We start from the raw sequence: 47,546 nt of genomic DNA, 5'->3' as shown, positions 1-47,546 counted from the left end.
CGTCCCTGCAAAACGCGCCCTGAACCCGCATCCCTGCGGGTTCTCCCGGCCTTACGGAAACACGTCGGCAATTTTCAGCCAGACCAGCCCACACCTGACCCCCTGCGTTTTTTATCTGAACAGCAAAACAGATTTAACTGAAAGTCAGTGCGTTGCAGCGATGACCCCGTTCCGGCTGAAAATCGATGAGGCGTTGACGGCTGACCGGGTCTGCCCCCAGGGATGCGGGCAGAGGGGACGGCCTGCAGGGACGCAGGCCCGGCCCCGACCCGACAGGCAGACGGCATAAGACGAATGAATCGCGCAGCGACGATTTCCCCGCCGGGAGCCTGGGTTGCAAGGGAGGAGGCGGTGAGCCTCCCTTGCGCGTTCACGGGTATCTGAGCCTCATAGAATTGATACCACAGAGGTGAACGGAACCCTGAGCCAAAATCACATGTTCTCCATAATGATTAACTGACGGGCATAACCTCTGCGGAGGCCGTTTTTTTTTAATACTTCGCTATTCATGATTACCACTCATAAACCCATACGGTTTTAGCCGTCTAATCACCGTAAAACGCCGTGTATATTCATTCTTTATTGAGATCGCTCAGCAACACTGCAATGCTTTGACCACCGTTGGTTTGCTCAAGCGCGATTTTCACGATGATGGTCAGCGGCACAGAAAGCAGCATCCCGACAGGCCCCAGTAACCAGCCCCAGAAGATTAACGACAGAAACACCACCAGTGTAGACAACCCAAGTCCACGCCCCATGATCCGCGGTTCGAGGATATTCCCGAACACCAGGTTAATGACCAGATAACCTGCGAAAACCACCAGGGCGTCATAAAGGCCGCTAAATACCAGCACCTGAGCAATAGGGGGAATGGCGGCCAGCACTGAACCGATATTAGGAATATAGTTGAGCGCAAACGCCAGCAGTCCCCAGACAAAGGCGAAACGCACGTCGAGTGCGGCGAGCATGCCCCAGGCCACCAGCCCGGTCACAATGCTGATCGCCGTTTTGAGCACCAGATAGTGGGAAACGCTGTCGATGGCGCGTTGAATCGCTGCCATTCCCTCAATGGGACGACTCATCATTTGTTTGAGTTTGTTGGGTAAGTGCGGTACTTCCAGCAGCATAAAAACCACCGTTAACAGCAGTAAAAATATCGATGACATGGCATTAGACAGCTGTGCCAGTAAATTGGTCACCAGCGTCATTGCCGCGTTCGGATCGATATATTTGACGAGTTCATCCACGGAAACGCCGATCCCTGCGCGCTGTAACCACGGCTCAAGGTTTTTGAGTGGGATAACCAGTGAAGAGCGATACTGCGGCAGCGTTCGCGCAAGCTCATTTAAGGATGTACCTAAATACGCTAATAGCAACACCATTAGCATCACAATAATAACAATGAGTAATGATACCGCTATTACGCGCGGTATGCGAAGTTTGACCATCCGCTGCACCACGGGGTTAAGCACGACGGCAATAAATAACGCCAGAATAAATGGGACGATGATATCTGCGGCAACGCGGATGCCGCTCAGGATGATAACCAGCATGCCCAGCATAATGACTATTTTTAGGCCGTTAAGCGTGATGATCGGTTTCGCCATGTGTATTCCTGCATTTTTCATTTTTGAATCTGAATAATAATGTGATTTGCGTCGAGCCGTTATAACAAAAATCAAATGGGGCAGGTAAAGAAGTGAAAAGACTTTGAGTTCGCATTGAAGCTATGGTACAAATCATCTGTGTTTAACTACCGAGGACAATTATCATCCGCGATGATGAGAAGCAACACTGCGGATAATTGTAATATTATGGACAATATGTTCAGGATGTTTTTGCGTTTACCTTCACTTCTTCGTACCTCCTCCACTTTCTTGCTTACGGGTGAGCAACACTGGCGCAACGCGCTTTAGTCCCTTCTTCTGCCTGAGCTGGCGCTGTGCGCTGAGCTAACTAATTTTATTTTTTGGTTTACTGCATGCAGTAGGCCCAAAGGACTATATTCTCAAGCAGGAGAAGCATTATGTTTTACTGGATATTATTAGGTCTGGCCATCGCGGCTGAAATTACTGGTACGCTGTCAATGAAATGGGCAAGCGTCGGCCATGGTAATTCGGGCTTTATTTTAATGCTGGTAATGATTGCCTTATCGTATATTTTTCTCAGTTTTGCCGTTAAAAAAATTGCCCTTGGTGTGGCCTATGCCTTATGGGAAGGTATCGGTATTTTATTTATTACGCTGTTCAGCGTGCTGTTATTTGACGAAACCTTGTCCACGATGAAGGTGGCTGGACTGGTCTCGCTGGTGTTAGGTATTGTGCTGATTAAATCCGGTACACGAAAACCGACAAAGGCGGGCAGAGAGGTGAGCCATGCAGCAGTTTGAGTGGGTTCACGGCGCATGGCTTGGCATAGCCATTGTGCTCGAAATCGTCGCTAACGTCTTTTTGAAATTTTCAGATGGGTTTCGCCGCAAGACTTATGGCGTGCTGTCGCTGGCAGCCGTGTTAGCGGCCTTTAGCGCGCTGTCCCAGGCGGTAAAAGGTATCGACCTTTCTGTTGCCTACGCCTTGTGGGGCGGCTTTGGGATTGCTGCGACGTTAGCGGCAGGTTGGGTATTGTTTGGTCAGCGCCTGAATCATAAAGGCTGGATCGGTTTGGCGCTGCTGCTTGCCGGAATGGTAATGATTAAACTTGCCTGATCTCAGTGCTGCCCGTTACTACGGGCAGCATAGGTTATTCCTTCGCCAACTCATCCAGCTTATCGCGAAACCCGGTCACGGATATGGCGCGATTATCGGCCCGCCAGCGATCTTTCGCCGCCGGAGCGGAGCTTTGTACGCCAATCAACTGCCAGCCAGTATCTGTCTTCAACATCAATGGTGAACCGCTGTCGCCCGGGAGTGTGTCGCACTGGTGCGACAAAACGGTATTCTGCGCCCAACCGGTCACCACGCAATCCTGATGCGTGTACAAGTCATCGAGATGATCTTCCGGGTAGCCCGACTGCGTAACTTTACGATCTGCGGTTTTCAGCGCCGCGGTTAATGCCGCTTTATCACCTTCAAATAATGGCAGCGGTGTGATGCCAGAAGGTGGGTAACGCAGCACCACCAGACCAAAATCCCACGGGGCCGCGGAAGGCGGCACAATCCAGCCATCGCCATCGGCTTTTAAACGTTTTCCGAGCGAGGGATCAACCCGTCCTTCAATGCCGTGGATCTCGTAGCGCCAGACACCCTTTTTCGACACGAAGCGTAATGCCACGGCTTTATCCGGCTTGCCTTTCGGGGGGGTGAGTAAGCAGTGTCCGGCAGTCAGTGCCAGTCGTGGTGAAATGAGCGTGGCAGTACACAGGTTACCGCTGGCGGTTTCCAGTTGCCCGATAGCGTCCCAAGGAGATTGCGTTGGGTCAGTCACTTTTATGCGATCGTCATGACCAAAAAACAGCGTTTTTACGTTTTCTGCTTCAGCGCTGGCCGTTGCAGGCTGGTCCGCATGCGCCACGACAGGAAGTAAACAAATTGAACCCAGTAACACAGCAATGGTTTTATGCATATCACACTCTGGTGGGGAATTATGATTTTTAACAGCAAACCCTCAGTTAATACTATAGACGGGACGGCGGGAAAGTGGGAGTAAAATCAGATAACTACACTCAGGATAGATAAAAATGCATGGCAATGAGGGCGCAAATTATCAGGGTAATAAGAATGAGCTCAAAGCGGTAATGTGACACCATTTTACCCTCCAAAAGGCGGCGCTAAATCAGGTCGATTTAGCACCGTATGCTATGGCGTGGGGGACGCCATAGTAACTACAAATGTGTTATGCAGCTGGTTGAGCAGCGGGTTTAGCGGTGTCGTGTTTTACGGCTTTTTTGGTGTGTTTTTTTGCTGCCTGAGCTTTCTGCTCTGGTGCTTTTTGTTCTGCAGCGGGTTTGGTCGCTGCTTTTTTGGTGTGTTTTTTAGCTGCCTGTGCTTTCTGCTCTGGCGCTTTCTGTTCTACAGCCGGTTTTGTGGCGGATTTTTTAGCGTGTTTCTTAGCTGCCTGCGCTTTCTGCGGCGCTGCTTTGTGCTGTTTTTTATGATGAGTGGTTTTTGCCGGAGCTGCTTTGGTGGTTGCAGCAGCAGCCGGAGCGGTGGTAGCAGTTGTTTCAGCAGCAAATGCAGCAGAAGACAGACCCATAGCAGCGGCAACAACCAGAGCTAATACTTTTTTCATTCTCATACCCTCGATTTGGTTTTTTCATTCAACCCCACTGCGGGGCCGTTGAAATAACTATATCGCTGTAATCACAGGGCTTCCGTGAGTCATTGGTTTCGGCGTGTAACGATATGTACAATGACTCACGGTATGAGATTACAAATAGCGGGCTTCCAGATGAGCGCGGAAATAACGGCTGCTGAGCGGCTCTCCGGTGGCCTGGGTAATAAGCTGTTCAGTGGTGAAACGGCTGCCATGCTGCCAGATATTCTGACGTAACCAGTCAAACAGGGCACCAAACTCACCTTGCGCAATAGACTGCTCTAAATCAGGCAATGCGCGCTTAGCGGCACTGAATAACTGCGCCGCATACATGGCGCCTAAAGTATAAGAAGGGAAGTAGCCAAAGCCGCCATCGGTCCAGTGAATATCCTGCATACAACCGTTACGATAGTTGCCGATGGTTGACAGCCCCAGCCAGGACTGCATTTTCTCATTCCACAATGCCGGGATATCATCCACTTCAATATCGCCATTAATGAGCGCGCGTTCGATTTCATAACGCAGGATAACGTGAGCAGGATAGCTCACCTCGTCGGCATCAACACGGATAAAACCGGGTTTAACCTGCTGGTTCCAGGCGATGAAATTGCTTTCTTCAAACGCAGCCTGATCGCCAAAGTGGCGCGTCACAGCAGGAATTAACCGCGTCAGAAATGCTTTACTGCGCCCCAGTTGCATCTCAAAGAACAGACTCTGGGACTCATGAATAGCGGTTGAGCGTGCCAGGGCGATAGGTTGCCCTGACCAACTGTGCGGCAGATTTTGCTCATAGCGGGCGTGACCGGTTTCATGGATCACGCCAAACAGCGCGCTAAGTAATTCGTTTTCATCATAGCGGGTGGTGATACGCACATCTTCAGGTACGCCACCACAGAAGGGGTGCGCACTGATATCCAGTCGACCAGCCGTAAAATCGAATCCCAACTGCGCCATCGTTTCAAGGCCCAACTCTCGCTGGATTGCGGTTGGGAAAGGACCAACCGGGGCGATGAGCGACTGCTGAGACTGCTTTGCCACCACCTTGTTGAGCAGATCCGGTAACCAGCTCTTAACGTCTGCAAACAGGACATCCAATTGGGCACTGGTCATCCCTGGTTCGAAAATGTCCAGTAGCGCGTCATAAGGCGAACAGCCTGTGGCTTCGGCACGCAGCCGGGCTTCTTCACGACTGTGCTTCACGACCTCTTTCAGGTTTTCGGAAAATCCCTCCCAGTCATTGGCTGGTCGCTGGCTGCGCCAGGCATGCTCGCAGCGGCTACCCGCGAGTGATTTCGCTTCTACCAACGATTCAGGTAGTAAGGATGCCTGATGATGCAGTCGCGACATTTCGCGCAGGTTGGCCTGCTCAACATCGTTAAGGTCTTCCTGTTGGGCTGCGGCGATCCACGTTGCCACCTTCGGGTCGGTTAACAACTGGTGCTCAAGCACGCTCAGCTCGGCCAGTGCTTCGCCGCGAGCTTTGCTGCCGCCAGATGGCATCATGGTAAACATGTCCCAACTGGCGATTGCCGAGAGGTGGGAGAAGCGAGAGAGCCGCTGGAACGTGCGGGTGAGCTGATGGTAATTATCATTGTTACTCATTTTTTGTTCTCGTTCTGTTTAGGTGTGATGAGAAGTTTACCGTGATTCATTCACTTTTCATAAACACACCTTTGTACCCGACTTTGCGTAACAGCTTTTTATAGCGAAAAGCCAGTAGCACGAGAAAACAGAGGGCATAAATAATGGGGAGCGGTGATAACACTTTTACCGACCACAGATAATGCAGCGGAAGCAAAACGGCCGCCAGGTAGACGTAGTTGTGCAACGTTTGCCAGCGTTTGCCCATTTTACGCTGCGCGGCTTGCGTGGAGGTCAGCGTCAGCAGGAATAAGATTATCCAACCAGTCATGCCCAACGTTAGCCATGGGCGTGAAACCAGTTCACGTCCCAATAATCCCAGATTTTGTATACCCAACTCCAGCAGCGCATAGCTGGTCATATGCAGCGAGGCCCATGCAAAACACCATAACCCTAATAATCGACGGGTGCGATACAACAACGGCTGCTTTGCGTAGCGGGCAAGCGGTGACACCAGCAGGGTAGCAAGCAGAAACTTCAGCGCGGTGATGCCCGTAAAGTGCTGGATATCTTTACCCGGGTCGGCCCCCAACTCACCATGCTGTGCGGCCCAGAAGAGCCATAGCAGGGGTAATAAACCGGCGAGATGCAGTAGTACTTTCAGGCCGGTTATCTGTTTTGCGGTTAACCTCACTTAAAAATACTCCCGTAGATCCATGCCCTGATATAAAGAAGCCACCTCATCGGCATAACCATTAAAAGGCAACGTGGGCTGTCGCTGTACATCGAGAATGCCACCCGAACCGATAAAACGTTCCGTGGCCTGAGACCAGCGGGGGTGATCGACTTGCGGATTTACGTTGGCGTAAAAACCGTATTCGTTAGGTGCCGACATATTCCAGGTCGTCGGCGGCTGTTCACGCGTCAGCTTAATACTGACTATCGATTTAATGCCCTTGAAGCCGTACTTCCAGGGTACGGTCAGGCGTATTGGCGCTCCGTTTTGCGGCGGCAACGCTTTGCCATACACGCCCACGGTCAGAAGGGTAAGCGGGTGCATGGCCTCATCCAGACGTAAACCTTCAACATAGGGATACTTCAACCCGCCACCAATGAAGCGATCTTTCTGGCCGGGCATTTCATCAGGTGCGTAGCGTGTTTCAAAGGCGACGTATTTGGCGTGGCTGGTGGGTTCAACCAGCGCCAATAATTTATGCAAAGGAAAGCCGACCCACGGTACAACCATCGACCACGCCTCAACGCAACGCATCCGGTAAATACGCTCTTCTAATGGAAAACGAGTCGTCAGCGCATCATGATCCAACGTTAAAGGTTTGTTCACTTCACCGCTGATGGTTAACGTCCAGGGATCGGTTTTCAGGCTACCGGCATTCGCGGCAGGATCGGCTTTATCCAGACCAAATTCGTAGTAATTGTTGTAGCCCGTGACCTTGTCTTCCGGCGTCAAGGGCAGATTGTTTTGCCAGATCTCGGGTTTTGTGAACTCGAGCGGTTTGCCCGCCGGTGCAGACGGGCGATCGTTGCCTTTAAACCAATTCAGCAGACCGGCCTGTGTCGGGGAAGAGATCGAAGCCGCCGCCGCACCTATCCCAAGAGCTTTGAGGATCTGTCGTCGTTGCATAAAAAAAACGGACTCGGCGGTAACATCAGCTTCCCGAAGTGGATGTTTTTTCTGCATAACTTTTCCTTTTTATTTTCATGTTAAGGAAAACAAATCGACGTTTCCCTGTTGATGCCTGACCTATCTATAACGACATACTGGACGCATGCGTATCCCTGGATCCTCACGAAAAGTTAAAAATTTTGTGATAACTTCCGCCCCTTGCCTGAGGTAAGCTTTCAGCATGACGAGAGGGGGATGACACTGATGGCAGGCGCAAAAAAGATATTTTTGGTGGAAGATGACAGCGATATTGCCTCACTTTTGCAACTTAGCCTGAAGGATGAGGGGTACGAAATTATTCATGAGGCTGATGGGGCACGAGCGGTCGAGCTACTGGAGAAGCACGTCTGGGATGCCGTTATCCTCGATTTAATGCTGCCGGGCGCGGACGGTCTGGAAATTTGTCGTCGCATTCGGCAAATGAGTTTCTATCTACCTGTCATTATTATCAGCGCTCGCACCAGTGAAACTCACCGCGTACTGGGGCTGGAAATGGGCGCCGATGATTATTTAGCCAAACCTTTCTCGGTGCTGGAATTGATGGCCCGGGTGAAGGCGTTGTTTCGCCGTCAGGAGGCGATGAGTCAGAACCTGCGTATGGAGGCGGGGATTATCTCCGTCCATGGTGTGGAGATTGATCCATTAGCCCGGGAAGTCCGCCTGCAGGGTAAATCCCTCGATTTAACGCCGCGTGAATTCGATCTGCTCTATTTTTTCGCCCGCCATCCCGGCGAGGTCTTTTCGCGTCAGGCGTTGTTAGACCAGGTGTGGGGCTACCAGCACGAAGGATATGAGCATACGGTGAACAGTCATATCAATCGCCTGCGCACCAAAATTGAAAAAGATGCTGCGGAGCCGGAAATTATTCTTACCGTGTGGGGACGAGGCTATAAGCTTGCTGCGGTTAACGCGGAGCATCAACCATGATTTATCGATTGTCGCTGAGCCAGCGTCTGACCCTGGTCTTTACCGCTATTATGTTGATTTGCGCGGTTGCTGTCAGCGTTGTCCAGATCCGCAGCAGTAAACAGTATGGCGACGCCATGGTGCAAAGGCTCTCGCTGGAATTGGCAAGCAAGATTGTCAAAAGTGAGCCGCTTATTGATGCCAGCGGGCAAGTAAATCGGCAGACTTTAAAAGGACTGTTTAATCACCTGATGACGCTAAACCCAAGCGTGGAGCTGTATCTGGTTTCACCGTCAGGCGAGATACTTGCTGATGCCGCTCCGCCTGGGCATATTCAGCGCCAGAACATTAGCGTACAGCCGATCCAGGTTTTCCTTAATTCGGACGAGCTGCCCGTCTATGGCAATGATCCGCGCAGCAGCCAGCAAAAGGTATTCAGCGCTGCGCCAGTTTTATTTAACGGCAAGCTGCATGGCTATTTGTACATTATTCTCCAGGGCGAAGATCTCAATATACTGGCGAATACCGCCTGGCAAAAAACGCTTTGGAACACCGTGACCGGGACGTTAATACTGGTTTTATTAGCCGGTGCAATCGCGGGGTACCTGGTGTGGAGATGGGTGACGAATCCGGTGAAAAGGCTGACCGGTCAGGTGGTTAATCTGGAGCTGGACAGCATTAGCGTCATCAAACAGCTGGCGCAGAAAAAGCCTGATTTGGCCCCGGCGAATGAAATTGCGTTGCTGAACAATGCATTTATCGAGTTAGCACAGAAAATTGCCCACCAATGGGATTTATTAGCTGACAGCGATCGTCAGCGCAGAGAGTTTATCGCCAATATTTCGCACGATTTACGTACGCCGCTCACTTCACTGCTGGGGTATCTGGAAATGCTGTCGCTGAAAGCCGATACGATGACGCCGGAGGAAAACCGGCATTATCTAAGCATTGCACTGCGCCAGGGGCATAAGGTTCGCCATCTGTCACAACAGCTTTTTGAGCTGGCGAGACTTGAGCATGGCGGCATAAAACCACAGCGTGAACGTTTTGCTATTGGCGAGCTGATCCAGGATGTGGCACAGAAATTTGATCTACCCGTTGCCACGCGTCATTTGCAGTTGCACCTTGACGTAATTGGTCCGTTACCGCTGGTGAATGCCGATTTATCGATGATGGAAAGAATCGTCACGAATTTGCTGGATAACGCTATCCGTCATACGCCTGACGGGGGCGAAGTGTGGCTAAAAGTCTGGCGTGATGAAGACCGCTTGTTAGCAGAAGTGCAGGACAGCGGGCCTGGCGTCGAAGAGGCTGTTCGCGAAGTATTATTTCAGCGCCCGACGGCGTTACTACCCCGTGAGCAGCGGGCTGAGCGTGGTGGTCTGGGCTTACTGATCGTGCGCAGAATGCTCGAACTGCATGGGGGAGATATCCGCCTGATTAATTCAACGGCAGGGGCCTGTTTCCGTTTTTCGTTGCCGCTGGCGGATTCTCCACTGAGTAGCTGATGAGAATGTTCCGCTGAAAAGAGTCTGTAACGCTATACACGTTGTAAACCGTGGGCATTGCGTAAAAGTTGGTAGGTTGTCAGTGATAATGAGAATTTTTATCATATATTGATAATTCATCAAGTTATCTTTGATAAGCGCAAGGAGATCGTATGTCACAGGATGCCGACAACCTGTATATCGTCAGGACCAAAGCGGTTGCTGGCTGTTTTACCATGTTTTTGCTGATGTTTGGCCTCACGTTTATTCCGTTGTTTTTCCCCGCCAGCCAGGTTCTGCTTGCCAAAGGGCTACTTTTTCCGCTGCTGTTTGCGCTGGAATTTGTTGTGCTGGTCCCGCTGTATTACTTCTTCTTCAGAAAAAGAGAGGGGCTGGGAAAGGGAATTTTCAACGCCAGGTGGTTTGCCATTTTGTTCGTGGCGCTGCTGTTTATTCAGCTTATCCTGCCATGGTTTCTGGGCCTCAGACAAACCGAAGCGTGGGTGACCAGCCAGATATCCCTAAACAGCTACGCGCTGTGGTTATCTACTCTGACCCTGATATTTATTGCGCCAGTGTATGAAGAGATTGTTTTCAGGGGCTGTTTATTCAACGCATTCCAGTATTGGTTCAATAATAAAACCTGGCTGTCGTCGGTGGTGGTATCGGTCATTTTTGCCATCATGCATACGCAGTATGTGGATCTGCGCACGTTGCTGATGCTGTTTCTTGTGTCGCAGGTTTTGATCATCGCCAGACTGAAAAGCAACGGCCTGCTGATGCCGGTTATGCTGCATATAGCGATGAACGGGACGGTTATTGCCCTGCAAATGGGGGCTCAGACGTTACAGCCTGGTTGATGAAGGCGATGCCCGGAACCCGGGCATCGTGGATTATACGTGCAGACGATGGTGCAGACGTGCACCGACCAGCAACGCCAGCACCAGCATCAGGGCGATAAATCCGCCCACGCCGTTCCAGCCGTAGCTGTGCCAGAATACGCCACCCAGCGTACCGGCAATACTGGAACCCAGATAATAGCTGAACAGATACAGGGAAGATGCCTGGCCTTTAGCGCGTTTTGCCCGTGGTCCAATCCAACTGCTTGCCACGGAGTGCGCGGCAAAGAACCCGGCTGAAAAGAGCAGCATCCCGGCGAAGATCAGCCACAGTGATGTGAACAGGGTCATCAACAGTCCAACCAGCATCACGCCGGTTGAAAAGAGCATTACCGGACCACGTCCATAGCGGGTGGTCATCGACCCCGCTTTCGGTGAGCTCCAGGTCCCGGTCAGATAGGCCACGGACAACAGACCGACAACCGCCTGGCTGAGTTCCCACGGCGAGAGCATCAGACGGTAGCCGATGTAATTAAACAGCGTGACAAACGACCCCATCAGTAAAAAACCTTCCGCAAACAGCAGCGGCAACCCTTTGTCGCGCCAGTGCAAACGAAAGTTGATAAACAGCGTTTTCGGTCGCAGCGACGTTGGTCTGAAATGACGAGATTCCGGCAAGATTTTCCAGAACATCAGCGCGGAGGCGAGGGCAAAACAACCGATCGCCGCCAGCGCGATACGCCAGTTAAAAAAGTCGGTAAACACGCCGCTTATTAAACGGCCACTCATACCACCAATCGAGTTACCGCTGATATATAAGCCCATTGAGAAGGCGACGAAGCTGGGATGTATTTCCTCGCTCAGATAGGTCATTCCCACTGCCGCCACGCCGCTGAGCGAAAGACCTATCAGCGCACGCATGATTAAAATACCGTGCCAGCTGGTCATCATCGTCGAAAGCAACGTACAACAGGACGCGAGCAGCAGGGCGGTAACCATCACCGGCTTGCGGCCTATCGCATCGGAAAGTGGACCGGTAAACAGTAAACCGATCGCGAGCATCGCCGTTGAGATGGAAAGCGAAATACTGCTGCTGGCGGGAGAGACCCCAAACTCGTGCGAGAGCACTGGCAGTATGGGTTGCACGCAATAGAGGAGAGCAAATGTCGCCAGTCCGGCAGAAAACAGCGCCAGCGTGACGCGCATAAATGGGGATGTTCCGCGTTTGATAAAACTATCCGGCGGGGTAACTCTCTGTTCATCAACATCGCTTGTCGGCGCGGTATCGACAGTGGTTGTACGGCTCACTTGTAATCCTTGCTCAATCAATTACCTCTACATGACTAGCATTAAGAGTATGAAAATTGCATTATTCTGTCTAATATATTAATAATCTCAAATGATATCTTAAAAATATGAATATCGAGCTGCGTCATTTACGCTACTTTGTAGCGGTTGCCGAAGAATTGCATTTTGGCCGGGCGGCGGCACGGCTGAATATTTCGCAACCGCCGCTGAGCCAGCAAATCCAGATCCTCGAGCAGCAGGTCGGCGCCCGACTTCTGGTGCGCACTAACCGCAGCGTGGCGCTGACCGCTGCCGGAAAGCAATTTCTGGCAGACAGTCGGCAGATCCTGGGGCTGGTTAATGAGGCCGCTGCCAGGGCTGAGCGTCTGCATCTGGGAGAAGCGGGGGAATTGCGTATCGGCTTTACGTCATCGGCACCGTTTATCAAAGCGGTTTCAGATACGTTATCCCTCTTTCGCCAGAGCTACCCCGCTGTACATATGCAAACCCGTGAAATGAACACGCGCGAGCAAATTGCTCCGCTCAATGAAGGAACGCTGGATTTGGGACTTCTGCGCAACACGCAGCTTCCGGAAACGCTGGAGCGTGAAATCATTCTGCATGAGCCGCTGATGGCGATGATCCCGCGCACGCATCCATTGGCGCAAAAGCCGGTGGTCACATTGGCGGAGTTGGCTAATGAGCCATTTGTCTTTTTTGATCCGCATGTGGGGACGGGGTTGTATGACGATATTCTTGGCCTCATGCATCGCTATGGACTGAAGCCGACTATCACTCAGGAGGTTGGTGAGGCGATGACTATCATCGGGCTGGTGGCCGCAGGGTTAGGCGTTTCCATTCTTCCCGCTTCCTTTAAACGGGTGCAATTGTATGAAATGTGTTGGATCCCGATAGCGGAAGAAGATGCCGTTTCGGAAATGTGGCTAGTGTGGCCAAAACATCATGAGCAAAGTCACGCCGCGCAACGCTTTCGCGAGCAACTGCTGGCGGCCGTTCAGGCGATTAATTTAGTTTAAAAATGGGCGAAAATGTGCAGTAAATCACAAGGCTAAGTAAAAAGTTGACGGAAGCCATTGAAGTGCTTCACCATAGCCCGCAGATTATTTCGGAGCGCGAAAATAAAGGGAGTAAGTGGTGGTTGCTGATAGTCAGCCTGGGCATATCGATCAAATTAAGCAGACCAATGCGGGCGCGGTTTATCGCCTGATTGATCAGCTGGGTCCGGTATCGCGTATTGATCTCTCTCGCCTGGCACAATTGGCGCCTGCCAGTATTACTAAAATTGTCCGCGAAATGCTCGAAGCGCACCTGGTGCAAGAGTTGGAAATCAAGGAAGCGGGCAGCCGAGGACGTCCGGCCGTTGGGCTGGTTGTGGAAACGGAAGCCTGGCACTATCTATCCATTCGTATCAGTCGCGGCGAGATCTTTCTGGCGCTGCGCGATCTGAGCAGCAAACTGGTGGTTGAAGATTGTCTTGAAATGGCGCTGGTCAGTGAAACACCATTGCTGGAACGCGTTATTACCCAGGTCGATCAGTTTTTCATCCGCCACCAGCAAAAGCTGGAGCGCTTAACCTCCATCGCCATTACCTTACCCGGCATTATTGATACTGAAAACGGTATCGTTCATCGCATGCCATTCTACGACGATGTCAAAGAGATGCCGCTGGGTGAAGCGCTTGAAAATCATACCGGCGTGCCGGTCTATATTCAGCATGATATCAGCGCCTGGACTATGGCCGAGGCGCTTTTTGGCGCATCGCGCGGCGCGCGCGACGTCATTCAGGTGGTGATCGATCATAACGTGGGGGCCGGAGTAATCACCGACGGTCATCTACTGCATGCCGGCAGCAGTAGCCTGGTGGAAATTGGTCATACGCAGGTGGACCCCTACGGCAAACGCTGCTATTGCGGCAACCATGGTTGCCTGGAAACGATCGCCAGCGTCGACAGCGTGCTCGAACTGGCACAGGTACGCTTGAAGCAGTCAATGAGTTCTTCTCTACACGGGCAACCGTTAACGGTAGACGCGCTGTGTCTGGCGGCGATGCAGGGGGATTTATTGGCGAAAGATATTATTAGCGGCGTCGGGACCCATGTCGGACGCATTCTGGCCATCATGGTGAATTTGTTCAACCCGCAAAAGATATTGATTGGTTCTCCGCTCAGTAAAGCGGCGGATATTTTGTTTCCCACTATTGCTGACAGCATTCGTCAGCAAGCGCTCCCGGCCTACAGTCAGCATATTGTCGTCGAAAGTACGCAGTTCACCAATCAAGGGACGATGGCAGGGGCGGCGCTCGTGAAGGACGCGATGTATAACGGTTCTTTGTTGATTCGTCTATTACAGGGTTAACATTTTTTAACTGTTGTACGAAAAATTGCGCTATCTCAAGCCGATTCTCGTCGTCATACCTTAGACTTTCTCCACTGTATTATTTTCCTGACTTATATTTTCAAAGCATAACGGTGGAGTTAGTGATGCTGAAGCGTTTCTTTATTACAGGTACAGACACTTCTGTTGGGAAGACCGTGGTTTCCCGCGCATTACTACAAGCGTTAGCGTCAGGGGGTAAAAGCGTTGCGGGCTACAAACCCGTGGCCAAAGGAAGCAAAGAGACACCTGAAGGTCTGCGCAACAAAGATGCGCTGGTGCTGCAAAGCGTGTCTACTATCGAACTGCCCTACGAGGCGGTCAACCCGATTGCGTTGAGTGAGGATGAAAGCAGCGTAGCGCATAGTGGTCCGGTCAATTACACCCTGTTATCCAACGGCCTCGCAAGCCTCAGCGAAAAAGTGGATCACGTTGTCGTGGAAGGCACCGGAGGCTGGCGGAGCCTGATGAACGATCTGCGTCCGTTATCTGAATGGGTGGTGCAGGAACAACTGCCGGTGCTAATGGTAGTGGGTATCCAGGAAGGCTGTATTAATCATGCCATCCTCACCGCGCAGGCGATTGCCAGCGACGGACTGCCTTTGATTGGCTGGGTCGCGAACCGAATCAACCCGGGGCTGGCACATTATGCGGAAATCATTGATGTGCTGGGCAAAAAATTACCCGCACCGCTGATCGGTGAACTGCCTTATCTGCCTCGCGCAGAGCAACGCGAGCTGTCTCAGTACATCCGTCTGTCAATGCTCGGCAGCGTGTTGTCGGTAGATAGAGTCCTGGCGTAACGTTCGCGACAGTACAGACGCCACCACACAGGCAATCAGCAATCCGGGGAGCAGACGATACTCCCCGGTCATTTCACAAACCATCAGTGTCGACATTATTGGCGCATGCGTGGTAGCTGCCAGCAGCGTGGCCATCCCCGTTAATCCCAGCAGAATGGCAATCTCATCCGGACCCGGAAGCCATAATCCCCACACTCGTCCCAGCAGCATACCCACCGAAAGACCGACAAACAGCGTTGGCGTAAACACACCGCCAGGCGCACCGGAACCACTGCTGGCAAGCACCGCCAGTAATTTGCAGATGAAGATCCCGCTCACCACGGCCAGCAGCGGTGGGGAGAGTAAATATGACTGCACCACGCTGTAGCCGTTACCCCAGACCGCAGGCGTGAGCAATGACAGCAGGCCAACGATCAGCCCGCCGAGCGCCAGTTGCCACGGGGGCGAGAGTTTTAAGCGCAAAAACCCATTATGGCTGGCGGTCATCAACCACATGAATAGCGGTCCGCAAACGCCGGCAGCCAGACCGGTGCTGATGATCATGACGTATTCCAGCGCATGCAGTTCCCGTGTGAAGTGCACGGCATACAGCAGCGCATTGCTGGCGCTCAGCATATTGGTGGTGAGCAAGGCGACGACGGCGGATACCACCACCGGTCCCAGTGACGCGAGGATCAGCGTGCCAAACAACACTTCAGCAATAAATAGACTGCCCGCCAGTGGGGCATGATACGCTCCGGCCATACCCGCAGCGGCTCCGCAGGCAATCCATAACTTCCATTCTGTGCGCGGGGTGAAGCGTTGAGCAAAGCTGGAGGCTGCCAGCGCTGCCAGTAAAATCATGGCACCTTCGCGCCCGATGGCACTCCCGCTGGAGACGACCAGTAACGAGGCCAGCGATTTCACCAGGCTTGCACTGACGTCAAATTGTCCGTTAGTTTGCAAGGCTTCCATGTAATCAGTGGGAGCCTGCGGGCGTAACCGGTTGAACGTTTGCCATCCCCAAAGCAGCAAACCCGCCGCCAGCCCTCCTAACGCAGGTGTCAGCATGCGTCTTACAGGGGAAAGGTTTGTTGCCGCGTTGACCAGACTCCCTGTGTCATTGCTCAGGAACAACCATTCAAGAAGGAGCATGGCGTGGCGAAATCCTGCGACGGCCAACGCAGCAAGGATACCAATCAGCGCAGCAATCAGCAGGCGGCGGAACATGGCGCGCAGGTCAGGATAAGCATGTAAATGATGCATGAGTGGCCAGACAGGAAATTTCAGACGCTTTATTTTGCGGCTATTTGGCAACAGAAGCAAAAGCTCGGCGTGCGCAACAGGATGCTACACAGGCAGGACACATCCTGCCTGTGGTGAAACTAACGAAAAAGTGGCTTATCGGCTATCGGGATCAGTAACTGCGACTGCCATTGCGCCAGCGTCAGACGGGCCAACTCCCCCAGCGCCTGGTAAAACGGGTGGTCAGCTTTTTCGATAAACACATCAAGGAAGCGGGATGACCACGGGAACAGATGCCAGGCCAGCAGCTGTTCGCACTCGGTGTGGCGTTCATTTTCAGCAAGCCAGGCCGTCAGCAACAGCAGTGAACCAAAGTGATCTTCTGGCTCATTTTGCTGCATGGCAAACTGGATGCCGTTGTCCCGCATCCACTGACGGAGTGCCAGCGTAGAGTCGCCAAACAACACGTTTTCACGATCCAGCCAGACAGATCCCCAGGGCGGAGAGGGTAGCGCATATGGACCGACAAACAGGCGTTGCCAGGCCTGCGGGAGAGGCTCATCGACCTCGGCTTGTAGCCGTGCAGCCAGCGGAAAAAGCATTGCCTGATCGAGCGGCCACTGCGCCTGCCAGCCATCGGCTCTTAACGCGCTGACTAATGCAGAGGCTTCCGCGCTATCTGGCGCATAGTAAAACAGTGCGCCGAGAACGCGCGCCGCGGTAGAAAAGTTGTCACCTTGCGAAAAATGGGTCATGCAAACAATCCTGTACAGTGCGGGTTGCCCCGCACCCGAAAGTTAACCTGCAACAGCCATTCCGACTGTCATATGTAAACCGTAAAACAATCCGCGGCCAATGATTTCACCGGCGAGGACTAACACTAAGCCCAGCGCCAGGCCGCCGACGGACGGTGCTTTACGACGTATCAGCGGGCATATCCAGCAGCCCAGACCGGCGGCCAGCAGAATGATGCGCCAGACCTGCAAGCTTCCGTAGTCGGGAACCAGCGCGCTGGCGGATTGCACCGAACTGTGGATCCCGCCGAGCGACAGTCCCTGCAGAACAATAACCGCCACGATCACCAGTAGGGCCAAAACGCTTATGTAGGCGAATCTGGCGGTGCCAGAGGAAACACCCGCAGCACGCAGCAGCAGGGCGGCAAACAGCGGTCCGCTCAGCAACATCGTCATAAAAAATGCCACCGTAGTGTAGCCGTTATACCAGGTCGGGACAGTGTCTATCTGGTAGACGCTGGTCATCGCCAGCACAAATACCAGACCCAGCATCATGCCCACCAGCAGCCAGATTTTACCTAACGCTGCGGGCATTTTACCGAGAAACGCCACCAGCCACCACAGGCCACCGACGGCGAAAAACAGTGAACCACTGGCGATTTCGTTACTCAGCGCAGATGCGCCAACTCTGTTCAGCGAGTTAAAGGCACGCAGTGGCGAACCCAGGTGCATTACCGAGGCGAGAAAGGCGATGCCCATCACCAGCCACAGAAAAAACATGCTGCGCACGATACGTTGTTTTGCCACCTCGTCTTTAGCGGTCAGCCAGCCATAGCCACTCACTATCAGCGCCCCGGCCACGCACTGGCCCAGCACCGTAAACAGGACCAGCGGCCATTCATGCCATCCATTGCCCATGTTACACCTCCTGCGGATTCGCCAGATAACCCGTGATATCCCCGGTCGGGCGGCTATTGGCGTTGGGTTTGATCACAATGCTCGGTTTGGTGAAGTGCGCACCTGGCAGCGGAGCGACCGCCGCCAGTTCACCGTGCTTTTTGCGCAGCTCATCAATTGGACCAAAGTCCAGCGCGCGCAGCGGACAGGACTCGACGCAGATGGGCTTTTTGCCGTCGGCCACGCGGTCATGACAGCCATCGCACTTGGTCATATGACCTTTGGCGGCATTGTACTGCGGTGCGCCGTACGGGCAGGCCATGTGGCAGTAGCGACAGCCTATGCATATGTCTTCATCCACCACCACAAAACCATCTTCACGCTTATGCATAGCGCCGCTGGGGCAAACCTTGGTGCAGGCCGGATCTTCGCAGTGATTACAGGCAATGGAGAGGTAGTAGGCGAAGACATTCTGTTGCCAGACGCCGTTATCTTCCAGCCAGTCGCCTCCAGCGTATTCGTAAATACGCCGGAAACTGACGTCGGGAGTGAGATCCTTGTAATCTTTGCAGGCCAGCTCGCAGGTTTTACACCCCGTGCAACGGCTGGAATCAATAAAAAATCCATACTGAGTTGTCATGGGTTAGTCCTTATGCCTTTTCAACCTGAACGAGATTACTGTGGGATGGATTCCCCTTCGCTAATGGAGAAGGTCGATGCGACGTGAGAATATTTATGGAACCACCATGATCGATCTGGTCGCCGAACATATCGGCATTGAGCCAGGCTCCTTGTCCGATGGCAGTGACGCCGGGCAAAATACGCGGTGTGACTTTCGCGCTGATCAGCATCTGGCCGATATTATTAAACACCCTAACTGTGTCGCCATTACGGATGCCGCGCGTCCTGGCATCGACGGGGTTTATCCAGATCTCCTGCGGGCAAGCCTGCTGTAAAACATCGATATTGCCGTAGCTGGAGTGGGTTCTCGCCTTATAGTGGAAACCCGTGAGCTGCAATGGATACGTTTTGCGCTTAGGATCGTCCCAACCGTCAAAGCCTGGTGCATAAGCTGGAAGAGGATGAACAATCTCATCGTCTTTGAGTTCCCATGTTTCTGCAATGGTTGCTAGCCGTTCAGAGTAAATCTCAATTTTCCCTGATGGCGTTTTCAATGGGTTAGCCCCAGGATCTTCTCTGAAAGAACGGAAAGCAACATAGTGTTCTTCGGGGCATTTTTTCTTGAAAATACCTGTCGTTTTCATTTCGTCGTAATCCGGCATTTCCGGGTTACGCTCTTTGGTCTTGGCATGCAGGTATTTCACCCATTCATGCTGCGTACGACCCTCGGTGAATTTTTGATATACATCCGGACCTAGACGTTTGGCGACTTCACTTAACATCCAGTAAATGGGTTTACGTTCAAATTTTGGCGATGTCGCAGGTTGACCAAGGATGACATAGCCCATGTTCCCGGCAGACTCGTGTGAGATGAGATCTTCTTGTTCAGTTGGCATCAGGTCAGGTAGCAGAATGTCGCAGTATTTTGCGGAGGCAGTCATAAAATGCTCAATACCGACGATCATTTCGCACTTGCTGTCATCCTGTAAGACATCATGGGTATGCGCGATATTGCCATGCTGGTTGATGAGCGTATTGCTGGCATAACACCAGATAAACTTGATAGGCACGTCCAGCTTATCTTTACCGCGAACACCGTCCTTGGTCGCGGTCATCTCTGCACCATGATCAATAGCATCCGTCCAGGTAAAGACTGATATCTGCGTTTTAACCGGGTTTTCTAGCATGGAGAACCATTCCACGCCCAGATCCCAGGTCCCTTCGCGCATCCCTGAGTTACCACCGTTTATCCCCACATTGCCGGTTAAAACGGAGAGCATCGCAATCGCGCGAGCGGTTTGTTCACCGTTGGAGTGACGCTGCGGTCCCCAACCCTGGCAGATATAAGCGGGTTTCGCTGCGCCGATTTCACGCGCTAACTGGATAATTTTCTCAGCCGGAATGCTGGTAATGTGGGAAGCCCAGTCCGGTGTTTTGGCTATCCCGTCTGGTCCATCGCCTAAAATATAGGCTTTATAGTGTGCATTCCGCGGTGCACTGGCGGGAAGAGTGGTTTCATCGAAGCCGACACAGTATTTATCAAGAAAAGGTTTATCAATCAGATCTTCGGTGATCAGTACCCAGGCGATCGCCGCAGCCAATGCAGCGTCAGTTCCTGGTCGGATAGGCAGCCATTCATCCTCACGACCAGCGGCAGTATCGTTATATCGAGGATCGATAACGATCATTCGTGCGTTAGAACGTTCGCGGGCTTGCTCAACATACCAGGTTACACCGCCGCCGCTCATACGGGTTTCGGCAGGGTTATTGCCAAACATGACGACCAGTTTTGTATTGGCGATGTCGTCAGGACTGTTGCCGTCGTTAGCACCAAACATATAACCCATTGCGGCGCTGATTTGCGCGGTACTATAACTACCGTAGCGGCTCAAATAGCCGCCGCAAGAATTCATCAGGCGGTAGGGGACGTTGGAGTTAGTAATATTCCCACCATCTACACCTGTACCGTACAGCACGTGAACCGCTTCGTTACCGTAATCCTGCAGGATCCGCTTCAAATTACCACTAATGGTGTCCAGTGCTTCATCCCAGGTGATCCTTTCAAATTTTCCTTCTCCACGCTTGCCTACACGTTTCATTGGATATTTTAGGCGGTCAGGGTGATTCATACGGCGACGGATCGATCGGCCACGCAAGCAGGCACGTACCTGATGATTACCGTAGGTATCATCGCCCGTTGTGTCCGACTCTACCCAATAGACGGAGTCATCCTTAACGTGCAGACGTAAAAGACAACGACTACCACAGTTAACGGTACAAGAACTCCAGACAACCTTCTCTTCAACGGGCTGTATCGCCTGCTGTACCGCTGCGGCGGCAGTGCGCATTCCGAAAGGTAACGACAGCCCACCCGCGGCAAGCGCCAGCGAACCCATTGCCGAGGATTTCACTAACGTCCTGCGGCTAATGCCTCCGTATTGCTCAGTTTTTGACATTACTCACCCCATTTTAGTTATCGCTATATATTAATTTCTATAACGAAATTAATAGCATGCTAATAATGGTTTGAGTTTACCCACTTATGGGTATGTCATCTTAATGCATATCAAACAGGAGTGACCCTCCGCGCACGGAGGGCGTGATTTATTGCGGTTCGGCGGCGTGCCCGTCCTGGGCAGGGGTGCTATTGGCTGGGGCATTGCCACTGTTGGTTCGGGTATAGAGAATTTTGTGCGTATCGTTTGCACAATGTCCCACGACCAGTGAATCAGGCTGATCGGCCTGATCGTTGGGGACAATGTTCAGCGTAAAGCTGGATTCAGCAACGCCATTATTAATGATGCGCTGTTCGATATCACTTTTCACGCGTTCACATGACGCCGGTGCCGCCAAGACCTGCGGGGACGCGACGGCCAGTAAGAGCGCGGCAATTCCTGTTATGTATTTCATCATCAGCTCCTTTATGATCGACCTGGACTAAGATTAGCATTTCTGGTGTAAATAACTGTATTTGCTAATATGATTGAGAATTATCTTCTTATCCCGGTGAAAAATGTGAAGAAAAAGATCTTATTAGGTTTCCTGTGCGTCGTGCTGGCCGGGTGTGATAACGCCAAAGGCCTGGATTCCTTTACGCCGGAAATGGCCAGTTTTTCCAATGAATTTGATTTCGATCCGCTGCGCGGGCCAGTAAAAGATTTCAGCCAGACGCTGCTTAATGACAAAGGTGAAGTCACCAAGCGCGTTGTCGGTACGCTCTCACAGGAAGGGTGCTTCGATACGCTTGAATTGCATGATATCGAAAGCAATACCGGCATGGCGCTGGTCCTGGATGCTAACTATTACCGGGACGCCAAAACGCTGGAAAAACGGATCCGCTTACAGGGTAAATGTCAGTTAGCAGAACTGCCTGCGGCGGGCGTGGTATGGGATACTGACGATAACGGTTTTGTCGTTTCCGCCACGGGAAAAGAGATGAAGGTGCAATATCGCTATGATGCGGAAGGTTACCCGCTGGGTAAAACCACCGTCAATAAGGACAATACCTTGCAGGTTGATGCCAAACCGTCGGTTGACCCGTTGAAGAAGCTGGATTACACCGCGGTAAGCCTGCTTAATAACCATCCGTTAGGTAATGTAAAACAAACGTGCAAGTATGATGACTATGCTAATCCGGTCAACTGCCAGCTTGTTATCGTTGACGAGAGCGTGAAGCCGGCAGTTGAACACCATTACTCGATTGAAAACACCATCGATTACTATTAGTCAGTCTTTATTGAGCGGTAGGTTGCAGCAGGTTGGGACCTGACGTTTTATGTTCTGCCAGATACTGCTGCTGGAAGATACACATGCGGATTGTGTTGCGGTATTGGCCGTTGATAAAGAATTCATGAATCAGTTCGCCTTCGACCATAAACCCGAGTTTACGGTAGATGTGGATGGCTTTTTCGTTCTCTTTATCAACGATCAGATACAGCTTATATAAGTTAAGTACGGTAAAGCCGTAATCCATCGCCAGCTTAGCAGCCCGGGAAGCCAAACCTTTGCCCTGATATTCCGGCGAAATAATGATCTGGAATTCTGCCCGGCGGTGCACATGGTTAATTTCAACCAGCTCCACCAGTCCGGCTTTTTCACCGTCGCATTCCACAACAAAGCGACGTTCACTTTGGTCGTGGATATGCTTGTCATACAGATCTGACAGCTCAACAAATGCTTCGTAAGGTTCTTCAAACCAGTAACGCATTACGCTGGCGTTGTTATCAAGCTGATGGACAAATCGTAAATCTTCACGCTCCAGCGGGCGCAGCTTAACACTGAGGGCGCTAGTCATATCGTATCCTTTCAATATCTTTCAAAGTGCAATCATTATGGGGCAACGGTGCGGCCAGTGCGGCGGTCGAGGCAGCGCAGGGTGTTGGGCTCCCAGTACGCATTAATATTAGCGCTCTGTTCGCACTTATCACGGCTATCGAAAGCAGCGTCGGTTTTGTCCCACTCTTTCTCTGCACGCTTGTTGACCTTCTGGCGTAGCTGACGCGTATCGTTCCATTGTTCCTTTTCCATTGCTGCCTGTTGACGACTTTGCGCACTGTCCCCGGATTCAATGATCAGTTTACTGGTTTCAGCAAATGCGGAAGAGGTGTACACAGCCGCAGCCAGCGTCAGCATAGCCGTCAGGCACAGGCGTTTGGTCAGTGTAATATTCATGGCGAATTCCTTTTATGGGAAAGGGGAAAAACAATAAAACAGGGTTAAATTCTACACTATTCCGGCTTGCGGGCATACCCACTCAGCGGAGATGGATACGCTAACGACATTCTGTCGTATCATGGTTAAACCGAAGGTAACTGAATAACATCAATGCTTAAGACCACATTCCTTTTTTTCATCACCGCGTTATGCGAAATCATTGGCTGCTTTTTACCCTGGCTCTGGCTTAAGCGAGGGGCTACGGCCTGGCTGCTGATACCCGCCGGGATGTCACTGGCCTTATTCGTCTGGTTACTGACGCTGCATCCGGCAGCAAGCGGGCGTGTGTACGCGGCCTATGGTGGAGTTTACGTGGTGACAGCGTTGCTTTGGCTACGTATTGTTGACGGCGTAAAACTTAGCCTGTACGACTGGTCAGGCGCGCTGGTGGCATTGTGCGGCATGCTGATTATTGTGGCTGGGTGGGGGCGCGCATAGCGCCTTTTTTGTGATCAATCAGCGTTTTTTTGATCTTCATACTTGTATGGTAGTAGCTCAGTTGGGTAAATTTCCTGCATCACAAGAACAAATGCAAGGAATAAGAGATGAAGATTGTTGGGGCTGAAGTGTTTGTCACCTGTCCGGGGCGTAATTTTGTCACGTTGAAAATTACCACAGACGATGGGATCACTGGGCTGGGAGATGCGACGTTAAACGGACGCGAGTTATCCGTAGCGTCCTATCTGAAAGATCATGTTTGTCCGCAGCTGATTGGTCGCGATGCGCACCGAATTGAGGACATCTGGCAGTTTTTCTACAAAGGCGCGTACTGGCGTCGTGGTCCGGTCACCATGTCGGCGATTTCCGCGGTGGATATGGCATTGTGGGACATCAAAGCGAAAGCGGCGAATATGCCGTTGTACCAGCTGCTCGGCGGCGCATCTCGTGAAGGCGTTATGGTTTACTGTCACACCACAGGCCATACCGTTGATGACGTACTCGAAGATTATGCGCGCCATAAAGAGATGGGCTTTAAAGCAATTCGCGTGCAGTGCGGCGTGCCGGGTATGAAAACCACTTACGGTATGTCTAAAGGCAAAGGACTGGCCTACGAACCCGCCACCAAAGGGCAGTGGCCAGAAGAGCAGTTATGGTCAACGGAGAAGTACCTCGATTTCACACCAACACTGTTTGAAGCCGTGCGCGACAAGTTTGGTTTCAACGAACATCTTCTGCACGATATGCACCACCGTCTGACGCCAATTGAAGCGGCCCGTTTTGGCAAAAGCATCGAGCAATACCGTCTGTTCTGGATGGAAGACCCAACCCCAGCTGAAAACCAGGAATGCTTCCGCCTGATCCGCCAGCATACGGTCACGCCGATTGCGGTAGGGGAAGTTTTCAACAGCATCTGGGACTGCAAACAGCTTATCGAAGAGCAATTGATCGACTATATCCGCACCACCATCACCCATGCGGGCGGTATCACTGGCATGCGTCGAATTGCCGATTTTGCGTCGCTGTATCAGGTACGTACCGGTTCGCATGGACCTTCCGATCTGTCCCCAGTATGCATGGCCGCTGCGTTGCACTTTGATCTGTGGGTGCCGAACTTCGGCGTACAGGAGTATATGGGGTATTCCGAGCAAATGTTGGAAGTGTTCCCGCACAACTGGACCTTTGATAACGGCTATATGCATCCAGGAGACAAACCAGGTCTTGGGATCGAGTTTGACGAAAAGCTGGCGGCGAAATATCCGTATGACCCTGCATATCTGCCTGTTGCTCGTCTGGAAGATGGCACGTTGTGGAACTGGTAAATATAAATTTTACGTACGAAAGATGTTGATTAACTCAATACCCTACAGAAGGTAAAACTTATGGTTAGTTCAGTCGATATTAAAAATAACGTAGATAATAAACCCATTATTCGCAGAGTGGCTTCAGCCTCCGCAATTGGTACTGCTGCCGAATACTATGACTTCTTTGCATATGGGACAGCAGCCGTACTCTTTTTTGGTCATTTATTTTTCCCAAGTGACGATCCGTTAATTAGTACGCTGGCTGCTTTTGCAACCTATGCCGTTGGTTTCCTGGCTAGACCATTAGGAGGAATTGTCTTTGGGCATATTGGCGATAAGGTCGGGCGCAAAAAAGCACTGGTTATTACTATATTAATCGTTGGCTTAGGGACATTCTGTATTGGGTTGTTACCTACATATGAAAAAATAGGTGTATGGGCTCCAGCTTTACTTATATTTATTCGTGTATTACAGGGCTTTGGTGTTGGAGGAGAACAAGCCGGTGCAGTATTGATGACTGCTGAATATTCTGAGCCCAAACATCGTGGATTTTTTTCGAGTTGGGTTCAAATCGGTGCCCCAGTTGGTTTTCTTCTGCCGTTAGCACTCTTTGCGTTGTTAAATGCCACACTTTCTCCAGAGGCAATGATGGATTACGGGTGGCGTATACCGTTCCTGTTAAGTCTGTTGCTGGTTATTGTTGGGTTATTTATCCGCTTAAAAATTGATGAATCACCAGTCTTTGCTCAGATTAGGGAGACAAAAGCAGAAGAATCACGTCCATTAGTTGAAGTTATCCGTGATTTTCCGGGAATTGTCGTTAAGGGAGTATGTGCGAAGCTGATTGAGGCTTGCACATTTGCAATGTTTACAGTGATTGTCCTTGCATACGGTAAGGCAAACAATCTCGATGCAAATATCTTGATGGAGACAATGATTGTTGCGGTGATTATAGAAATAATTGCAATACCGATGATGGGCTCGCTATGCGATAAAATTGGGCGTAAACCAGTTTATATTATCGGCGCATTGCTCCAGGTTGTTATGATTATTCCTTTCTTCCTTGCAATCAATCAGGATAGCTTTTGGCTTACGCAAATAGTAATGATCCTGGTACTGAGCGTTGGGCATAGTATGTGTTATGCACCTCAGGCATCTTATTTCCCAGAGCTTTTCCCGACTCATATTCGCTGTAGCGGAATAGCATTAATTTGGCAGTTGGGATCGCTAATTGGTAGTGGGATTCTTGGTTTAGTAGCAGTAAAAATTCTGCAAGTAACTGGTGGACATTATTATGGACTCGCAACCTATGTGATTGTACTTGGCGTCATCTCAGTTATTGGTTTGCTGATGATGCCGGAAACTGCACCGCAAAGGCTTAAACGTGAATACCAGCAGTGGCAGAAACATTAATATCCTTTGGCGGCAATATGCCGCCAAATTTACCTTTTATGGTACACAGCTTTAAGTGATGTCATACCAATCATAAAAAGCTTAATGCAAATCAAAACATACAACCATACAGGCGTTACTCTGAATCAATCCTGATTTCATTGATAAGTAGGTCATACCATGCAAAACAAGCTCTTAACGGCACAGGCTGCACTTCCCGACTACGATCGTACAAAACTGGTCCCGCGTATTGTTCATCTGGGGTTTGGCGCATTTCACCGCGCACATCAGGGGGTTTACGCTGACATTCTCGCTGCAGATCACGGCAGTGACTGGGGCTATTGCGAAGTGAACCTGATTGGCGGCGAGCAGCAGATTGCCGATCTGAAACAGCAAGATAACCTGTATACCGTTGCAGAAATGTCCGCAGATGCTTGGACTGCAAGAGTCGTGGGCGTGGTGAAAAATGCGCTGCATGCGCAGGTTGATGGGCTGGAAAGCGTACTGGCTGCGATGAGTGAACCGCAGGTTGCGATTGTTTCTCTGACCATTACCGAGAAAGGGTATTGCCATTCTCCGGCGACCGGTCAATTGATGTTAGACAACCCGATGATTGCTGCCGATCTACAAAATCCAAAACAGCCAAAAACTGCGGCAGGCGTTGTGGTTGAGGCGCTTGCACGCCGCAAAGCTGCGGGTTTAGCCGCCTTTACCGTGATGTCCTGCGACAACATGCCGGAAAACGGTCATGTAATGCGCAATGTTGTCACCGCGTATGCCCGGGCGGTGGATGCGGAACTGGCTGCGTGGATCGAACAACATGTCACATTCCCGTCGACAATGGTTGACCGCATTGTCCCTGCTGTTACCCAGGATACGCTGGACAAAATTGAACACATTACCGGCGTACGCGACCCGGCAGGCGTGGCATGTGAACCGTTCCGTCAGTGGGTTATTGAAGATAAGTTTGTCGCTGGTCGCCCTGAATGGGAGAAGGCGGGAGCGGAGCTGGTTGCTGATGTCATTCCGTTTGAAGAGATGAAACTGCGTATGCTCAACGGCAGCCACTCTTTCCTTGCTTATCTGGGTTATCTGGCGGGATATCAGCACATTAACGATTGCATGGGCGATGAAAATTATCGCCTCGCCGCGCGCGCGCTGATGTTGCAGGAACAAGCGCCCACGTTAAAAGTGAAAGGAGTGGATCTTCCGCACTATGCCGATCTGTTAATTGAGCGCTACAGCAACCCGGCACTGCGTCATCGCACCTGGCAGATCGCGATGGACGGCAGTCAAAAACTGCCGCAGCGTATGCTGGACTCCATTCGCTGGCACATTGTGCACGGTAGCCACTTTGAACTGCTGGCGCTGGGCGTAGCTGGCTGGATGCGTTACGTCGGCGGTGTGGATGATCAGGGCCAGGCGATTGAAATCAGCGATCCGCTGTTACCGGTGATCCAGAAAGCGGTGCATAGCAGTAACGAGGGCGAAGATCGTGTCCAGGCGCTGCTGGCGATCGATGCTATTTTTGGTCGTGAACTGCCGCAGGTAGAATTGTTCAAGAATCAGGTCACACAAGCCTATCTTGCTTTACTGGCTGAAGGGGCGAAGGCAACCGTTGCGAAGTATGCTGCAAAACTGAAGTAACGAGAACATCATTTAAGTCGCCATCTGGCTATAAACGGGCCAGATGGCGCATTGTTTTCTGGCATTCACACCAATTAGTTCATGCCCAAACGAATCAGTTCGAGGGGGGCATATTTACCTTCACACCCTTCGATTTCCACTGTTTTCCCGCGGCGAATTTGCTCAGCGGTCAGGCCATCGGTATCTATCGCTGTAATGCGGCCTGTAAGTCCGGTGTCGCTAATCATGACGCGGCTGCCAGTGGTGATTGCGTTACGGTTACGATCGTATGTTTTCATGGTGTTTTCTCCTTTCCAACTTACCGTCAAAGCCCGTGGGCTCTAGTCCCACGTAACGGGCGCAATATAAATACGCTTCTCGTTAATGATTTTTTTTGTTTTCGATCAAAATCACAGCTTTTTTTATGCAGATGTGCGGGAGAGGGGAAGGCAGGAGAAACTCACCTCGGTGTGAGGTGAGCGTAATATTAATCTTCGCTGAACCAGTCGCTATTTTCCTGACGGATTAGCTGAACGGACTCACCAATTTCCTGGAGATGCAGCATCATTGCGCGCTCAACGGCATCGCCATCATGTTTCTCAAGTGCGGTAAAAATATCGTGATGCTGACGCAGCAGCATTTCAGGCGGAGAGATATGATCCAGGCTCATATAACGAACGCGGTCAATCGTGGCCTTAATATTCTCAACGGTGTCCCAGGCGAGCTGGCACTCGGCGATTAAAGCCAGTTTCTGATGAAATTCGTCATCAAGCAGGAAGAAATCATTGATTTGTTTTCGATCAATCGCAATGCGCTGCTGATGCAGATTTTGTTCGAGCTGATAGGACTGTTTATCGGTGATCAGTGATGCGGCGCGGCGGACCACGGCACATTCAATTGCCTGGCGAACAAAACAGCCGTTTTGCACCTGCGACAGCGAAATTTTGTTTACGTAGCTGCCACGCTGCGGGCGGATCTGAATCAGACCGTTCTCTGCCAGTTTGATGAATGCTTCTCGTACCGGCTGGCGTGACACATTAAAGCGTACGGAAACCTCTTTCTCCGACAGCGGCGTACCGGGTGCAATCAGACAGTGCACGATATCACGACGAAGAATACGGTAAATCTGTTGATTTACCGGTTGTGTAGGGTTGAGCTGCGTTTCTACGGTCATTCATTCTTACTTTTTAGAGAGTTAACCCGGAGATCTTATCACTTATTTCAGGCTATCTATACCCGGCGCAAGGCCGGGCAGAGAAATTAGCTCCGATGAATACTCAGTCCGGCAAAAGACTGTGTGACAGGCATCATTTCAAGGGTGTTAATGTTGACATGAGCGGGTAAGGACGCCACCCACCATACCGCTTCTGTAACATCTTGCGGGGTCAGCGCAGTGGTATTTTCGTAGGCTTTTTCAGCTTTAGCGTCATCGCCTTTAAAACGTACGTTAGAGAATTCCGTACCGCCAACCAGACCAGGTTCAATGTCGGTAACGCGAATCGCAGTGCCGTGTAAGTCAGTACGTAAATTCAGGCTAAACTGGCGAACAAACGCTTTGGTCGCACCGTAGACGTTCCCACCAGCGTATGGCCAACTGCCCGCGGTAGAACCGATATTGATAATATGACCGCGGTTGCGCTCAACCATGCCTGGCAGAACGGCACGGGTCATATAAACCAGGCCTTTGTTGTTGGTGTCGATCATATTTTCCCAGTCTTCAACGCTGGCCTTGTGGGCTGGCTCAAGGCCCAGCGCCAGACCCGCGTTGTTGACCAGAACATCAATATCGCGCCATTCAGCGGGTAAGGCGTTCAGCATCTCTTCAATTGATGCACGATTACGTACGTCCAGTTGCGCGGTATAGAGGCGGTCACCCAGCTCATCTTTGAGTTCCTGCAGGCGCTCCTGGCGGCGTCCGGTGGCAATAACTTTATGCCCATTCTCAATAAAACGACGCGTAATGCACTCACCAAAACCTGCGGTTGCTCCGGTTACTAAAACGATCATCTCACTGTTCCTCAACGCTTTTTATGTAGTACTACCATAGCACGTCATTTCCGTTCAGAGCTATTCCTGCTTAACGCGATTGCGGTCGATTCCCGGGAAGTCTACTCTGGTAAACAAATCGTTTTCAGGAGTGAAAGATGTCGTTAACGAATCCATTTTTACACCACAGCACATTGCCGTATCAGGCGCCGCAGTTTGATCAGATCGACGTGCAGCATTATCGTCCAGCGTTTGATGAAGGCGTGCGGCAAAAACGCGCCGAGATCGACGCTATTGTGCAAAACTCACAGGTTCCTGATTTTGCTAATACGTTGCTGGCGCTTGAACAAAGCGGAGTGCTGCTCACGCGTGTGACCAGCGTTTTCTTCGCGATGACGGCGGCGCACACCAACGATGAACTACAGCGCCTTGACGAAGAGTTTTCCGCAGAGCTGGCGAACCTTGCCAATGATATTTATCTCAATGGCGCGCTTTTCGCCCGTGTCGAAGCTGTCTGGCAGAGGCGTGGTACGTTAAGTCTGGATAGCGAATCAATACGTCTGCTGGAGGTCGTGTATCAGCGTTTTGTACTGGCCGGCGCCCGTCTGAACGAGACCGATAAAGCCAAACTTAAAGCGCTCAATACGGAGTCCGCCACGCTGACCAGCCAGTTCAATCAACGGTTGCTGGCAGCAAACACGTCAGGTGCTATGGTGGTGGATGATATCCGGCATCTGGAGGGGCTGAGCACAGAAGAAATTGCCGTTGCCGCCGAAGCTGCAAGGGCGAAAGGGCTTGAAGCGCGTTGGGTTATCCCGCTATTAAACACAACACAGCAACCGGCGCTTGCGGTTTTACGCGATCGTCAGACCCGCGAAAAACTGTTCACCCGCGCATGGACGCGGGCTGAAAATGATGATGGCAACGACACGCGAGCTATTATTCAGCGACTGGTAGCAATCCGGATGCAGCAGGCGCAACTGCTTGGTTTTGCCAATTACGCAGCCTGGAAAATTGCCGACCAGATGGCAAAAACGCCGGAAGCGGCACTGACATTTATGCGATCTATTGTTCCAGCCGCGCGGGCGCGGGCGTTGGATGAGCAGGCTGAAATCCAGAACGTTATCTTTCAAGAACACGAGTCGTTTAGCGCCGAGGCCTGGGACTGGTCGTTTTATGCCGAGCAGGTCCGTCGTGAGAAATATGACCTTGATGAGGCACAGCTCAAACCTTACTTTGCCCTTGATTCGGTGCTGAACGAGGGCGTTTTCTGGACGGCCAATCAACTCTTTGGCATCAAATTCGTTGAACGATTCGATATTCCGGTTTATCACCCGGATGTTCGGGTATGGGAAATATTCGATCATGATGGCGTAGGGTTGGCGCTATTTTACGGTGATTTCTTTGCCCGGGAATCAAAAAGCGGCGGAGCCTGGATGGGCAATTTTGTCGAGCAATCGCTGCTTAACGAAACCAGACCGGTTATTTACAACGTCTGTAATTATCAAAAACCAGCACAGGATCAGCCTGCATTGCTGCTGTGGGATGATGTTATTACGCTATTTCATGAATTTGGACATACATTGCACGGTCTGTTCGCCACTCAGCGTTATGCCACGCTTTCTGGAACCAACACTCCGCGTGATTTTGTCGAGTTTCCTTCACAGATCAACGAACACTGGGCGAGCCATCCTCAGGTCTTTGCCCGTTTTGCCCGACATGTTGATACCGGGGAGCAAATGCCGCAGGCATTGCGGGATAAAATGCAGCGGGCCAGTCTGTTTAACAAAGGTTACGACATGACCGAACTGCTCAGCGCTGCATTGCTGGATATGCGCTGGCACTCTCTGGAGTTGAGCGAGTCATCTCATCCGGTCGATCAATTTGAACAGCAGGCGCTGGCGGCGGAAGGTTTGGATCTCAAGGCCGTGCCGCCGCGTTATCGCAGCAGTTATTTTGCCCATATCTTCGGTGGCGGTTATGCCGCAGGTTATTATGCCTATCTGTGGACGCAAATGTTGGCCGATGACGGCTATCAGTGGTTCGTAGAGCAGGGCGGATTAACCCGTGAAAACGGACAGAAATTCCGCGAAGCAATTTTGTCCCGCGGAAACAGCACTGATTTAACTGAACTTTATCGCCAGTGGAGCGGGCGTGAACCGCGCATGGAACCCATGCTGGAACATCGTGGCTTGAGCGCTTAAGACTGGTCAGCCAGAAAATTGAACCGGGCGTGGTGCCCGGTTGTTAGCTGGATTTTTTCTTCAGCAAAATGAATCGTTGTTGGGTATTGATGCCTTGCATCTCATAGAGACGCTCGGGTAGGGAGTGCTGCTGGTGAAAGGTCGGCATTGTTTTCCTGTTCTTACGTTACTTGACTGGTTTGCTTTGGGAAGGAAGGTAGGTATTGCCGCAGTTGGGGCAGACTAACGTTATGTTGTTTTTTATTCTCGACAGGCTGTGCATTGACTGGCGGCAGCAGTGAGGACAGGTACTTTTCACTGGTCGTAAAGTACGCATCTTAATATCTTTGAGTATCGACATATTGATTGTCCTTGTGATGGGGTGCTTACCATACACTATGAAGCAATAAATAGCTCATTTTATAACCATTGCGATGACATGGATTACTGTACGGTTTGCAAGAATCTTATGAGCGGCCAACATGTCTTATAGAAAGTAGTTACGTTTCGTTTAACGTTCATTGGGGTTGTCGATGATAGATTAGCCAACTATCCGTTATCTTCGCAGGGAATTGCCAGGTAGCGTATAAAAGCAAAACACAAATCTATCCATGCAAGCATTTACCGCTGGTTTATCCGGCGGTTTTTTTTATCTGTACATCAGGGAAAAGGTGCCGGGAGGGGGAATTCAGGTAAAAAAATGGCCCCTTGTGCAGCTACGCAGCAAGGGGCCGGGTCGGTTCAGGACTATCTCCGTTCATCAATCATCCCATCTGTGGCTAAAATACGCGGCCAGGAAACCGGAAAATAAAATAATTCCCAGAACAGCCATAAAAATATTCATATTACCCAGCATAGTAAATGCTCCTTTATTTGTGAGTTTCCTCTCTTACCTTAAGTTCACCTCGCTTATGACTATAGTAGCAATTCAATCTTAAACAAAGGCTGAACTGTGTGATTATTTCGGCGGAAAAGTAAAATTTTGACGTGATTACGTCGGGAAAAATAAATAATAGTGACAAGGCACGGTTGTCTGCGAACAAATAACCATGTTTTTATATCGGGGCGCGCCGTTGTGACCGTGTGTTACAGACACAGATTGTTGCACGTTTATAATGCAGAGTTGTCTCATTGTGGTTCAATGTTTCACGCGATTAATCCTTCTGGCGGCAAAAATTAATACTGATTTTTGTGTCTAAAATTCTAATTCATTGATTTTATATGATGTTTTAATATCTGGCATCGTTTTTGCCTTATCACTTCTGAATACCCTTAATTTGCACCGTTTTGTCTGCCCGGCTGCACCGGAGCTTTCAACAAGACTAATTTCAGGAGTGAAACTATGCAGCGTCGTACATTTTTAAAAGCTTTTGCGCTTTCCGCCTCTGTTGTCGCAATGGGAATGAGTTTTAGTGTTCAGGCGGCCGACACTATTAAGGTTGGCATCATGCATTCGTTATCCGGCACCATGGCTATTTCCGAAACGCCGCTGAAAGATGTGGCGTTGATGACTATTAATGAAATCAATGCGCAGGGCGGTGTGTTGGGCAAAAAGCTGGAACCGGTGGTGGTTGACCCAGCCTCGAACTGGCCGTTATTTGCTGAAAAAGCACGTCAGTTACTGAGCCAGGACAAGGTAGCGGCGGTTTTCGGCTGCTGGACATCGGTTTCGCGTAAATCGGTTTTACCGGTATTTGAAGAATTGAACGGTCTGCTGTTTTACCCGGTGCAATATGAAGGTGAGGAGATGTCGCCTAACGTCTTCTATACCGGCGCTGCGCCTAATCAGCAGGCGATCCCGGCGGTTGAGTATCTGATGAGTGAGGACGGCGGCAGCGCTAAGCGCTTCTACCTGCTGGGTACGGACTATGTCTATCCGCGTACGACTAACAAAATTTTACGCGCCTTTTTGCATTCGAAAGGCGTGGCCGATAAAGACATCGAAGAGGTGTATACCCCATTCGGACACAGCGATTACCAGACCATTGTTGCCAGTATTAAAAAATTCGCCGCAGGAGGAAAAACGGCGGTGGTATCGACCATCAACGGGGATTCTAACGTTCCATTCTATAAAGAGTTAGCGAACCAGGGCCTGAAAGCCACGGATGTTCCGGTGGTGGCATTCTCTGTGGGTGAGGAGGAGTTGCGCGGTATCGATACTAAACCGCTGGTGGGCAACCTGGCTGCGTGGAACTACTTTGAGTCTGTAGATAATGCGGCCAACAAGAAGTTCGTCGCGGATTACCGGGCGTATGCTAAAGCGCATAAGCTGCCGAATGCTGATTCGGTGGTGACCAACGACCCTATGGAAGCCACTTATGTTGGCCTGCATATGTGGGCGCAGGCAGTAGAAAAAGCCGGAACTACCGATGTGGATAAAGTCCGGGCGGCTATGGCAGGACAATCATTCGCGGCACCATCAGGATTTACCCTGACCATGGATGCGACCAACCATCACCTGCATAAACCCGTCATGATTGGCGAGATTGAAGGCAACGGCCAGTTTAACGTGGTGTGGCAAACCGAAGCGCCGGTTCGCGCCCAGCCGTGGAGTCCATATATCGCTGGTAATGATAAAAAATCTGAACAGCCCGTTAAAACCGCCAGCAACTGATCTTACGCCCTCCTGCGGGAGGGCAACGCTTTGGAGAATGCTCATGAAAGCCATGCGCTTTATTCGTGGTGTGTTGTTGCTGACGTGGCTTTTGCCGTGGATAGCGCAGGCCGCAGATGCCGATACCTTTACTGCCGCCAACCGGACTCAGCAGGCCGCCTTACTTGAACAATGGTCGGTAAAACCCGACGTTCAACGCTTGCCGGTGCTCAAAGCGCTGAGTGATGAGAACCTGCTGACAGATAACGCGAAAAACGCGTTTATCATGAACGGCTCGCACGTACAACCGCTAGGAATGGCGGCAGGTCCGAACGGCGAGCTAAAAAAAATCCGCCTGACTAACCGCCTGCGTAATCTGGTTGCCGGAACCTTGGCCGTCCACCAGCTCTTAAGTGACAGTGTCACGCAAAGGGGCGGGGCAGCGCATACATTACAGCGTGAGGCCCAGCCGGGGATGCTGCCGTTTTTGCAGCAACGACTGGCCCAGGAGCCGGATGCTGACGTGAAATCCTTACTGGCTATTGCACTGGCAAACCTGCAACTGACCAGCACCTCGCCTGAGATCAGACGTCAGGCAATCGAACTGCTAGGGGCGTCGAACGATCCTGAAACCCAGGCGCGTCTGCAGCCATTCACCCATGCTGAACATGAACCTGATGCCCGCGTTCGTGCTGCCGCTGACGAAAGCCTGAATGCCATCGCGCATCGCATGAAGGTTGGCGATCTTCTTGGACAGGCATTTATGGGATTGTCGCTAGGCTCCATTTTGCTGCTGGCGGCATTGGGTCTGGCGATAACCTACGGCTTACTTGGCGTCATTAATATGGCGCATGGTGAGATGTTAATGCTCGGCGCTTACGGTACCTGGATGGTGCAACAGCTGATGGGCCAGTTTTTCCCGCAATGGTTGGCCTGGTATCCGGTTATTGCGCTTCCGGTCGCCTTTTTGCTTACCGCTGGGGTTGGAATGCTACTCGAGCGCGGAGTGATCCGCCATTTATACGGGCGCCCGCTCGAAACCCTGCTGGCAACGTGGGGGATCAGTCTGATGCTTATCCAGTTGGTGCGTATGTCCTTCGGCGCGCAAAACCTTGAAGTCGCTAATCCGGATTGGCTTTCCGGGGGCATTCAGGTTTATGCCAATCTGATTTTGCCGTGGAACCGAATTGTGGTGCTTGGCTTTGCCATTCTGGTGCTGTTCTTCACCTGGCTGTTGTTGAATAAAACCCGTCTCGGGCTGCGCGTACGTGCGGTGACGCAAAATCGCAATATGGCGGCCTGCTGCGGCGTACCTACCGGACGTGTGGATATGCTGGCCTTTGGTCTTGGTTCAGGGATTGCCGGACTGGGGGGCGTAGCGCTCTCGCAGTTAGGCAACGTAGGACCGGAGCTGGGGCAAAGCTACATTATTGATTCGTTTCTGGTGGTGGTGCTGGGCGGCGTGGGACAACTCGCGGGGAGTGTAGCCGCTGCGTTTGGGCTTGGGATCTTCAACAAAATTCTTGAGCCTCAGGTGGGAGCGGTTCTCGGTAAGATTATGATTCTGGTGCTGATTATTTTGTTTATTCAGAAACGTCCTCAGGGGCTGTTCGCGTTGAAAGGGAGGGTTATTGACTGATGACGATGCCAATGACATTAACGCTGGCGCGTAAAGCGCCACGCGCGACACGCGTCCTGGGGCTGGGTTTACTGCTGGCGCTGATTATTCTGCCGTTTCTGGCGCTGTTACCTGCGGATCATCCGCTGGCCATATCGGTGTGGACATTGACTCTGGCCGGGAAAATTCTCTGCTATGCCATTGTGGCGGTGGCGCTGGATCTGGTGTGGGGCTATGCGGGAATGCTCTCGCTGGGCCACGGTATTTTCTTTGCGCTGGGGGGATATGCGATGGGAATGTATCTGATGCGCCAGGCTTCCGGCGAAGGATTACCGGCCTTTATGTCGTTTCTGTCGTGGACCGAGCTGCCCTGGTTTTGGTGGGGAACGCAACATTTTATCTGGGCGATGTTGTTGGTTGTGCTGGTGCCGGGCCTGCTGGCGCTGGTATTTGGCTGGTTTGCCTTCCGTTCAAAAATCAAAGGGGTCTATTTCTCCATCATGACTCAGGCCCTGACTTTCGCCGGAATGTTACTGTTTTTCCGCAACGAAACCGGCTTTGGGGGAAATAACGGTTTTACCGGTTTTACCACCATTTTGGGATTTCCGGTAACCGCGACCTCAACCCGTATCGCACTGTTTCTGGCGACGGTCATACTGCTGGTGCTGGCAATATGGCTGGGACTGGCGCTATCCCGCAGTAAGTTTGGTCGAATTCTCACTGCCGTGCGCGACGCCGAGAACCGACTGATGTTCTGTGGTTACGATCCGAAAGGTTTCAAGCTGCTGGTGTGGACGCTTTCCGCCGTGCTGTGCGGCCTGGCGGGGGCGTTGTATGTTCCGCAGGTGGGAATCATTAACCCCAGCGAAATGTCGCCGACCAACTCGATAGAAGCGGCGATTTGGGTTGCCCTCGGCGGGCGTGGAACCCTGATTGGCCCGGTATTTGGCGCCGTACTGGTGAACGGCGCTAAAAGCCTGTTTACCGTCATTATGCCGGAATACTGGCAACTGTTTCTTGGCCTGATCTTTATTGGCGTTACGCTGTTTTTACCTCGTGGTGTGATGGGTCTGTTTCGCAAGGGAGACAAATAATGCAGCCAGATGAAGGGCTTTTTACTCGCCAGATGCCAGGCGATCGGTTTCGCAACCAAACGGACCCGGTGCTCCAGTTGGAAAAAATTAACGTTAACTTCGATGGCTTCCAGGCGTTAACGGATCTCACGCTCAATATTGGCGTTGGGGAGCTGCGTTGCATCATTGGTCCCAACGGTGCCGGAAAAACGACGCTAATGGATGTTATTACCGGCAAAACCAGGCCGCAAAGTGGTCGGGCGATATACGATCAGTCGACCGATTTAACAACGCTGGATCCCATCGCTATTGCACGTCAGGGAATTGGGCGGAAGTTTCAGAAACCCACGGTGTTTGAAGCGTTAACGGTGGAGGAAAATCTGGAGCTGGCGCTGAAAAGCGATAAATCTGTCTGGGGCTCTTTACGGGCACGCCTCACCGGCGAACAACGGGATCGTACAGATGAAATACTGGCGCTGTTGCGGCTGGGCAACGAGCGGGCCCGCCGCGCCGGGCTGCTTTCTCACGGGCAAAAACAGTTTCTCGAAATTGGCATGCTGTTGGTACAGGAGCCGCATTTACTGCTGCTGGATGAACCCGCGGCGGGCATGACGGATGCGGAGACGGAATACACTGCGGAGCTGTTTCGTAAGCTTGCCGGGAAGCACTCGCTGATGGTTGTTGAGCACGATATGGGATTTGTCGAAACCATTGCCGATCGCGTCACGGTCTTACACCAGGGACGCGTTCTGGCTCAGGGAAGTCTGCGCGAAGTGCAGGCCAACGAGCAGGTTATTGAAGTTTATCTCGGGCGTTAAGGAGCACAGATGTTGCAGGTGAAAGAACTGAATCAATATTATGGTGGCAGCCATATTCTGCGAGGTGTGAACTTTGAGGCGCATATCGGCGAGGTGACATGTCTGCTGGGGCGTAACGGCGTGGGGAAAACGACGCTTCTTAAGTGCCTGATGGGGCTTATTCCTGCCCGCAGTGGGAGTGTGCTCTGGCAGGAGAAAAATGTCACTCACTGGAAGCCGCATCAGCGGGTCAGGGCCGGTGTGGCGTATGTACCACAGGGTCGCGATATTTTCCCGCGACTGACGGTAGAAGAGAACCTGCTGCTCGGCCTTTCCCGTTTTTCAGCACAGGAGGCCAGACGTGTGCCGGATGATATCTATGCGCTCTTTCCGGTGCTACAGGAGATGAAACATCGGCGGGGCGGAGATTTGTCCGGCGGGCAACAGCAACAACTGGCGATTGGACGAGCGCTGGCCAGTCGCCCGCAGTTGTTGATCCTCGATGAGCCCACGGAGGGGATCCAGCCGTCAGTGATTAAAGAAATTGGGCAGGTGATTTCTCAACTGGCGCACCGGGGTGACATGGCCATTTTGCTGGTGGAGCAGTTCTATGATTTTGCGCAGCAACTGGCCGACAAATACTTACTCATGTCGCGAGGCAGCATTATTCAAAGCGGTGACGGTAAAAATATGGAATCCGACGGCGTTCGAGGGCTGGTCGCCATTTGAGATTCGCGACAGAGCGGCTTTGGCTCTGTCGCGATCATCATTAGCAGAATTAGCAGGCCGCCGTCTGGCCCCAGGGTTTGGCGCGCATGCCTTTTATCATTAGCGCCCAGGCAAGAACGATCGCCACCATCAGCGCCACAAACAGCGACCACGGCGGCAATGTGGTTAAAATGACGCCGCTGACTAATGGGTTTACCGCTGCGCCCAACCAGCCTAACGACTGGGCGGAAAAATAGCTGGCTTTCATTCCTGCAGGCGCGATGTTGTCGATGAGCATGTATTCACCCGGTGCGTAAATGACTTCGCCGATAGTGAAAAAGGCCGCAGAAATGCCCCATAACACCAGGTTGTTGCCGGAGAAGGTGAAGCCAACCAGACCGACCACAAAGAACAGCGTGCCTACAGTCATTAGCGGGCGGATATTGGTGGCGGTGAGCCTGCGCCCGAGGGCATATTGCAGTGATACCACAATGGCGGCGTTAACAGGCAGGACGACTGCTACCACTTTCTCGGCAAAATCGCCGTCTGCAACCACCATAACGTATTGCGAAATACAGGATGCAAAGGCACCACCAACGAATGACGCCAAAAATGCTGACAGCGTAAACCAGAATAATGCTCTGTCGCGCAGCAGTACCGAGGGGGACCAAACTGCGGCGTTCAAACCTTCTGATGCTGCTGGTGAACGTTTTACCCAGGTCTGGATAAACACCAGAGGGAGTGCTGAACATGCAGCAGCGAGCCAGAACGGCAGGTTAATGCTTTGCATCACCAGTAGCGTGCCCAGCGGTGGGCCTACAGTCCAGCCGATGTTCAGCACGGTATAGTTAAGCGAGAAAATTTTTGTCTTGTTGGTCGCAGAGAGATTATCGGCAAACCAGGCTTTCAGCACCGTGGCGAAGACGGAGTAGGCGCAGTTGATCAGGGCAAAGAGCAAAACCACTACCACTACGTTATGCACCAGTGGAATAGCAATAAAGCCAGAGGCAAAGCCGCAGATAGCCAGCAGCATATAGCGTTTTTTATCAAACTTGTCGGCCAGAATACCAAAGCCAAGGCTGAACACGACGCCAATGGTCAGTGCGACCGTCATCGCATAACCGATCAGGTCGACGCTCAGATTGTACTGTCGGCTGAGGTAGATCGTCATAAAGGGCAGCGTGGCGCCACGCCCAATCGTTAATAACAATGATGACGCGAGTAACGCGAGAGTGGACCTTCTCAGAGAGATATTCATTTTCCTGCCCGACAATGCATGTTGTTATGTTTTTTTTAGATATCAGAAACAAATAGCATGCTAAAAGTGTGATGTACACTCAATAAGTTGTCCGAAAATGCCCTGTGTGGCCTACCTGAATTAATGATCTGTTACGGCACAACGATTTCCGTTACTTTAATTTGTTTACAAAAATTTAATATTCGCAGGGGCGGTGGTATGTCGCGTAAAGACGGGTTATTAGCGTTACTGGTCGTTGTGGTTTGGGGGCTGAACTTTGTCGTCATCAAAGTGGGGCTGCACAATATGCCACCGTTAATGCTGGCAGGGTTGCGTTTTTTACTGGTGGCATTTCCGGCGATTTTCTTTGTTGCCCGGCCGAAAATTCCGCTTTCACTGCTGCTCGGCTATGGGCTGACCATCAGTTTTGGGCAGTTCGCGTTTCTCTTTAGCGCCATCAAATTCGGTATGCCTGCCGGGTTAGCTTCTCTGGTATTACAGGCTCAGGCGTTTTTCACCATCATTCTGGGGGCATTCGCCTTTGGTGAACGTCTGCAAGGTAAACAACGGGTAGGGATTGCGCTGGCCATATTTGGCGTGCTGGTGCTGATTGAGGCCAGTCTGAACGGACAGCATGTCGGCATGCTCGGTTTTATGCTGACGCTGGCGGCGGCACTAAGCTGGGCCAGCGGTAATATCTTTAATAAAAAAATCATGCAGCATACGTCACGCCCGGCGGTGATGTCGTTGGTGGTATGGAGTGCGTTGATTCCTGTTGTCCCATTCTTCCTCGCCTCAATACTTCTCGATGGCCCAACGCAAATCATCCAAAGTCTGGTGGCGATAGATATGACCACCATTCTGTCACTGGTTTATCTGGCGTTTGTGGCGACCATTGTGGGTTATGGCATCTGGGGATCTTTACTCGGGCGTTATGAAACCTGGCGTGTCGCGCCGTTGTCGCTGTTGGTGCCGGTTGTTGGACTGGCGAGCGCGGCCGTGCTGCTGGATGAAACGCTTACCGGATTACAACTGCTCGGTGCGCTGCTGATCATGGCAGGATTGTACATTAATGTGTTTGGCTTTCGGTTGCGTAAGACTGCGCAGGCGAGAGGGTAAAAAAAAGCCCCGCAGTGACGGGGCAAAAAAATTACAGGTTGCGCATATTGTAATAAGGCACACCTAATTCGTCGGATTTGTCGCTGCCTGCACCCATATGATTAAAATCGAACGGGGACCGATCGTGCGCAGGCGGCATAATCATCGCGTCACGACTGTTTTGTGTGGCAGGCTGCGTGGTCTGTTCCGCCATGCTCTGGCCCGAAACAACATACAGCAGGGCCAGCATCGCATAAGACAGAAGTTTCATGATTTCCTCGGTTACGTCGTTAACTGGCGATTAGCAATTACATTGATTGAGTGGCAGCAAATAGCGTGATTCGCCGTGCATATTCGTCATACGGTATTTATGCGGCGGAACATCAAAATAGTTTTTGAATGTCCGGGTCAGCGTTTGCTGGGACTCAAAGCCGTAACGCTCCGCCAGATAAAGGATCGGCTCGTTACTCTCTTTTAATTTTTGCGCTATTTCAGTCATTTTACGGCTACGGATGTATTGACCCAGTGAATGACCGGTTTCTTTTTTAAACATCCGTTGCAGGTGCCATTTGGAGTAACCTGAACGCTCTGACACCTTTTCCAGCGAGAGCGGCGATTCAAGGTTATTTTCGATCCAGTCCAAAATGCTATGAATAGTGATTGTGTCAGTATTGCGTCTGGACATCGTCATACCTCTTTCTGTTTACGGCAGGATTTTCTTCAGCAAATGCTCAAGCGTGGTCACTTCATCCGCCGTTAAGTTTTTTGTTAGTTCCTGGTGCAGGTCTTGCCCTACTAATTGATGACACTGCTCGCAAATTGCCGCGCCATGCTCGGTGAGTTTCACCAGCACGCCTCGCTTGTCATGTGGATTCGGAAGCCTTTCTATCCAGCCTTTACAGGCCAGCCTGTCCAGCATCCGCGTCAGGGCGCCGAGATCGACAGACAGCACTTTTTTCAATTCGACAGGGGTAATACACACCGCGCAACGGATGGAGCAGAGCACCTTGAACTGTGATGCCGTGATATCCAGCGGTGACAGATAGTCGTTTAGCAAACGATCTTTTTTCTGATTAACCATGTAGATCAAACGACCCAGTGGGATGATTTCGTTGAACAGATCACTGGTGCTTTTCACAATGGTTGCCCTGGCAAGTAGTTAGTCACGGCTGATATTATTGCTTAGGCAAATATAAGTCAAATGAATGGGTCAGCAAATGCCACGTTTTGCTAAATCATCAGACTCAATTTCTGGCGAGTGGAATTTTAACGGTTTGAAAATTATGGTTTATACGTGCGGGTGAAAAATGAATCCTTACACCGCGAAAATGGCTTATCTCCCGGATTTCACCGTATACTTGCCGTTGACGATTAACGCACAGGAAAGATGACATTATGATGGACTTGTTTAAAGCAATAGGACTGGGGCTGGTAGTCCTGTTACCGTTGGCAAACCCGTTAACCACCGTGGCGTTGTTCCTCGGCCTTGCCGGCAACATGAACAGCGCAGAGCGTAACCGTCAGTCACTCATGGCGTCCGTTTACGTGTTTGCCATCATGATGGTGGCGTATTATGCCGGACAACTGGTGATGAATACCTTCGGGATTTCGATTCCCGGGTTACGTATCGCGGGTGGGTTAATCGTTGCGTTTATCGGCTTTCGAATGTTGTTTCCACAGCAGAAGGCACATGACTCTCCGGAAGCGAGAAGCAAATCAGAAGAACTGGAAGATGAACCGACTGCCAATATTGCATTTGTTCCGCTGGCTATGCCAAGCACCGCGGGTCCGGGTACGATTGCAATGATCATCAGCTCGGCGTCCACCGTGCGTCATGGGGCTGAGTTTCCGGACTGGGTGATAATGGTCGCACCGCCGATTATTTTTGCCGTGGTCGGGGTTATCCTGTGGGGCTGTTTGCGCAGTTCTGGCGGAATTATGCGCCTGGTCGGCAAAGGCGGTATTGAGGCGATCTCCCGACTGATGGGCTTCCTGCTGGTATGTATGGGCGTGCAGTTTATTATTAACGGCGTGCTGGAAATCATTAAAACTTACGCTTAAAACAACGTGCCCGGTATTGTCTACCGGGCACGCTTTTATGAATGCTGAGGCTGCTCTTCCAGTGATACTGGCCATTTACGGAAGATAATCACCGACCATATGAACGCCACAATCGCAGGCACTGCACCTACGTAACCAATCGTAGACATTGACCAGTGCAGACTCACCTGATTTCCCACCAGCGCGCCAGCGCCTATCCCGATATTAAAGATACCAGAGAAAAGGGCCATTGCGACGTCGGTGGCATCCGGGGCCAGCGCCAGCACTTTCACCTGCATACCCAGGCCTATCAACATAATGGCGATGCCCCAGAATATACTCAGGACGGCCAGATGCATTTCGCTGTCCGCTGCGGGCAGTAACAGCACCAGACACACCGTCAACAGGGCAATGGCGCTACTAATCAATACGGAAGCATGTTGGTTACCCAGCTTGCCAAAAATGACGCTACCGACAATACCTGCGCCACCCAGAACCAGCAGCAGCACGGTGGCAAAGTTTGCGCTCAGCCCGGCGATGGTCTGTACAAACGGTTCGATATAGCTGTAGGCCGTGTAATGCGCGGTGACCACAATCACCGTCAGCAGATACAGGCTCATCAATGCCGGACGGCGGAATAAAACCGGCAGGCTTTTTAATGAACCGGAATGCTCACTGGGTAATTTTGGCAGGAGCTTAATCAAGCAAAGTAGGGTAACTAACGCCCCCATACCGATGGCGAAGAAGGTGGTACGCCAGCCAAAATACTGACCAACGATGCGCCCGATAGGCAGGCCCAACACCATCGCCAGCGCGGTGCCGGTCGCAATCAGGCTGAGAGCCTGCGCGCGTTTCCCGGCAGGAGCCAGGCGAATCGCCAGCGATGCGGTGATCGACCAGAAAATAGCGTGGGCAAAAGCAATACCAATACGGCTGATCACCAGCACGGTAAAATTCCATGCCAGGAAAGAGAGAACGTGGCTGGCGATAAAAACGACAAACAGGCAGATCAGAAGTTTGCGGCGTTCTACCTGGCTGGTAAGCAGCATGAAAGGCAGCGACATCAGGGCGACAACCCAGGCGTAGATCGTCAGCATGATCCCGACCTGAGCGGTCTGCATATTAAAACTTTGTGCGATGTCGGATAACAAACCGACAGGGACAAACTCAGTGGTATTGAAAATAAAACCGGCAATGGCAAGCGTAACTACCCGAAGCCACGCGACCTTGCGGGAAACAGTGTCTGTTGTCATATCAATTAGGTGGATTAGCTGCGAAAAGGTAAGGCCACGATCTTAAAACTTTTGCTGGCTAAAATACAATCATTTCGTGATACAGATCTCATTTCATTGACTGGGTGGCAAAATTGACTGCCGAACATTCCGCGTAATTTTAACTGTTTCATTATTAATGAAATTCCGGGCGTGAGAATTCACCCGGAACGCTATTTATGGCGTTGTTTGAGAATCGCGAATTATTCCGCGCTTTTCGACAACTGAGGGTTCAATACCTCAATAAACGCTTCCAGTTGCCTCGTCATTGCCCCTCTGCGCCAGACCAGCCACGTATTCAGCCAGCGCCAGTTTTCGCTTAGCGGCCAGGCGTTGACCTGGTGGTGTCCTGGCATGCTCTCCAGCATCGAACGCGGGATCAGCGCGATACCCGCACCGGCAATGACGCAAGCCAGCATGCCGTGATACGACTCCATTTCATGAATGGTGCCAGGCATTGCGCGATCGGCATGAAACCAGCTTTCAAAATGGCGACGATAGGAACAGTTGGCGCGAAAGGCGTAAATGCTGCAACCGTTAACGTCGCTGGCCCGCTGGATAGGGGGATGACCGTGCGGAGTGACTATCATCATCTCTTCACGGTAGACCGGCATTCCTTCAAGACCTGGATGAGTAATTGGGCCGTCGACAAAGGCGGCGTTCAGCGTCCCGTCGAGCACGCCGTCCAGCATCGTGCCTGAAGGACCTGTCGCCAGCGCAAACTGAATTTTGGGGTAACGCTGATTGTATTCAGCCAGCGTGGCAGGGATCCGCACAGCGGCAGTACTTTCGAGCGAGCCAAGAGAGAACAGCCCTTGCGGTTCATCGCCGGCGACGACCATTCTCGCCTCGTCAACCAGGGCGAGGATCCGCTGGCTGTAGCGTAAAAAATTGTGCCCGGACGGGGAAAGCCGCAAACGCTGATTTTCACGAATAAACAGATCGACGCCAAGGTCGGCTTCAAGCTGGCGAATACGGGTGGTGAGATTGGATGGCACGCGATGCACCTTCGCGGCGGCCTGCGTAATACTGCCTGTCTCCGCGACGGCGTTGAACATTTCCAGTTGCGTCAGATCCATAATATTCTCTTTTCGTGAATGGTGTGGTTAATATTATTCATTTTTCAGAAAGAGTAAATATGCGCATGATATGACCATACCCTGCGATAAAGAGAGGCACTTATGACTATCACAGCAGCAACACATGCGATTTCCGTTAACCCTACCAACGGTGAAAGGTTGGCGGCAATGCCGTGGGCCAGTACTGAAGAGATTGCACATGCGCTGAGCCTTGCCGCGAATGGCTACAGTGAATGGAAACACACTGCCGTTGAGCAGCGTGCGCAAACGCTGCGTCATATCGGGCAGGCTCTGCGTCATCGCGCCGAAGAGATGGCGCAGTGTATCTCACGTGAAATGGGGAAACCCATCAAGCAGGCGCGTGGTGAAGTTGCCAAATCAGCCGCATTGTGTGACTGGTACGCCGAACATGGACCGGCGATGCTCAACCCGGAACCTACGCTGGTGGAGAACAACCAGGCGGTGATTGAGTATCGCCCCGTTGGAACTATTCTGGCGATCATGCCGTGGAACTTCCCGCTCTGGCAGGTACTTCGCGGCGCCATTCCAATTCTGCTGGCCGGAAATGGCTATCTGTTAAAGCATGCGCCAAACGTAACCGGCTGTGCTGCGATTATCGCGCAGGTTTTTGCTGATGCGGGCGTTCCCGCGGGTGTTTATGGTTGGGTGAATGCCGATAACGCCGGGGTAAGTCAGATGATCAATGACCCGCGTATTGCGGCGGTAACGGTGACGGGCAGCGTGCGAGCCGGTGCGGCGATTGGTGCTCAGGCGGGTGCGGCGCTGAAAAAATGCGTGCTTGAACTGGGGGGTTCCGATCCGTTTATTGTCCTTAATGATGCTGACCTCGATCTGGCCGTTAAGGCGGCGGTCGCCGGTCGTTATCAGAACACCGGACAGGTTTGTGCGGCAGCAAAGCGCTTTATTATCGAAGAAGGAATTGCTGCAGAATTTACGGCTCGTTTTGTGGCGGCCGCGAGCGCGCTCAAAATGGGCGACCCGCTGAACGAAGAAAACGATCTGGGTCCGATGGCAAGATTTGATCTGCGCGATGAGCTGCATCAGCAGGTCGAAGCCTCCCTTGCCGAAGGCGCGCGGTTACTTCTCGGCGGGGAAAAAATCGCGGGTCAGGGCAATTACTATGCCGTGACGGTTCTGGGTGATGTCACCCCGGAGATGACGGCTTTTCGTCAGGAGCTGTTTGGCCCGGTTGCAGCGATTACCGTTGCAAAGAATGCGGAACATGCCTTAGCGCTGGCTAATGACAGTGATTTCGGCTTATCAGCCACGGTGTTCACTGCGGATGAAGCTCTGGCGCAGAAGATGGCGTCACGCCTGGAGTGTGGGGGCGTATTTATCAATGGTTACAGCGCCAGCGATGCCCGCGTTGCTTTTGGCGGCGTGAAGAAAAGTGGTTTTGGCCGCGAGCTTTCACACTTTGGTCTGCATGAGTTTTGTAATGTACAGACCGTCTGGAAAAACCGCCTCTGATGGTGTGGGTGCCTCCGACGGGGCACCGGCCTTAATTCTGCAATGTTTCTGTCTACGGCATGAATCTCACCCGCTCATGCAGACCGTGGCCAGATTCCGCCTTCCGGCCTGACGCTGCGTATTCAGCTCTGTTATACTCGCAGGCCTTTCATACCTGCGAGCAAGGAGCATGTTGTGGCCAGGGCCATGGA

At 51.7% G+C, this 47,546-nt stretch carries 51 protein-coding genes (1 of these 51 cut by a window edge); 24 read left to right on the top strand and 27 right to left on the bottom strand.

Annotated elements, in window-relative coordinates; translation table 11 throughout:
• Window positions 1–572: 572 nt before the first annotated feature.
• A complete protein-coding gene (locus OGV52_RS08720; RefSeq protein WP_287108376.1) occupies window positions 573–1,607 on the bottom strand; it encodes an AI-2E family transporter in 1,035 nt (344 codons plus the stop codon).
• Between the two features lie 138 nt (window positions 1,608–1,745).
• Between OGV52_RS08720 and OGV52_RS23545 the strand changes: the two genes are divergently transcribed.
• The 3 genes from OGV52_RS23545 (at window position 1,746) to mdtI (ending at window position 2,705) form a co-directional block, all read left to right on the top strand.
• Window positions 1,746–1,916, top strand: a complete 171-nt coding sequence (locus tag OGV52_RS23545; protein ID WP_448839087.1) for a protein YdgV — start codon at window positions 1,746–1,748, stop codon at window positions 1,914–1,916.
• Window positions 1,917–2,023: 107 nt separating this feature from the next.
• Entirely contained in the window at window positions 2,024–2,389 is a 366-nt protein-coding gene (mdtJ, locus tag OGV52_RS08715) for a multidrug/spermidine efflux SMR transporter subunit MdtJ (protein ID WP_161623250.1), read from the top strand.
• Window positions 2,376–2,705 carry a multidrug/spermidine efflux SMR transporter subunit MdtI gene (mdtI, locus tag OGV52_RS08710; RefSeq protein WP_016153035.1) on the top strand — a complete coding sequence of 110 codons (330 nt, stop codon included), beginning with the start codon at window positions 2,376–2,378 and terminating at the stop codon, window positions 2,703–2,705. The genes mdtJ and mdtI overlap by 14 nt, the downstream gene beginning before the upstream one ends.
• Before the next feature lie 34 nt (window positions 2,706–2,739).
• Here the strand turns inward: mdtI and OGV52_RS08705 are convergent, their stop codons facing one another.
• From OGV52_RS08705 to msrP, 6 genes are all read right to left on the bottom strand, one after another.
• Window positions 2,740–3,561 carry a trypsin-like serine peptidase gene (locus tag OGV52_RS08705; RefSeq protein ID WP_016153036.1) on the bottom strand — a complete coding sequence of 274 codons (822 nt, stop codon included), beginning with the start codon at window positions 3,559–3,561 and terminating at the stop codon, window positions 2,740–2,742.
• Window positions 3,562–3,661: 100 nt separating this feature from the next.
• Window positions 3,662–3,745 carry a small membrane protein YdgU gene (ydgU, locus tag OGV52_RS23540; RefSeq protein WP_479415317.1) on the bottom strand — a complete coding sequence of 28 codons (84 nt, stop codon included), beginning with the start codon at window positions 3,743–3,745 and terminating at the stop codon, window positions 3,662–3,664.
• An 86-nt stretch (window positions 3,746–3,831) separates the two neighbouring features.
• Window positions 3,832–4,227: an acid resistance repetitive basic protein Asr gene (gene asr, locus OGV52_RS08700; protein WP_049041468.1), complete on the bottom strand. Its 396-nt coding sequence runs from the start codon at window positions 4,225–4,227 to the stop codon at window positions 3,832–3,834.
• 138 nt (window positions 4,228–4,365) lie between these two features.
• On the bottom strand, window positions 4,366–5,853 hold the full coding sequence (locus OGV52_RS08695; protein WP_016156460.1) for a carboxypeptidase M32: 1,488 nt from the start codon (window positions 5,851–5,853) through the stop codon (window positions 4,366–4,368).
• Window positions 5,854–5,899: 46 nt separating this feature from the next.
• Window positions 5,900–6,526 (bottom strand): protein-methionine-sulfoxide reductase heme-binding subunit MsrQ, encoded by a 627-nt coding sequence (gene msrQ / locus OGV52_RS08690; protein WP_216403319.1) that lies wholly within the window; start codon window positions 6,524–6,526, stop codon window positions 5,900–5,902.
• Window positions 6,527–7,531, bottom strand: coding sequence for a protein-methionine-sulfoxide reductase catalytic subunit MsrP (gene msrP, locus OGV52_RS08685; RefSeq protein ID WP_279264948.1), 1,005 nt, complete (start codon window positions 7,529–7,531; stop codon window positions 6,527–6,529). It lies immediately after the preceding gene.
• Window positions 7,532–7,720: 189 nt separating this feature from the next.
• Between msrP and OGV52_RS08680 the strand changes: the two genes are divergently transcribed.
• From OGV52_RS08680 to OGV52_RS08670, 3 genes are all read left to right on the top strand, one after another.
• Entirely contained in the window at window positions 7,721–8,443 is a 723-nt protein-coding gene (locus OGV52_RS08680; RefSeq protein WP_287108373.1) for a winged helix-turn-helix domain-containing protein, read from the top strand.
• Window positions 8,440–9,930, top strand: coding sequence for a sensor histidine kinase (locus OGV52_RS08675; protein ID WP_287108372.1), 1,491 nt, complete (start codon window positions 8,440–8,442; stop codon window positions 9,928–9,930). Before OGV52_RS08680 ends, OGV52_RS08675 begins: the two co-directional genes overlap by 4 nt.
• Window positions 9,931–10,082: 152 nt before the next feature.
• Window positions 10,083–10,769 carry a CPBP family intramembrane glutamic endopeptidase gene (locus OGV52_RS08670; RefSeq protein ID WP_047417544.1) on the top strand — a complete coding sequence of 229 codons (687 nt, stop codon included), beginning with the start codon at window positions 10,083–10,085 and terminating at the stop codon, window positions 10,767–10,769.
• Window positions 10,770–10,802: 33 nt separating this feature from the next.
• On the opposite strand, the gene ynfM is transcribed toward OGV52_RS08670, so the two are convergent.
• On the bottom strand, window positions 10,803–12,056 hold the full coding sequence (gene ynfM, locus OGV52_RS08665) for a multidrug efflux MFS transporter YnfM/SxtP(Kp) (RefSeq protein ID WP_046276321.1): 1,254 nt from the start codon (window positions 12,054–12,056) through the stop codon (window positions 10,803–10,805).
• 107 nt (window positions 12,057–12,163) lie between these two features.
• Between ynfM and ynfL the strand changes: the two genes are divergently transcribed.
• The 3 genes from ynfL (at window position 12,164) to bioD (ending at window position 15,232) form a co-directional block, all read left to right on the top strand.
• Window positions 12,164–13,072 (top strand): multidrug efflux transcriptional activator YnfL/SxtR(Kp), encoded by a 909-nt coding sequence (gene ynfL / locus OGV52_RS08660; RefSeq protein ID WP_287108371.1) that lies wholly within the window; start codon window positions 12,164–12,166, stop codon window positions 13,070–13,072.
• A gap of 118 nt (window positions 13,073–13,190) precedes the next feature.
• Complete coding sequence (mlc, locus tag OGV52_RS08655; RefSeq protein WP_016153045.1) at window positions 13,191–14,411, top strand: sugar metabolism global transcriptional regulator Mlc; 1,221 nt, start codon at window positions 13,191–13,193, stop codon at window positions 14,409–14,411.
• A gap of 125 nt (window positions 14,412–14,536) precedes the next feature.
• Window positions 14,537–15,232: a dethiobiotin synthase gene (bioD, locus tag OGV52_RS08650; RefSeq protein ID WP_016153046.1), complete on the top strand. Its 696-nt coding sequence runs from the start codon at window positions 14,537–14,539 to the stop codon at window positions 15,230–15,232.
• Here bioD and clcB read toward each other — a convergent pair.
• From clcB to OGV52_RS08620, 6 genes are all read right to left on the bottom strand, one after another.
• A complete protein-coding gene (clcB, locus tag OGV52_RS08645; protein ID WP_049281797.1) occupies window positions 15,188–16,477 on the bottom strand; it encodes a voltage-gated ClC-type chloride channel ClcB in 1,290 nt (429 codons plus the stop codon). The genes bioD and clcB overlap by 45 nt on opposite strands.
• Before the next feature lie 119 nt (window positions 16,478–16,596).
• Window positions 16,597–17,211, bottom strand: coding sequence for a Tat proofreading chaperone DmsD (gene dmsD / locus OGV52_RS08640; protein ID WP_016153048.1), 615 nt, complete (start codon window positions 17,209–17,211; stop codon window positions 16,597–16,599).
• A gap of 42 nt (window positions 17,212–17,253) precedes the next feature.
• Entirely contained in the window at window positions 17,254–18,108 is an 855-nt protein-coding gene (locus OGV52_RS08635; RefSeq protein WP_287108370.1) for a dimethyl sulfoxide reductase anchor subunit family protein, read from the bottom strand.
• Window position 18,109: 1 nt separating this feature from the next.
• On the bottom strand, window positions 18,110–18,727 hold the full coding sequence (locus tag OGV52_RS08630; RefSeq protein ID WP_049281795.1) for a DMSO/selenate family reductase complex B subunit: 618 nt from the start codon (window positions 18,725–18,727) through the stop codon (window positions 18,110–18,112).
• Window positions 18,728–18,737: 10 nt separating this feature from the next.
• Window positions 18,738–21,164 (bottom strand): selenate/tellurate reductase subunit YnfF, encoded by a 2,427-nt coding sequence (gene ynfF, locus OGV52_RS08625; RefSeq protein ID WP_049281794.1) that lies wholly within the window; start codon window positions 21,162–21,164, stop codon window positions 18,738–18,740.
• Between the two features lie 148 nt (window positions 21,165–21,312).
• Window positions 21,313–21,621 carry a DUF1161 domain-containing protein gene (locus OGV52_RS08620; protein WP_103766286.1) on the bottom strand — a complete coding sequence of 103 codons (309 nt, stop codon included), beginning with the start codon at window positions 21,619–21,621 and terminating at the stop codon, window positions 21,313–21,315.
• A 102-nt stretch (window positions 21,622–21,723) separates the two neighbouring features.
• On the opposite strand from OGV52_RS08620, the gene OGV52_RS08615 reads away from it, so the two are divergent.
• A complete protein-coding gene (locus tag OGV52_RS08615; protein ID WP_029139534.1) occupies window positions 21,724–22,434 on the top strand; it encodes a YnfC family lipoprotein in 711 nt (236 codons plus the stop codon).
• A 7-nt stretch (window positions 22,435–22,441) separates the two neighbouring features.
• Here OGV52_RS08615 and speG read toward each other — a convergent pair whose 3' ends face one another.
• Window positions 22,442–23,002 (bottom strand): spermidine N1-acetyltransferase, encoded by a 561-nt coding sequence (speG, locus tag OGV52_RS08610; protein WP_006684613.1) that lies wholly within the window; start codon window positions 23,000–23,002, stop codon window positions 22,442–22,444.
• 35 nt (window positions 23,003–23,037) lie between these two features.
• Window positions 23,038–23,379: a DUF1283 family protein gene (locus OGV52_RS08605; protein ID WP_016153054.1), complete on the bottom strand. Its 342-nt coding sequence runs from the start codon at window positions 23,377–23,379 to the stop codon at window positions 23,038–23,040.
• A 153-nt stretch (window positions 23,380–23,532) separates the two neighbouring features.
• Between OGV52_RS08605 and OGV52_RS08600 the strand changes: the two genes are divergently transcribed.
• The 4 genes from OGV52_RS08600 (at window position 23,533) to OGV52_RS08585 (ending at window position 28,202) form a co-directional block, all read left to right on the top strand.
• A complete protein-coding gene (locus OGV52_RS08600) occupies window positions 23,533–23,859 on the top strand; it encodes a YnfA family protein (protein ID WP_016153055.1) in 327 nt (108 codons plus the stop codon).
• Window positions 23,860–23,966: 107 nt separating this feature from the next.
• On the top strand, window positions 23,967–25,181 hold the full coding sequence (gene rspA, locus OGV52_RS08595) for a starvation-sensing protein RspA (protein ID WP_016153056.1): 1,215 nt from the start codon (window positions 23,967–23,969) through the stop codon (window positions 25,179–25,181).
• Between the two features lie 60 nt (window positions 25,182–25,241).
• Entirely contained in the window at window positions 25,242–26,576 is a 1,335-nt protein-coding gene (locus tag OGV52_RS08590; protein ID WP_049041486.1) for an MFS transporter, read from the top strand.
• Between the two features lie 159 nt (window positions 26,577–26,735).
• On the top strand, window positions 26,736–28,202 hold the full coding sequence (locus OGV52_RS08585; protein ID WP_287108369.1) for a mannitol dehydrogenase family protein: 1,467 nt from the start codon (window positions 26,736–26,738) through the stop codon (window positions 28,200–28,202).
• 74 nt (window positions 28,203–28,276) lie between these two features.
• On the opposite strand, the gene ydfZ is transcribed toward OGV52_RS08585, so the two are convergent.
• The 3 genes from ydfZ to ydfG all read right to left on the bottom strand — a co-directional run bounded on the left by ydfZ (window position 28,277) and on the right by ydfG (window position 30,188).
• Window positions 28,277–28,480 carry a putative selenium delivery protein YdfZ gene (gene ydfZ / locus OGV52_RS08580; RefSeq protein ID WP_003032393.1) on the bottom strand — a complete coding sequence of 68 codons (204 nt, stop codon included), beginning with the start codon at window positions 28,478–28,480 and terminating at the stop codon, window positions 28,277–28,279.
• A gap of 188 nt (window positions 28,481–28,668) precedes the next feature.
• Entirely contained in the window at window positions 28,669–29,355 is a 687-nt protein-coding gene (locus tag OGV52_RS08575; protein ID WP_287108368.1) for a GntR family transcriptional regulator, read from the bottom strand.
• Window positions 29,356–29,441: 86 nt separating this feature from the next.
• On the bottom strand, window positions 29,442–30,188 hold the full coding sequence (gene ydfG, locus OGV52_RS08570) for a bifunctional NADP-dependent 3-hydroxy acid dehydrogenase/3-hydroxypropionate dehydrogenase YdfG (protein ID WP_016153061.1): 747 nt from the start codon (window positions 30,186–30,188) through the stop codon (window positions 29,442–29,444).
• Between the two features lie 137 nt (window positions 30,189–30,325).
• Between ydfG and dcp the strand changes: the two genes are divergently transcribed.
• On the top strand, window positions 30,326–32,371 hold the full coding sequence (gene dcp, locus OGV52_RS08565; protein WP_181632523.1) for a peptidyl-dipeptidase Dcp: 2,046 nt from the start codon (window positions 30,326–30,328) through the stop codon (window positions 32,369–32,371).
• Window positions 32,372–32,537: 166 nt separating this feature from the next.
• Here the strand turns inward: dcp and OGV52_RS23435 are convergent, their stop codons facing one another.
• Window positions 32,538–32,711 carry a YnfU family zinc-binding protein gene (locus OGV52_RS23435; protein ID WP_213083734.1) on the bottom strand — a complete coding sequence of 58 codons (174 nt, stop codon included), beginning with the start codon at window positions 32,709–32,711 and terminating at the stop codon, window positions 32,538–32,540.
• A 399-nt stretch (window positions 32,712–33,110) separates the two neighbouring features.
• A complete protein-coding gene (gene mgtS, locus OGV52_RS08560) occupies window positions 33,111–33,206 on the bottom strand; it encodes a protein MgtS (RefSeq protein ID WP_003032406.1) in 96 nt (31 codons plus the stop codon).
• A 486-nt stretch (window positions 33,207–33,692) separates the two neighbouring features.
• On the opposite strand from mgtS, the gene urtA reads away from it, so the two are divergent.
• Genes urtA through urtE form a run of 5 tightly spaced genes read left to right on the top strand, consistent with a single transcriptional unit; the run spans window position 33,693 to window position 39,160 of the window.
• Window positions 33,693–34,964 carry an urea ABC transporter substrate-binding protein gene (gene urtA, locus OGV52_RS08555; RefSeq protein ID WP_016156478.1) on the top strand — a complete coding sequence of 424 codons (1,272 nt, stop codon included), beginning with the start codon at window positions 33,693–33,695 and terminating at the stop codon, window positions 34,962–34,964.
• Between the two features lie 43 nt (window positions 34,965–35,007).
• On the top strand, window positions 35,008–36,582 hold the full coding sequence (urtB, locus tag OGV52_RS08550) for an urea ABC transporter permease subunit UrtB (RefSeq protein WP_287108367.1): 1,575 nt from the start codon (window positions 35,008–35,010) through the stop codon (window positions 36,580–36,582).
• On the top strand, window positions 36,582–37,655 hold the full coding sequence (urtC, locus tag OGV52_RS08545) for an urea ABC transporter permease subunit UrtC (protein WP_049281787.1): 1,074 nt from the start codon (window positions 36,582–36,584) through the stop codon (window positions 37,653–37,655). The genes urtB and urtC overlap by 1 nt, the downstream gene beginning before the upstream one ends.
• Window positions 37,655–38,452, top strand: coding sequence for an urea ABC transporter ATP-binding protein UrtD (urtD, locus tag OGV52_RS08540; RefSeq protein ID WP_287108366.1), 798 nt, complete (start codon window positions 37,655–37,657; stop codon window positions 38,450–38,452). The genes urtC and urtD overlap by 1 nt, the downstream gene beginning before the upstream one ends.
• 9 nt (window positions 38,453–38,461) lie before the next feature.
• Window positions 38,462–39,160: an urea ABC transporter ATP-binding subunit UrtE gene (gene urtE / locus OGV52_RS08535; protein ID WP_200049617.1), complete on the top strand. Its 699-nt coding sequence runs from the start codon at window positions 38,462–38,464 to the stop codon at window positions 39,158–39,160.
• A gap of 49 nt (window positions 39,161–39,209) precedes the next feature.
• On the opposite strand, the gene ydeE is transcribed toward urtE, so the two are convergent.
• Entirely contained in the window at window positions 39,210–40,397 is a 1,188-nt protein-coding gene (gene ydeE, locus OGV52_RS08530) for an efflux MFS transporter YdeE (protein WP_191221168.1), read from the bottom strand.
• Window positions 40,398–40,595: 198 nt separating this feature from the next.
• On the opposite strand from ydeE, the gene eamA reads away from it, so the two are divergent.
• Window positions 40,596–41,495, top strand: coding sequence for an O-acetylserine/cysteine exporter (gene eamA / locus OGV52_RS08525; protein ID WP_131350748.1), 900 nt, complete (start codon window positions 40,596–40,598; stop codon window positions 41,493–41,495).
• Between the two features lie 31 nt (window positions 41,496–41,526).
• Here eamA and marB read toward each other — a convergent pair whose 3' ends face one another.
• The 3 genes from marB to marR are packed head-to-tail and all read right to left on the bottom strand — an operon-like array spanning window position 41,527 to window position 42,612.
• The gene (gene marB, locus OGV52_RS08520) at window positions 41,527–41,745 is read right to left on the bottom strand and encodes a multiple antibiotic resistance protein MarB (protein WP_019076777.1); all 219 of its coding nucleotides are present in this window, start codon (window positions 41,743–41,745) and stop codon (window positions 41,527–41,529) included.
• Between the two features lie 30 nt (window positions 41,746–41,775).
• Window positions 41,776–42,159 (bottom strand): MDR efflux pump AcrAB transcriptional activator MarA, encoded by a 384-nt coding sequence (gene marA / locus OGV52_RS08515; RefSeq protein WP_003032424.1) that lies wholly within the window; start codon window positions 42,157–42,159, stop codon window positions 41,776–41,778.
• Between the two features lie 18 nt (window positions 42,160–42,177).
• The gene (gene marR, locus OGV52_RS08510) at window positions 42,178–42,612 is read right to left on the bottom strand and encodes a multiple antibiotic resistance transcriptional regulator MarR (RefSeq protein WP_016156485.1); all 435 of its coding nucleotides are present in this window, start codon (window positions 42,610–42,612) and stop codon (window positions 42,178–42,180) included.
• A gap of 257 nt (window positions 42,613–42,869) precedes the next feature.
• Between marR and OGV52_RS08505 the strand changes: the two genes are divergently transcribed.
• Window positions 42,870–43,535 (top strand): MarC family NAAT transporter, encoded by a 666-nt coding sequence (locus OGV52_RS08505; RefSeq protein ID WP_016153073.1) that lies wholly within the window; start codon window positions 42,870–42,872, stop codon window positions 43,533–43,535.
• 35 nt (window positions 43,536–43,570) lie between these two features.
• Here the strand turns inward: OGV52_RS08505 and OGV52_RS08500 are convergent, their stop codons facing one another.
• Both OGV52_RS08500 and ptrR read right to left on the bottom strand, forming a co-directional pair.
• On the bottom strand, window positions 43,571–44,767 hold the full coding sequence (locus tag OGV52_RS08500) for a sugar transporter (RefSeq protein WP_275395600.1): 1,197 nt from the start codon (window positions 44,765–44,767) through the stop codon (window positions 43,571–43,573).
• Between the two features lie 221 nt (window positions 44,768–44,988).
• On the bottom strand, window positions 44,989–45,864 hold the full coding sequence (gene ptrR / locus OGV52_RS08495) for a putrescine utilization regulator PtrR (RefSeq protein WP_287108365.1): 876 nt from the start codon (window positions 45,862–45,864) through the stop codon (window positions 44,989–44,991).
• Window positions 45,865–45,966: 102 nt separating this feature from the next.
• On the opposite strand from ptrR, the gene sad reads away from it, so the two are divergent.
• Entirely contained in the window at window positions 45,967–47,355 is a 1,389-nt protein-coding gene (sad, locus tag OGV52_RS08490) for a succinate-semialdehyde dehydrogenase (protein ID WP_131405913.1), read from the top strand.
• Window positions 47,356–47,529: 174 nt separating this feature from the next.
• Window positions 47,530–47,546, top strand: the beginning of a protein-coding gene (glsB, locus tag OGV52_RS08485) for a glutaminase B (RefSeq protein ID WP_016153077.1). 910 nt of this gene lie beyond the right edge of the window; 17 of the gene's 927 nt are visible here — the first part of the coding sequence; the start codon lies at window positions 47,530–47,532; its stop codon lies off the right edge, out of view.

This window comes from Citrobacter sp. Cb041 (assembly GCF_030336655.1).
Classification (GTDB): Bacteria; Pseudomonadota; Gammaproteobacteria; order Enterobacterales; family Enterobacteriaceae; genus Citrobacter; species Citrobacter braakii.
The sequence above is the reverse complement of the archived record's forward strand: the minus strand, read 5'-3'. Positions and strand labels throughout refer to the sequence as shown.

Coding starts and splice junctions, on each gene's coding strand:
- OGV52_RS08605 (WP_016153054.1), bottom strand. CDS start 23,379: ATGAATATTACACTGACCAAACGCCTGTGCCTGACGGCTATGCTGACG.
- clcB (WP_049281797.1), bottom strand. CDS start 16,477: ATGCATCATTTACATGCTTATCCTGACCTGCGCGCCATGTTCCGCCGC.
- asr (WP_049041468.1), bottom strand. CDS start 4,227: ATGAAAAAAGTATTAGCTCTGGTTGTTGCCGCTGCTATGGGTCTGTCT.
- mgtS (WP_003032406.1), bottom strand. CDS start 33,206: ATGCTGGGTAATATGAATATTTTTATGGCTGTTCTGGGAATTATTTTA.
- urtD (WP_287108366.1), top strand. CDS start 37,655: ATGCAGCCAGATGAAGGGCTTTTTACTCGCCAGATGCCAGGCGATCGG.
- OGV52_RS08630 (WP_049281795.1), bottom strand. CDS start 18,727: ATGACAACTCAGTATGGATTTTTTATTGATTCCAGCCGTTGCACGGGG.
- mdtI (WP_016153035.1), top strand. CDS start 2,376: ATGCAGCAGTTTGAGTGGGTTCACGGCGCATGGCTTGGCATAGCCATT.
- OGV52_RS08720 (WP_287108376.1), bottom strand. CDS start 1,607: ATGGCGAAACCGATCATCACGCTTAACGGCCTAAAAATAGTCATTATG.
- ydeE (WP_191221168.1), bottom strand. CDS start 40,397: ATGAATATCTCTCTGAGAAGGTCCACTCTCGCGTTACTCGCGTCATCA.
- msrP (WP_279264948.1), bottom strand. CDS start 7,531: ATGCAGAAAAAACATCCACTTCGGGAAGCTGATGTTACCGCCGAGTCC.
- OGV52_RS23435 (WP_213083734.1), bottom strand. CDS start 32,711: ATGTCGATACTCAAAGATATTAAGATGCGTACTTTACGACCAGTGAAA.
- ydfZ (WP_003032393.1), bottom strand. CDS start 28,480: ATGAAAACATACGATCGTAACCGTAACGCAATCACCACTGGCAGCCGC.
- OGV52_RS08620 (WP_103766286.1), bottom strand. CDS start 21,621: ATGATGAAATACATAACAGGAATTGCCGCGCTCTTACTGGCCGTCGCG.
- marA (WP_003032424.1), bottom strand. CDS start 42,159: ATGTCCAGACGCAATACTGACACAATCACTATTCATAGCATTTTGGAC.
- urtE (WP_200049617.1), top strand. CDS start 38,462: ATGTTGCAGGTGAAAGAACTGAATCAATATTATGGTGGCAGCCATATT.
- OGV52_RS08635 (WP_287108370.1), bottom strand. CDS start 18,108: ATGGGCAATGGATGGCATGAATGGCCGCTGGTCCTGTTTACGGTGCTG.
- OGV52_RS08680 (WP_287108373.1), top strand. CDS start 7,721: ATGGCAGGCGCAAAAAAGATATTTTTGGTGGAAGATGACAGCGATATT.
- eamA (WP_131350748.1), top strand. CDS start 40,596: ATGTCGCGTAAAGACGGGTTATTAGCGTTACTGGTCGTTGTGGTTTGG.
- dmsD (WP_016153048.1), bottom strand. CDS start 17,211: ATGACCCATTTTTCGCAAGGTGACAACTTTTCTACCGCGGCGCGCGTT.
- urtB (WP_287108367.1), top strand. CDS start 35,008: ATGAAAGCCATGCGCTTTATTCGTGGTGTGTTGTTGCTGACGTGGCTT.
- urtA (WP_016156478.1), top strand. CDS start 33,693: ATGCAGCGTCGTACATTTTTAAAAGCTTTTGCGCTTTCCGCCTCTGTT.
- speG (WP_006684613.1), bottom strand. CDS start 23,002: ATGACTAGCGCCCTCAGTGTTAAGCTGCGCCCGCTGGAGCGTGAAGAT.
- urtC (WP_049281787.1), top strand. CDS start 36,582: ATGACGATGCCAATGACATTAACGCTGGCGCGTAAAGCGCCACGCGCG.
- OGV52_RS08590 (WP_049041486.1), top strand. CDS start 25,242: ATGGTTAGTTCAGTCGATATTAAAAATAACGTAGATAATAAACCCATT.
- marB (WP_019076777.1), bottom strand. CDS start 41,745: ATGAAACTTCTGTCTTATGCGATGCTGGCCCTGCTGTATGTTGTTTCG.
- ynfL (WP_287108371.1), top strand. CDS start 12,164: ATGAATATCGAGCTGCGTCATTTACGCTACTTTGTAGCGGTTGCCGAA.
- OGV52_RS08695 (WP_016156460.1), bottom strand. CDS start 5,853: ATGAGTAACAATGATAATTACCATCAGCTCACCCGCACGTTCCAGCGG.
- ptrR (WP_287108365.1), bottom strand. CDS start 45,864: ATGGATCTGACGCAACTGGAAATGTTCAACGCCGTCGCGGAGACAGGC.
- ydgU (WP_479415317.1), bottom strand. CDS start 3,745: ATGGTGTCACATTACCGCTTTGAGCTCATTCTTATTACCCTGATAATT.
- dcp (WP_181632523.1), top strand. CDS start 30,326: ATGTCGTTAACGAATCCATTTTTACACCACAGCACATTGCCGTATCAG.
- OGV52_RS08675 (WP_287108372.1), top strand. CDS start 8,440: ATGATTTATCGATTGTCGCTGAGCCAGCGTCTGACCCTGGTCTTTACC.
- bioD (WP_016153046.1), top strand. CDS start 14,537: ATGCTGAAGCGTTTCTTTATTACAGGTACAGACACTTCTGTTGGGAAG.
- OGV52_RS08670 (WP_047417544.1), top strand. CDS start 10,083: ATGTCACAGGATGCCGACAACCTGTATATCGTCAGGACCAAAGCGGTT.
- OGV52_RS08505 (WP_016153073.1), top strand. CDS start 42,870: ATGATGGACTTGTTTAAAGCAATAGGACTGGGGCTGGTAGTCCTGTTA.
- OGV52_RS08705 (WP_016153036.1), bottom strand. CDS start 3,561: ATGCATAAAACCATTGCTGTGTTACTGGGTTCAATTTGTTTACTTCCT.
- ynfF (WP_049281794.1), bottom strand. CDS start 21,164: ATGTCAAAAACTGAGCAATACGGAGGCATTAGCCGCAGGACGTTAGTG.
- ydfG (WP_016153061.1), bottom strand. CDS start 30,188: ATGATCGTTTTAGTAACCGGAGCAACCGCAGGTTTTGGTGAGTGCATT.
- OGV52_RS08600 (WP_016153055.1), top strand. CDS start 23,533: ATGCTTAAGACCACATTCCTTTTTTTCATCACCGCGTTATGCGAAATC.
- rspA (WP_016153056.1), top strand. CDS start 23,967: ATGAAGATTGTTGGGGCTGAAGTGTTTGTCACCTGTCCGGGGCGTAAT.
- OGV52_RS08500 (WP_275395600.1), bottom strand. CDS start 44,767: ATGACAACAGACACTGTTTCCCGCAAGGTCGCGTGGCTTCGGGTAGTT.
- sad (WP_131405913.1), top strand. CDS start 45,967: ATGACTATCACAGCAGCAACACATGCGATTTCCGTTAACCCTACCAAC.
- OGV52_RS08585 (WP_287108369.1), top strand. CDS start 26,736: ATGCAAAACAAGCTCTTAACGGCACAGGCTGCACTTCCCGACTACGAT.
- OGV52_RS08575 (WP_287108368.1), bottom strand. CDS start 29,355: ATGACCGTAGAAACGCAGCTCAACCCTACACAACCGGTAAATCAACAG.